The following is a 54,880-nucleotide window of genomic DNA, read 5'->3' on the forward strand; positions in this document are numbered from 1 at the left end:
CGCGCCGTAACATGTTTCAGGCCGGACCTAGACCACCCGGCCGTTGACCAAAGGACCCAGACCATGACCAAACCGCATACCCGAGATCTATCCATCGCGACCCAGTTGGGGCGCGTTATCGCCGTCATGAGCGACGGCAAGGCCCGCACCCTGCGCGACATCGAGCGCGAGTGCTGGAGCCGCTACGGTCACGCCGACACCCAGGCCGCCATCAGCGCCCGCCTGCGCGAAGTCTGCTGCCACGGCTGGGAGAAGCACTCCAGCAACCAGAACATCGACGGCAAGCAGGTGTGGCATTACCGCCTCTCGCCGTTCCCCACTGCCGAGGCCGTTGCAGCCAAGGCGGTGGCGGCATGAGCTACCCCAAGTATTTCCTGCGCAGCCCCGATATCCGGGCCCGCGCCAGCCTGTTGGTTGCCAGCCTGCCGGTTGACCAGGACAAGCCGCTGGTCATCGAAATCAAGGAGCTGACCCGGACCCTGGCCCAGAATGCCCTGTTCTGGGCCGTCATGACCGACATCGCCGAGCAGGTGGTCTGGCACGGTCGCAAGCTCGCCAAGGAGGACTGGAAGAACGTCCTCTCTGCTGCCCTGTACCAGCAAGACGTGGTGCCGAACATTGACGGTAACGGCTTCGTGGTGCTGGGCAAGTCCACTTCCAAAATGAGCGTGCGCGAGATGCGCGATCTCATCGAGCTGGCCCAGTCCTTCGGTGCCCAGCAGGGCGTGAAGTTCGGGGATGAATCCCGCCGCGGCTTTGACTGGGTGGCGGCATACGGGAGGGCGGCGGCATGAGCTCACTGGTAAAGAAATTTTCTGCGAATACCGCAGGGCGAGATTTCGCGGTCGGCGACATTCACGGCCACTTCACCCTGCTGCAGCGGGCTCTCGACAAGGTGGAGTTCGATCCCGCGCGCGATCGCCTGTTCTCTGTTGGTGACCTGGTTGACCGGGGGCCGGAATGCGAACTGGTGCTGGAATGGCTGGCCAAGCCCTGGTTCCACCCGGTGCGCGGCAACCACGACGATTATGTGTGCCGACACGACACCTGCGACCTTGGTAACTGGGTGCAGAACGGCGGCGGCTGGTTCATGGCGCTGCCCCATGTGGAGCGACAGGAGTACGCGGTGCAGTTCCGTGAGCTGCCGATCGCCATCGAGGTGGAAACGCCGGGTGGGCTGATTGGCCTGGTCCACGCCGATTGCCCATTCCCATCTTGGCGGTTCCTGCTGGAAAAGCTCGAGGATGGCGCAGAGGGGCGCCCTGGATTGCTGCGATCCATCAAGAACTCCTGCATGTGGTCCCGTCAGCGCGTGGAGCAGGGTGATGATAGCGGCGTTCCTGATGTGCACGCCCTTGTCGTTGGCCACACCCCCATGAGCAACCCGTCCGCACTTGGCAACGTGATCCACATCGACACGGCCGGTTGGTGCCCGCAGAAAGGCGGGTTCTTCACTCTGCTGGATCTGCACTCGCTGCAGGCCCACATGATGCGAGGAGCTCGCGATGAGCAAGACCAAGGTTGACAAGCAGCATCTCTCCGACGTCGCCTCTCTTGGTTGTGTTGCCTGCCGCAATGCCGGGTATGGCGCCACGCAAGCGGAAATCCATCACGTGCGCTCTGGGTCTGGCATGGCCCAGCGCGCCGAGCACACCCGAGTGTTGCCGCTCTGCCCCCGGCACCACCGCGCCTGCTACCCCACCGGTTTCCACGCTGCCCCGCGCACCTGGCAGCAGGAGCACGGCAGCGAGGAGACCCTGCTCACCCAGGTGGCCAGGGAGGTCGCCGAACTACGCAAGAACACCATCGGGAGGGCGGCATGATCACTGCAGCTGTGTACTGGTTGATGAAGTTTCAGTTTGGCGATAAGTGGTCGCGTTGGGTGCTGGCACTGCCGGTGCTGCTGGATTGGAGTTTGATTGTCATGGTCGGGAGGGCTGCATGAGAGACAAGGTTGTCAACCTCGCAGAGGTGAGCAAGGAGAGCGGCATCAACGTCGTCTCCATCCTTGAGCAGATACTCGAGCGCGCCAAGCGTGGGGAGGTCATCAACTGCCTGATCGTGACGGTCAACAGCGATTATTCCTGCTCCCGAGCCTGGGCGAACGGCTACCAGCCTTTCACCTTGCTGGGCCAGCTGGAGAACGCCAAGGCCGGATTCATGGCGGCGCACCTCGAATGATCCATCTATCCGTCGTGGAGGCAGGCCGCCTACTCGGCAAGTACCCGAAGGTCAAGCAAGTGGTGGCGAAGGCCAAGAAGGCGCAGCAGGTGGGCGACCTGCACCAGCGCGTGCTGGCCCAACTGGTCGGCTTCCCTGACCCCGCCACCGAGCTGGTATTCCACCCCAAGCGCCGCTGGCGCCTCGACTTCGCCTGGCCCACCCACATGATCGCCGTCGAGATCCACGGCGGGATCCACTCCGGCGGTCGGCACACCCGGGGGAGGGGGTTCGTAGAGGACCGGGCCAAGATGAACGAGGCCACCTTGCTGGGGTGGACCGTCATCGAAGCCACCCCAGAACACATCAAGTCCGGCCAGCTGCGTGCCTGGCTGCTCTCCGCTTTCAACCAGACCAAAGACCAGAGGACCAACCCATGAGCATCGAGCTTCTTATCAAACTGCACGCCCCCAAGGCGGTATCCATCGAGGCGGAGTCGCAGCGTGCCGGCCGCTCACCGGAAGGCACAAGCCGGGAGGAGGTGTTGGCTGCCCTGGCTCATGCCGACCGCCTGCACCCGGTCGGGGTGATGGTGCTGCGTGCCCGTCACCTGGGTGATGGTGTCGCCCTGCGCCAGTTGGTCTGCAGCTACCCCCCCAGTGCAGTGATGAGCGCCGCGGAGCTGCGCAGCGACCCCGAGCGACTGCTGCGGCTCTACAAGCGCCACCACCCCTACGGTCGTCGTGAAGCGCAGCGGGCCAGGGAGCTGGAGCTGTTGGGGGATCACGAGAACGCAGTGCGGGTGCGGGCCCTCATCCTCTCTCGCTGTGAGCGCGATACCCAGGGGGGCCGTTGCCCAGCCTGCTCCGGTACCGGGGAGCTGACCAAGCCGAAGCCGCACACCTGTCCGCACTGCCACGCCGGGTACATCTCGGCCCCAGAGCTTGCCAGCGATGCAGAGCGCAGTGCCGCACAGGAACTGCAGTATTGCTACAGCGATGCGGTGCGGGCGTTCCACCAGTACCTGGACAAGGCCAAGGCGGCATGATGACTCAGCTCGCAGATTAGGCGCCCATGTGGCGCTGTAGGGTGGGGTAAGGATTGGGCTGAGAAAGAGAAGCCAGAGTAACAACCGTCAATAACCCGACGCCCGCCAATATCTGCGATTGCTTGCTATTTGCGGTCGCGTGGCACAAAATCTTCCCATCATAGCCGGACTCTTTTTGAGCCCGGCTTTTTCGTTTCTGGCCCGCCACTGTGCGGGCTTTTTCGTTTCCGGGGTGGGGGATAGGCCATGACACCTGATAGCGAGCATCTGCGCGATGCCGGGGGGTGGTTGATGAAATTAGCTGGGCCGAATGGCGGGCTTGCGTGGATGTTCATTCTCGCAATCTGGGGCGGAACGGTGAGTTACTTGTCGCGCTTGAAGCAGAACAGGGAGCTTGCGTTCAGCTTTGCGGAGTGGATAGGGGAGATGGCCATCAGCGGCTTCGCTGGGTTGCTCATGGCTTACGTCGCCATGGAGCTGCAGGCGAGCTGGTACATCGCCGCGGTGTCGGCTGGCATTGGTGGTCACATGGGAGGGCGGGCGCTGTTTCTGATGGAGCTGGCGCTGCGTCGCCGCCTGGGGATGGGGGAGCCGAAATGATGGAAATGAGCTGGATAGAAGAGGCCCGCAAACATATCGGGCTGACTGAAATCAAGGGGCCGAAGCACAACCCTGAAATCGTGGCGATGTGGAAGGCCATCAAGCGGGGCGGCATCAAGGATGACGAAACCCCCTGGTGCGCTGCCTTCGTAGGCGCTTGCTTGGAGCGGGTCGGCATCGTGTCCACCCGGTTTGAGGGGGCGCGGTCTTATGCCTCCTGGGGTGAGAAGCTGGACAAGCCGGTAGCCGGTTGCGTGGTGGTGTTCTCGCGGGATGGTGGTGGTCACGTTGGTTTTGTGGTGGGGCAGGACAAAGCTGGCAACCTGCTGGTGCTTGGTGGCAACCAGGCTGACGCAGTGAATGTGAAGGCGTTCCCTCGCTCCCGGGTAACCGCGTATCGCTGGCCTACTGGTGAGCCGATGCCGGCGGGGGAGCTGCCGGTGATGGCTGCGGCCGAGTTTTCGAAGTCCGAGGCGTAGGCGCAAGCCTGGCCACAATCGCCGGCATGCCGGTAACCACAGAGGAGAGAGAGATGGAAAACATCATTGAACTGGTCATCCACTGGGTATTCATCCTGATGGCCATCGTGGGCGGGGCGTCCATGGCTGTGCAGGGCCTGGCCCAGATCGCCGCCATCACCCCGTCCACCCGGGATGACGAGATCATCGGCAAGGTGCAGGCCTTCCTGGCCGGGCTGACCAAGATCCTGGACAAGGTGGCGCTGAACCTGCCGGCTGACAAGGCCCGCAAACCGTGAACGCCATCCTCAAGCTGCTGGGGCTGCTCGCTGACGAGTTGACGCGACTGCTCCGCCTGCAGCGTGCCCGAGAGATACAGGAGAAACACGATGCGAATCACGCCGACCCCCAGGGGCGCTTTGCCGATCGCTTTGGCGCTGCTTCTGACGGGGTGCGCGACGAGCAGCGCAAACCCTAACTGCCCGCCGCCAGCACCACATCTGGAATGGAGCCCCGCCGCTGATGGCGGGGTTTCTCTTTCTGGTGAGTCCACGGCTCGCTTGCTCGATTACATCGACGCACTGGAGCGCTGTACCAGATAGCCATGACCGACAAGAACGACAAGAAGCCCGCCCCGAAGCGTACGCCGCGGCGAACTGAAAAGGTGGTGACGGACGCGCTCAACCCGGAGCGCGCTCACCGCAAGTCCACGAACAAGCCACGCGCTACCAAGGTGGCACAGCCTGCCCTGCGCCACGGGGTCTACGCCAAGTTTTTCCCCGACGAGGTGATCGAGGATGCCGTCAAGGCCAACCTCACCGACGAGCTGATCGCCATGCGCTGCGGGTTCCGTAACGGGGTGCTGACCCTGGGCCGCATTGCCAAGGACCTGGAGCTGCCGCCAGACGAGTTGGAGCTGGAGCAGCGGATGGACCTCTACAAGCTCTACAACTCGACCACGCGCGCCATGGACAACGTGCTCGGGCGCATCGTGCAGATCGAGAAAACCATCGTCGAGATCCCCTTCATCGTCGAAAGCACCAATCACAAGATCGTGCAGGCAGAGAAGGACCGGGCCATCACCGAGAAGGCCCGCGCCGAGTACCTGCTGCTGCGCAAGTCGGCCAAGTCCAAGCAGGTGATTTGGAATCTGGGGTTCGGAGTTCGCACCGATGAGTGATGACGACCTGATGCGGGATGAGGTCAGGACGATCTCCTACATCCCGAGCCCGACCTTTGATGCCATCCACAAGCGCCGCCCCATGGTGTCTGCTGTGCGCGGGCCGGTCGGCTCCGGCAAGTCCGTGGGCTGCGTGATGTTCATGCTCGACATCGCCCTGAGCCAGGAGCCCAACGCCGATGGCGTGCGCAAGACCCGCTGGGTATGCATTCGCAACACCTACGGCGAGCTCAAGGCGACCGTCATTAAGACCTTTCAGGACTGGATCCCGGATGACGTCTGCCCCATCAAGTGGGACGCCCCCATCGTTGGGCTGATGCGCTGCGATCACCCGGACGGTGTGACCACCATAGAGGCGGAGTTCTTCTTTTTGTCGATGGACCGACCGAAGGACATTCGCAAGATGCTGTCCCTCGAGATGACCGGCATCTGGATCAACGAGGCCCAGTTCCTCGACATCGGCATTGTCAACGAGGCGGCCTCCCGGGCTGTGCAGGGGCGCTATCCATCCGGCAAGGACGGCGGCCCGACCTGGTGCGGCATGATCATGGACACCAACTCACCGGACGAGGACCACTGGTGGGCCCAGTTCGAGCGGGGCACCGACGAGGATGGCAACAGCCTGCGCCCGGAAGGGTGGGAGTTCTTCGCCCAGCCCGGGGCCCTGGTGGAGGTGCAGCCTGGCCTTCCCATCTCGCCAGACCTGCAGGCGCTGATCGATGCCGGATTCTACGCCGACCACATGGGGCGCCGCTTTGTGGCCAACCCACTGGCCGAGAACGTGAAGAACAACAAGAAGGGGTACAAGGCCTGGTTCGATCAGCTCGGCGGCAAGCCGCTGGCCTGGGTGCGCTCGCGGATCTGCAACACGTTCGCCACCGTGGCTACCGGCAAGCCGGTGTTCCTCGACCACTTCTCCCGCAGCTTCCATGTGTCTGAGGACAAGCTCGGCCCCATCAAGTCGTTGCCCATCATCATCGGCATGGACTTCGGCCTGACCCCGGCCGCCATCATCGGCCAGGTGACCGCCTTCGGGCAGTTGCGGATCCTTGACGAGGTGGTGGCCACCGGCATGGGGGTAGAGCGCTTCATCGACGAGCAGCTTGGTCCCCTTCTGGCGGCACGCTACTCCGGCATGAAGGCGACCATTTTCGGTGACCCTGCGGGGGTGGGGCGCTCCCAGGCCGACGAGACAACCTGCTTCGAAGTGCTCTGGGAGAAAGGCTTCGACGCCCAGCCCGCCCATACCAACAACCTGGTGGCCCGCCTCGAGTCGGTGCGTTGGTGGCTCTCCCGCCTGATGGGGAGGGGACAGCCGGCCATCATCATCAGCAACCACTGCAAGGTGGTCATCAAGGCCTGCGAGACGGGCTATCAGTACCGCCAGATGAACGTGTCCGGGGTGACCAAGTACACCACCGAGCCGGAGAAGAACAGTTATTCCCACCCCTCTGACGCCCTCCAGTACCTGTGCCTGGGGGCAATGCCAGAACGCGAGCGCAAGCAAACCATCACCACCAACTCCAGTCGCGCAAATCAACGTGCCCGCGACGCCGTTACGGGATATTGAGAATGAACCAGCAGAACCCAACTGAAATCACGCTCGACGCCGACGCGGTGGCGCAGCTGTCCCCGCTCACCCTGTTCGGCGCTGAGCGATGGAAGGATTTGGACGAGCAGCTGCGCCAGCGCAGCCTTGTAGAGCAGCGCTGGCTGGAGGACGAGATGCAGTACCGGGGGATGTATGCCCCTGACTTCATCAAGGAGCTGGAGGACGCCAAGAAATCCACCGCGTTCGTCAACATCACCCGGGAGAAGACCGACGCCTGGGCCGCGCAAATGGGTGACATGCTTTTCCCGGTGGACGACAAGAACTACGGCATCACCCCGACGCCGAATCCCAAGCTGACCATCGTTGCCAAGCAGGTCATGGCGGCAACCGCTGGGCAGGGGGAACAGCCAACCAGTGAGGCGCAACAGGCCATGGAGGTCCTGGCCGTTGCCCAGGAGCGGGCCAAGGCGATGGAGAAGACCATCGAGGACCAGCTCGTGTCGTGCGACTACAACGGCGAATCCCGCCGGATGCTGCACTATGCCGCCAAGCTGGGTACTGGGGTACTCAAGGGGCCGGTGGTGCAGAACCAAATCACAACCTCATGGAGCAAAGGCCAGGATGGCCAGTGGGTGTGTGAGATCGTGGAGGATACCCGCCCCGCGGCCCGATGCGTCTACCCGTGGGACTTCGTGCCCGACATGAGCGCGATCCGCTTCTCCGAAGCTGCGTTCTGCTACGAACGCGAGTACATGACAAAGAAGGACGTCAACAAGCTGAAGCGGCTGGCGAATTACGGTTTCATCCCTGAGCAGGTGGATAAACTGCTGGCGTCTGCCCCGTCCGCTTCACGCACCCAGTACAACCAGTATGTGGATCAGATCCGCGCACTGTGCGGCTTGAACCCGACCAGCCAGGACCAGCGCTATGAGGTGTGGACCTACCATGGCCCGGTGCCCATGGGGCTGCTGGTTGAGGTGGGCCTCGTCCCCACCGAGGGGATGAGCGATGAGGAGCTGGCCTCCCTGCTCGGTCGCGAGTGCGACGGCGTGGTGATCTTCTCGGGCGACATTGTGCTCAAGGTCACGATGAACCCGCTGGATACCCTGGAGTGGCCCTACTCCGTATACGTCTGCGAGCCGGAGGAGGGGAGCATCTTCGGCCTCTCCATGCCCTACCTGATGCGCCACCCCCAGAAGATCATCAACTCCGCGTGGCGGGCCATGCTGGACAACGCGGCCAAGACCGTGGGGCCGCAGGTGGTGGTCAACAAGAGGCTGATCCAGCCGGTAGACGGCAACTGGGAAGCCAAGCCGTTCAAGGTGTGGGAAATGGACGGGGCGACCCAGTGGGCCGAGGTGCAGAAAGCCTTCGGGGTGTTCCACTTCGAGAGCCGCCAGAGCGACATGGCCAACATCCTGCAACTGGCCATGAGCCTGCTCGATCGAGAATCGGGGATGCCGATGATCGGCCAGGGCGAACAGGGGCAAGTCACCCCGACCCTGGGCGGCATGTCGATGCTGATGAACGCGGCCAACGCCGTGCGCCGGCAGCAGGTGAAGGAGTACGACGACAACATCACTAAGCCGATGATCCGCCGCTTCTATGCGTGGAACATGCAGTTCAACAAGGACGATGACATCAAGGGGGATTACGAGGTTGAGGCTCGCGGCACCAGCGCCCTGCTGGTCAAGGAGATCCAGACCGCCCAGCTGACCCAGATCATCGACAAGTACAGCCAGAACCCCAAGTTCGCTGCCATGTTCAACGACTACGAAGCCATGAGCACCCTGTTCCAGTCCATGCACATCGACTGCGCCAAGGTGCTGAAGACCAAGGAAGCCTACGAGGCCGACCTTCAGAAACAGCAGGAGGGCCAACCCCAGGATCCGGCCATTATGCGCCTGCAACTGGAGAAGGAGATCGCCACGGTCAAGATGGAGCACGAGAAAATCATGCTGGCCGCCAAGTCCCAGCAGACCATCGAGCTGGCGCAGCTACAGGCCCAACTCAAGCAGATGGAGCTGGCCGCCAATGCTCAGATCAAAGTCCAGACCCTGCAGCTACAGCATGAGGACAGCCAGCGCCGCGAGCGCATCGAGCTGATGAAGCTGGCCCAGAACAAGCAAATGAGCGAGGAGCGCCTGCTGGCCGAGCTGGAGAAGCTGGACAAGCAGCAGGCCCACGACACTCAGAAATTCATGGCCGAGGTAAAGATGAAGCAGTTCATGCCGCCGACCGGCAACTACGGGCTAGAGTGATGCGCCAGTTGACTTTTTCAGCGACTGGCACAAAATAGACCCAAGACTGCCAGAGTCTCATTTGCCCCGCTTCGTGCGGGGTTTTGCGTTTCTGGCACCCACCGAATTTAGCCCGGCCATGTGCCGGGTTTTTTATTGGAACTGCCATGAGCGACGACCAGATCGAGCAAGAGATCCAAGCAAAGGGCCTGACCGCTCCGCGCGTAACCCCGCAGCGCATCAACGATGTGATCGCCAGCGAGCACTACTTCACGGCCGCCCAAGGCGTGGCTGGTGTGGTGAGTGACAGTACGGTGGATCGCTTCCTGACTTGGCCCGTACCGGCCAGCGTTTACCCTGACGGCATTCCCGGCCAGGACGGGCGCACCGGCACCAACCTACTGAGCTGCATCGAGGCGCGCCAGATGCTGGATCACGTTGTCGCTGCGCCCGTGCCTGCCTCCCTTGGGCTGCTTACCTTCTGCGTCCTGGTGCTGAAGAACGGCTTCACCGTGACCGGCGAAAACGCCTGCGCCAGCCCGGAGAACTTCGACCCTGAACTGGGCCGCAAGATCGCCCGCGAGAACGCCGTCAACAAGATCTTGGCGCTGGGAGGTTACCTCCTCAAGCAAGCACTGCACGAGGCCGCACAATGACCGAGCGCAAACTGTATCAGTGCCATAAGCGGGTGCATGCCATCCCTATGACTCGCGGCGACTACAACGCCCTGAGAAACTGGGAGCTGCCCGCCAACGAGAACCCGGCCGACGAAGGGTATCTTGTCGTCTACAACCAAGACACTGAGGCCGAGCACATCAGTTGGTCCCCCAAGGCGGTGTTCGACGAGGGTTATACCGAGGTCGAAAACCAGCACCTGCCGGAGTGGCACCAGCGCATGCTGCTGGAGCACAAGGAGCTGGGCGCTCGCGTCGAGGCTCTGGACGCCGCGCTCTATGGTGGTATCTGCAAGGACTTCCCGGCGCCCGAGAAGATGCGCCTGAAGCGCCAGCTTGACGCCATGGACGCCTATCTGAAGGCCCTGACTGCCCGTGTGGTGGCCGCTTCCCGCGCTCTCCGTGCCGAGGAGGTACTGTGAAGCACTCTCTCGCCGCCGTGATCGTCAAGCAGTACATTGCAGCCCGCTTCGGGGTCGCCTTCAACCCGCACGCCACCTACAGCCGCACCCGACTGCGGCGGCAGCGGATTGGCGAGGCCATGACCCTGGCCCACTCCCTGTCTGGCGCTGGCTACCCCGTGGGCGCCATCGTCGAGGAGGCATTCTGTGGTGGGGCTTAGTCGCAGCCATGACTCCCTGCGGGTCATCGAGCACCTGCGCTCCCTGCGTGACCAGCACGCCAAGGATCTCGAACAGGACATGGACGAGAAACAGACCGCCGCCATCCGCAGCCAGATCCGCCTGCTTGACACGCTGATCGAAGAATTCACCCCAGCCGACTGATGCCAGCCCGCTGGAGATAACCGGCCCGCCTCGTGCGGGCTTTTTCATTGGAGCAAACCTTATGGACCCCCTGAACGACCAAGCCGCACTGGATGCCAATCAGCAAGGCGCTGATAACAGCCCCGAACTGGATGTGTTCGCACAAGCGTCCAATGCCGCCGATGCGCGTTTGCGTGGTGAGTCGAGCAGCGACGAGAACCAGCAGCAGCAAGAGGAAGACGAGGATCAGCAAGCCGCCGGCAACGGCGACGAGCAACAGCCGCAACAAGGGGCCGCCCCTGCTCAGCAGGCAGCCGCCGACCATGAAGCGCTGTTTTCCAACGCCTCACCCGAGCAGAAAGCCTATCTCCAGTCGCTGATTGCCGACCGTGACAAGCAGGAGCAATCCGCCCGCTCTGCCAACGGCCGGTATGCCGCCTCCCAGCGGCAGCTTGCGGAGACTCAACGCCAGTTTGAGGAGCGAATGGCCGCCCAACAGGCCGATGGAGCGGGTGACGGTGAGGCCGCCGCCAAGCTGACCGCCCTGGAGGAGAGGATTGCTGCCATGCGGGAGGACTATCCCGACTTGGCCGATCACATGAATGGCATCGCTACAGAACTGCGCGGGGAGATTTCGCAAGCAACGAAGCCCGTTGCCGAACTGCGCCAACAGGCCGAGCTGGCGCGCCAGCAGGAGCTGATCGCCATCGAGACTGACGAGCTGACTCGTCGGCACCCCGACGCGATCCAGATTGTGCAGGATCCCGCTTTCCAGGCCTGGGTCGCACAACAGCCCGCCTCCGTGCAGCGCATCGCCAACTCGGACTACGCGGCTGACGCCGATGTAGCGCTGACGCTCTACAAGGCAACCCAGCTTCAAGCCCAACGCCAAGCCGAGGCTCAGCGCCAACAAGCCCGCCAGCGCAAGCTGGGGGACATGGCACCACTGCCCACCTCTCAGGGTCGCGCCACTGTCGATACGAGCGACGAGTCATCCCTGTTTGACCGGGCAGTGCGTGAAGCTGACCAGCGGCTGACCCAACGCAAATACTGATTCAGGAGAAATAAACCATGGCTTATACCGGCACCGCATACGGGGACGTGTCCCCCCGCGTGGGCATCATCGCCGAAGTGAAGATGCTCGAGCACGCCGAACCCATCCTCGTGCTGCAAAAGTTTGGCGACCCCAAGCCGCAGCCGAAGAACAAGGGCCAGACTGTGAAGTTCCGTCGCCCCGTGCCGTTCGCGGCGGCCACCACCCCGCTGACTGAAGGCGTCACCCCTGCTGGCAAGAAGATGGCCTATCAGGACGTGACTGTCACCATGGCGCAGTATGGCGACTTCTCCGAGCTGACCGACGTCATCGCAGACACCCACGAAGACCCGGTGCTGCAAGATATGCAGATGCTGCTGGGTGAGCAGGCCGGCGAGACCTTCGAGATCCTGACCTGGGGCGTTGTCTCCGGTGGCACCTCGGTGATCTACGCCAACGGCGCCGCCCGCAACGCGGTCAACACCCCGATCGCCCTGGCGAAACTGCGCCTGGCCTCGCGCTCCCTGAAGGCCCAGCGCGCCAAGAAGATCACCAAGATCCTGGCACCGTCCGTCAACGTGTCCACCAAGCCGGTGGAGGCCGCCTTCGTGGTGGTCGCGCACACCGACTGCGAAGCTGACATTCGTGGCCTGACCGGCTTCAAGTCCGTTGCTGAGTACGGCACCCGTCAGCCGCTGTGCCCGGAGGAAATCGGCTCCGTCGAAGACTTCCGCTTCGTGTTGTCCCCGGTGCTGAAGTCCCTGCCGGATGCCGGTGGCGCCAAGGGCACCATGGTATCCACCTCCGGCACCAATGCTGACGTGTACCCCATGGTGGTGCTGGCGCAGAACGCCTTCGGCATCGTCCCGCTGAAGGGCAACGGCGGCCCGGGTTCCATCGTGCCGATGATCCTCAACCCCAACACGCCGCGTGGCGGCGACCCCTTGGGGCAACGTGGCAGCGCCTCGTGGAAGTCCTGGTTCGCGGCGGTTCGCCTCAACGAGCTGTGGATGACCAGGATCGAGGTCGCTGTCACCGCGCTGTAATGGCGCAACCCTGGCCCGCCGCTTGGCGGGCCTCCTTTTTCTATCTGGAGCAAGACCATGGAACTGATCGACCTGAACAACTCTGACGCGACCACCCTGCGCAAGCACCTGCTGGAAACCTTCGGGGTAGAGAAGGCAGCCAACACATCCCGCGAGAAGCTGGTTGCCGCGATCCTTGAGCAGGAGCAAGCCCAGGGCATTGATCGCCAAGCGGGTGATGCTGCCAGCCAAGCCGCCATCACTGGCCAATCCAGCACTGAGAAGCGCGAGCTGGACAAGCAGGACAAGGTGAAGATCAGGATCTCACGCGATCCCCTGTCCCGTGGCAATGACGACGTGTACGCCTCCGTCAACGGCGTGGCCTATATCATCAAGCGCGAGGTCGTGGCCGAGGTTCCGCACTCCGTCTATCAGGTGATCTCCCAGGCGAACGAAACCCGCTACGAGCAGACCGAAGACGGCTCTCTGGTGCCGCGCACCGTGCCGTCCTACCCGATCTCCGTAGTGATGTAATCATGACCTTTCTGGAGCTGTGCCAACGGCTGCGGGCCGAATGCCAGGATCTCGGCAGCGGCCCCGAGACTGTCACGGGGCAAACTGGCCGCAACCAGCGCTACGTCGATGCGATCAGGGAGTCGTGGGTCAAGCTTCAGACCGGTCGCTCTGACTGGGACTGGCTGACTGGCGACACCCCGACCGCTTTGCAGGTGCTGACCGACGACGCCGACACCCCGTTCATTGACGAGGCATATCACGTCGTTATCGTCTGGAACGCCCTGCGCAAAATGTCGATCTCCGAGCTGGCCGAGGAGCTTATCCTGCGCGGCGAGGATGAGTTCGCGACGTGGCACACCCTTCTCTGCAAGAAGTACATATCCCAGAGCCTGAGCTTTGGCGGGTGGGGGAGCCTGTGAGACTACCAGAACGCAAGTTCGCCACGGTGCCGCTCGGGGGTGGGCTGGACTTTGCCACCCCGCCTATCGTTCGCAACCCGGGATTTGCCATTTCGGCGATCAACGTCGAGCCGGCGCCGACCCAGGGCTATCGCCGCGCCGTGGGGTATGACCGCTTCGACGGCCACCCCAGACCGTCCCAGACCAAGGGCTATTACCTGTTCCGCACGGACGGCTCGCAGGCCTTCCCGGCGGCGACCGGGTTCCCAGCGGTCACATGGTATGGCGGATCCGGCGTCCTGCTGCACACCAGCGGCGGGGATGCCTTTATCGGTGCGCTGGTAGCTCCCTCCCTGGCCATTGGCGACACCTTCACTGTCGGCGGTCAGGTGTTCACCCTGACACACGCCACGTCACGTGCGGCGCGCCAGATGGATGACGCCATTCTTGCCGCAGCCAGGGCCGCAGACTGGCGCCGTACCTTTATCGGAGCGGTGCCCGGGATCGGACCGGTGCGCTGCGTGGTGGCCCTGAGTGATTCGGTTTTCGCCATCCGTGACCAGAGCGTGAGCGAGGCGGCCCTGTTCAAAGCCACCGACGCCGGCTGGGTGGCGGTGGGAGCCATGGGCAAGCAGTTCCTGATCCGCGACGGCTACGGGCTCGATGACGGCGACATGGCGTTGATCAAGCACTCCAGCGGCACGACCGTGGATGTGGTCGCCCAGTTAGCGGCGGCGGGGGACGTGGGCGCCTGCACCGTGCCGAATGGTCAGACGGTAGTGTTTGGTGACACGCTGCGCAGCACGCCGCTGGCCACCTACGCCATGACGCTATCCGGGGCGCTGACCAGCGGGGCCACTCCAACGGCGGACACGGCCACCAACCAACTTGGTGGTGGCACCATCGCGGCAGCGGATGCGGCGGGATGGTATGCGCTGGTTGGCACAACCTGGTTCAAGGTGATCAGCTACCTGCTCAAGACGGGCACCATCCACACCCTGATCCTGAGCAACCCCCACGGCAAGACCGTGCCGAGCAACACGTCGATCACCCTGTACAAGCTGACGGCCTACGCCGAAGTGCAGGCGGTATCGGACATGATGCTCAAGGCCGAGGGAAAATACGACGCCTGTGTGTTCAACTTCTTCGGCGATCCGTCGATGCGCCGCGCCTATCTGGCTTCCGGCGTGCAGCGGGCTATCGAGTTGCGGGAAGACGGGCGCATGGTGCCACTGATCGCCAACGGTGACGATGCCGACGACAAGCCGAGCCTCGTTGAGGCGCACGCGGATCACCTGTTCTTGGCCTACAAGGGCGGCTTCTACATCCATTCCGGCCCCAGCAATCCGCTGTCGTGGTCTGGCCTGCTGGGGGCAGAGCAGTTCGCCGTGGGGGACGAGATTACCGGCATCACCACCACTGCGGGGGGCGTGCTGCTCGTGACCTGCCGCAATCGGACGGTCGCCCTGTACGGGACATCCCCGACCGACTGGCAGCAGAAGGTGATCTCCGAGTCGGTCGGCATCCTGGCCGGCACCCTGCAATCCACCTTCATCCCGGTGGGGTTGTCTGAGCGCGGGCTGGTGCGGCTGGATCGGGTGCAGGAGTATGGCGACTTCAGCCTTAACCTGCTCGACCCGAGCGAGAAGATCCAGCCCATTATCGAGCAGTTCAACTGGGTGGGCTCGTCCCAGGTGGCTGGCGCCAACCAGTATCGGCTCTACTCCAGCGCCGGCCGCAATCTGGCTATCAAGATCAATGCCGATGGCGCCATCGAAGTGACCGAGTTTTCCTACGGCTCACCCGTGCTGGACGTGTGGCGCTATGACGAGCTGGCAGAGCGCCAGTTCTTCACCCTGGCCAACGCCGAGGGCTACGTGTTCGAGCTCGATGAGGACGCAACCAGCTTTGACGGGGCCAACATCAACTGGCTGCTCCGGCTCGCCTATGCCCATTTCGGATCGCCACAGGTGCGCAAGTCGTGGCGCGGGGTGGAGTTCGAGCACTCGGTACAGGGCCGCCTCGATGTGAGGCTGGCATGGTCGCTGGACTACCGCCCCGGCATCACCTCGGAGAAGCAGGATGTTCATATCGACGCCAGCGGCAGCGGGATCTGGAACTACTCCAGTTGGAACAACTTCTACTGGATGTCAGAAGCCGAGGCGTCCAGTCGTGTGATCCCGCTGGACGGCACCGGCACCGCGCTGAGTCTGGCACTCTCTGGCCGCTCCAACTCCGAGCCCAATTTCATCATCACCGGCATGACGGTTGAATACATCCCCAGGAGGTACAAGCGTGGCTAACGAGTATTACGAACGCCTATCGGAAATGAACCCAGGCGATCTTGCCGATGGGTTGGCGATGGAGGCGGAATTTGACGCCATCTCCCAGGGCTTCAGCAAGCTGCCGACCCCGCACACGGGCGGCCAAGGCTTTGATGGCCCGGTGCGAGTGGGGGATGCAGTCAACACCGACGAGGCGGTCAGCCTCGGGCAGTTGAATGCAGCCATCGGTGAAGCCGTGCTGCTGCCCATCGCCACCTATGGCAACCTCTCGGCTGCCGCGTGGGGAACGCTGCCGTCGAATACCTATCTGCTGTTCGGCACCGGCGCGCAGTTCTCCAACACCCCTTACACCCTGGTGGCAGGGTCTACCTACTACCTGCAAGTGCGCCACGTCATCGGTGGGGGTGGGGTGTCGATCTACCACGACCAGCTATCGCTGGCCTCCACGGACGACGCCAGCAACGTCGATTTGCGGCGCCTGTTCGTGCGCACCGGCTCCAACCTTGCTGCCGCTATCTCGGGTGGCTGGGCTGGGTTCTCACTGAAGAAGGCGGCGCTCACGGCGTTGGAGTCGCTGATACCGTCAGCCGACCGCCTGGCCTACTATACCGACTCCGGGGCGGCCGCCCTGACCACGCTGACTGCCTTTGCGCGCACGCTACTGGACGATGCCGACGCGGCCGCCGCCCTTGTGACGCTCGGCGCATTCCCGCGAGCGGGGGGAGGGGTGACTGGCGATTTCTGGAGCGCCTCCGGCGGCTACCGGTTCGGGATGGTCAAGCACCTGGGTTCGCACACCGATGGGAAGTCGTGCCTCATCCTGCTGGCAAAGAAGTACGTTGGCACCCTGCTGGGTAAGACGGGATTCAATGGGCGCATCTTGTTCAGTCGTGGCTCTTCTATCGCAAATCACCAGACTGATCACGTTGATCTCAGTGTGGTGACGGCCCACAACCAGAACATGGGCAGGATGTTCCGCCGCTCTGGCACCTCCGTCACCACCTCCGCCAAGATCGTCGAGGTGACTTACAACGGGGGGGTGTATTACGCGCTCTATCGTGCAGCGGCTTCGATGGCTGAAGTCGTGGCTATCGGTCAGGCATTCGATGACACCCTCCCCACGCTGATCCCTAACGCCACCGGATACAGCCTCACTGACGTGGTGGCGACCGAGGAGGACTACCACAGAGGTAGCGTGCTCGGTGAGGTGTCTCAGAATTCCGGTGTGCCCACCGGAGCGCTCATCGAGGAAGGTAGTAACGCCAACGGCTATTACTGGAAGTTCGCCGGGGGGATGGCGATCACGCTCTGCGCCCTGACGATTAGCGGTGCCGCCGTCACAGCAACCGCTGGCAACTTGTTCCAGACCGCCGACGTACTGACCATCCAGCTGCCCATCACGTTAAACACCATCATCAGACCAGCCCTGGAAGTGCTTTACGCTTCTGGAGGGATGCGCCCATTCCCCGTTCTTTCATCGATATCCGCATCCAGTGTCTCGTTTGTTTTGCAGTGTGGCGGATCGGTTGCCTCGTTCTCTGGGACCGCTTATGCCATTGTGATCGGTCGCTGGTATTAAGGAGTAAAGATGAAATTAAGGTTCACGCCGGTACGAGCGGACGCTCCCATCACAGGCGCCGTTGCTGGTGACGTCATCACCCTGGGCGGCATAGTGATAGATCTCTCTCCCTTGCAGGAGGGTGGCACCCTGCCACACGGATCCATCGATCACCCGTCCGTTTTTGGTGACGTGGAGCGCCGCGATGGAGACATTTATCTCACCGTCGCCTGCTACCATGGCGCCAACGCTCCTTATGAAACCCGGTTCCCTTCTGCCGAATACATCGAAGTTGAGGGGGAGATCCCCTTCCCGGCCTACAACGAGACGGAGGCGCAATGAGCAACATCGACTGGTCTCAGCAGGTCACGGCTGACGACAAGGCTACCGCTGCCGCCGCGCAGGGTTATCAGGAGTGGAAGGCGCAGCGCATAGCGGCGGTCGCCGGGATCGTGGTGGAGGTGGACGGCCTGCGCTTCGATGGCGACGAGGACGCCCAGAACCGCATGGCTCGCGCCGTGGCGGCGGCCGACCTCATGACCGACACCACCGAGTGGACCCTGGCCGACAACACCGTCGCTATGGTGTCGGTGCAGACCCTGAAGACCGCATGCCGCCTTGCCGGCGAGGAACAGACCCGCATCTGGAATGAAGGCCGCCCGGCCTGATACCGAGGTAACCCCAATGGAAGTACAGAATCTGGCAGGCTTGGGCATTGACCAAGCCCGGCAAGGCACAGCCAAAAAACCATCGTTTGACGCCAGCAATGTCAACGACCAGCTCGGCGCCACCCTGAACCAAGGCGGACTGCTGATGCGCATGGCGCAGAGCAAGGGGCAGGGGCTGGCTGCCAGCCGTGGCCTGGGTAACTCCACTATCGGGATCGACGCCGCCCAGCGTGCCATGGTGGACGCGGCCTTGCCCATCGCCCAGCAGAATGCCCAGCAGGCGAACAGTCGATTCATGCAGGATGACTCCCAGTCGTTCACTGCCGGGCAGGCCGACCTGGATCGCAAACAGCAGTCGTCCATGCTGGATAAGCAGCAGAGCTGGCAGGGTGGGCAGAATGCCTTGGATCGAACCCAGCAACTGACCATGCAAGGCAACGACTTCAAAAACCAGGCGGCTCTCAATACCCAGAATGCCGCCTTGCAGAAAGCACGAGATCAGCTGCTCTACCAGCAGCAGCTCGGCACCCTGAGTGCAGAGGGGGCCCAGCGGTTGAAGGAGTTGGACGCCCAGCTCAAAAACCAGATGACGCTGAACAACCAGCAGAACCAGTGGAACAGCGCAGAGGCGCAGAAGGAACGTCAGCAACAGCTGACGGTGCTGGAGAAGCAGTTCGGGCAGGAGACGTCGCAATTGGCGCAGCAGGTGGCGGCCAACACCCATGGCATGTACCTGAGCGCTATCGACACGGCCATGAGCAGCTACAACGAGCGCTACGCGGCCCTGATGGCAGATTCCACCATCAAGACCGCCGACAAGACCACGATGCTGAACAACATGAAGAACGAGCTCAACTCGACGCTCACCATGTACCAGAAGCTCTATTCCAACATCAACACCATTAACCCGGACTGGACGAAGTTCCCCACCACCAGTTTACCCGGCGTCAAGGTATCGTAAGGAGCGCACCACATGTTCGACCTCGGAAGTATCGCGTCCAGCGTGCTGGACTATGCCGACGACGCGGCCAGCTCCGTGCTGGGCGGGATCTCGACCGCCGGAAGCTGGATGCAGGCTAACCCCGGCGCGGCCACCTTGCTCGGCTCCGCCCTGGTGGCGGGTGGCTCGTACCTCGAGAACCGCGACACCCTGAAGCGCCAGCGCGAGGATCGGGACGCGGAGTGGAAGCACAAAGACGAGTACGCCATGCCAGCCAGTGCCGGGCTCGACTTCAATGTCACGCCTGGCGAGGTGGGCGGGATGCAGGATGGCGTGCTGACCAACGGCTTGCTCGCCGGTATGTCCAAGCAGAAAAAGGGGTAAGTCATGTCACGAGAAAGCGGCGCAGGCCCGGAGCGCAACGGCAACGGCGGCGGGATGAGCGGGAACACCGGCAGGGGAGGCGGCGGCTCGTCCAGCGGTGGCAAGGGGGGCGGCCGGAATGATAGCGGCGGGGCCAGCAGCAAGGGGTCCAGCAAGAGCAGCAGCTCCAGCAGTAAGAACGACAAGATGGGGGGTAAGCAGAGTAGCAGCCAGAGCACCGGGTACAGCTCGATGGGCGGCGCGTCCAGTTATGGGATGGACAAGGGATCGTTCGCCAACTCCATCGGGGCCAACAACGAGGGCAAGCAAGCAGGTAAGGGCGGTGGCAAGAACGACGGCACCCTGTCGCAGCGGGTGAAGTCGGTCAGCAGCGTGGCCCAGGCTATCGCCTCCCGTCCCAGTGCCAGCGCCAGCATGCTGGGGACGAGCGTGCCCTCATATGCCCGTCCTGGGTATGGCGACACCATCAACGCCCAGCGCCAGCAGTTGGCCGGGCCGACCAGCAGCGGAGCCAGCTCGGCCGGCACGGCTGCCAGCTATGGCATGACGGAGGACCAGTTCAACAAGACCATCGGTACCGACAATTTCAACGGCACGATCAACAACCTCGTTGGCAAGCTGGATCGCGGTACCGCCTCCGAGACGGACAAGGCCTCTCTCGGGCAGGCCGCCAGCGACTACAACAACCTGCGCGGCGCGGGCATCCTTGGTCGCATCGCTGGCGGAGCCTTGGGCAAGTCGGCGGTCCAAGGCCTGGTGGGGTACGCCATGGATGCCCCATCCGACTACCTGTCAGGGCAGGCGCGATTGGCCGCCACCGGCGATCTGGATACCGGCCGCCTGACCGGCCAGCGCGGTGAGGTGGGGGACGGTGGATGGGGTGATAGCGCCCTGAACGGGGTAATGTCGATCCTGGGGCTGGCTGCACCGGGGGCTGGCTTGCTGACCAGTGCGGCAGGCGCCGCAGCAACGAGCAGTGCCCCCGGGTTCGGTGGCCTGCTCAACAACATGGCGAACCAAGCCGGCTACGGCCAGACCGGTGACAGCAATGGCGGCGGCAGTTCCGGCGACACTCGCGGCACGGCGACCAGCCAGACCGCCACGCCGGGGCAAGCGGAGTCCACGCTCGACGAGAACTACCGCTATGACCCGACCAAGTACCAATTCAAGGGCGGCACCCGTGCTGCCACGCCATGGAGTTACAACTGATGGGACTGTTACAGAACATGCAGGGGGGGCAAGGCGCCCCCCAAGCCGGCCAGCAGGCCGGGGATGACCCGATGCAGAAGGCCCTCATGGAGATGCTGGGGGCAACCCTGATGGGGGACGGCGGCGAAGCGGTGGCCAGCCGGATCGGCGCTGGCGAGGACAAGATCCAGGGGGTGGCCGAGGCCGTTGGCAGCGGGATTTACACCATCCTGAAGCAGGCCCGTGACGCGGGTCGCTCGGTGCCGGCCAAGAACATCGTCAAGGCGCTCTATGAGGGCTGCCGGGAAATGCTGACAGCCGGCAAGATTGACGATGCCGACAGCAAGATCGACGCCTTGGCTCGCGCCCTTCAGCACCTCGTGCAGATGGACCAGCAAGCCGATGTGATCGACGACCAGATCCTGGCTGAAGCCGGTCAGCTGCTCCAGCAGATCGTCGCCAAGATGGAAGAGGCTGAAGCTGGCGGGCAAGCGCCAGCGACGCAACAGCCCGCACCGCAACCACAGGAGGCAGCATGAGCTTACTCGCCGCACTCGCCAAGGGGCTGGGCGCCGGCACCGTCGCCAACGCCAACCAGGGGTTTGACAAGATCAAGCAGGCGCAGGTGGCGGCAGATCGCGCCGCCCTGACCGAACAGGAGTACAACCGCCGCGACAGTCAGATCGCCGCCCAGCTCAAGGCCGGGCGCGAGGAGACCGACGCCCGCATTGCCGCCAACCGTGAAGATACCAACGCCAGGCTCGCCGCCCAGAGCGCCGAGAACGACAAGCAGCGGCAGCATGACCTTGCCTTGTTCCAGCAGAAGCTGGGGGTGGAGCTGCAGGCGGCCAACGCCAGCGCCAACGCGCGGGGGCGCGAGAACTACGCCAAGAACCTGATGAGCTCCCTCGATGCCATCAACAAGCGCATGGCCGAGGTGGAGCAGCTGGGGGAGGACAAGATCAGCCCGGAGCAGCGCGCCAAGACCATGACTGGACTGAAGTTCGCAGGGGCGATGATCACTGCCGACCCGAACGCCCAGCAGATGCTCAATGAGCATGGCGGCGGCGGCTATGTGACTTACTTCCAGTCCTTTATGCCGGATGTCAGCCCACAGGGGGAGGGTGGGGGAGAAGCACCGCCGCCACAAGCGACCACGGCACCGCCGCGGCCTGGTAGCACAGGCGGTGGCTCTGCCACCTCTGACGGGCGACCGGCTTATACCAAGGGGGGCTACGGCGGCTTGCTCCAGCATATTGGTAGTGGCGGTGACCGCGCTGCGGAGAAGGCTGTTATCAACCAGATGCTGTCGGCGCCGGTGCTTAACCGCAATGCGAACAAGAGCACGCAGGCAGCTGATGCGTATCAGCGGATGTACCAGCGATAAGCGCCCATGAAAAAGCCCGCCATTTGGCGGGCTTCGCATCAGTTTGGCAGCTTGTCTTTAAGTGCATCATACCCCGTTGTATCGAACACGACGCCATCGACGTAGATCGTCTTTTTGCTCCCGATAAGGCTGAGAATGTACTTCGCATCCTGGCCGTCGATGATGTAGGAGCAGGCCAGCTTCCCGTCCTGGCTCATCACATCAACCTTGGGTGAAAAGTCTTCATTCTCTATCGATAGCCCTGATTTGCATTCAGCATAATCTGGCTGGTCAGTTTCCAAGAAGGTGATCGCCGCCTTGGATCTATCTCCTGCAATCATGATAGAGGCGTTATTGGCACTGACAGACTTGAGGCTCGCAATGAACAAGCTTCCATTCTGAGAGGCCATCCAGTTCCCATGCCTGGTAACCGACGAGGGCTGACTATCCACCTGTCCGGCAGCATTGGCCATGCTGTTGAGTTGGCTGCCAATGGCATCCTCTTGGGCGCCACCAGCGGCGAAGTAGTTGCTCATGATGGAGTCAAAGCCGCGCACATCCATATCATGGCCGTTCAAGTTGATGGTGTCAGCAGCAGCCATTTTGTTGGCGATATTGAGCGCATTCACCCCGAACACCTGGACATAACACACTGTGTGTCCAGCCTTCTGTTTCTTGGTGGCTTCTGCGATGAAGCGCTGGCGATCCACGACAAGTTCACCTTCGCATTTTGTGGCATTGAAGCTCACATAGGTCAGCGCTCGGTCGTCGTTGAGTGCTTCATAGGAGACTGCAGACTCCCCGTCGCGATATGACGCACCGATCCAGCCCTTCTGCCCGTTCCAGTCCTTGACGATTTCCCATCGATTGGTGTCCTTGCCATCGACAGAGACAAGCTCGTGTTTGGCACAACCAAACATCAGGGTGGAGGACACCACTGCAACGGCGACTCTCTTCATTCTTCTCATCCTTTGTTGTCGAATCCATTCTGGTAAGCGCCACATCTTGAACCAAACGACGCCTTTGGTCATTGATGGAACTCACACGGCTGATTTCTGTTTCTCCAGTATTGGGATTGTCGCCATGTGTATCCAGAGCCGCGCTTGCCATTTAACCCCCACTGGCACAAAATTTCCCCATCATGGCCGGACCCTTCACTGGGGCCGGCTTTTTTATTTCTGGAGAGTCACGAATGTCAGATCGTCGCATGCCCACCTATGAAGATTTTCTGCGCCAAGAGATGCGGAACATCCATCAACCCGATCCGGAGCCGACCAGTGATCAGGGGGTTATCGGCGATACCGTCGATATGTTCCAGCGCGGGGTCGGACAGACCTTTGGCGGTGATGCTGAAACCCTGGGGCAGTTGACCGACTCGCAGACCATCAAGGACGCCGGTCGCGCCATCTCCGATTGGGGTGAGGGGCAGATGCAGGAAGTTTCCCCCGAGATGCGGGCGGCGATGGACAAGCAGTTTGTGGTGGAGAACCCGGACGGTTCGATCAGTGCGGGCGATGCCTGGGCGGACCCTCGCGCCTACTGGGGCAACTTCGCCACCGTGCTGGGCCAGTTCGCTGGCCTAATCGGCGGCACCAAGGGGGCGGGCGTTGTCGCCAAACCGCTGATCCGCGGCATGGCCAACCGCCTCGCCACCGACCTGGTGGAGGGGGAGGCCAAGCGACTGGTCGCCAAGGCCACCGTGAAGGATGCCCTCAAGAGCGGCACCATGGACAGCGTGCGGGCCGCCTATGCCGCCGCACCGACTGCCGTGGCCAAGAAGGCAGTGATCGACAAGGCGGTCGGGCAGCTCGCTTTCATCGGCTACGGCGCGCACGCGGGGGCGATGGCTTCCGGCATGCGCGCCCAGCAGGCGGAGAGGGAGACCCGCGACTACCTCAACAACCTGGGCCCGGACGCCCTGAACGAGAATGCCGATTACCAGAGCGCCTACTGGGGGTTGGCCGATGGCGAGATGAATGGGGCCGATCCCGGCGAGATCCGCTCTGCCGCGATCAGCTACCTGTCAGAGCAGGCGGCGAGCAATGCCTTTCAGGATCCCCGCGCCCTGGCCTCTGACTTTGCCTCTGGCCTGCTGACTGGTGCCGGCGGCGGCATCGGTGGTGTGCTGGGCAAGGTGGGCCAGACCCGCGCTGGCGCAGCGGTGCGTGGCTTTGTGGGGGAGGGTGCAACCGAGGGGTGGCAGGGTGCCGAGACCCAGCGAGCCGTCAACGAGGCGGTGCAGGAGTGGGCCGACGAAACCCGCGACCCGATGGCGGGCGTGCTGGTTGCCGGCTTGAATGAGGCGATTGTGGGCGGCATGGCTGGCGGCGGGCTGGCTGGTGTGGTTGGCCCAGAGGTGCACATCAACAAGCCGGTGGTGCGCACCGTCACCGGTAACGAGTGGATCGACCAGGGGATCGGGCATCTTGACCAGCGCCAAGCCGAGCGCGGCGCCGCCATTGAGCGAGAGATCGATACCCTGTTCGCCGGTAAACAGAACCCCTTGGGCGCGAGCAATCAGGCGTTCGACCCAGTGCGCGATATTCCGGCCTACCAGCGGCAGGGCTTTGTGCGCGGCTCCCACGACTTCAAGGGTACCGAGATCCCGGGGCCACTGGAGGGGGAACTGCTGCCGCCGGAAACCGGCCTTGTGCCGCAGTCCGACAGCACTGGTCTGGTGTCGCAGGGCGGCACCTCTGCGCAAGAGCTGGCGGAGCTGGCCGGCGGCCGGATGCCGCCGAGCGGTCGCCCAGCCGTGACCGACCAGCGCCTTGATGGCGACCTGATGCCACAGGAGCTGGGGCAGGATCGCGCCGGATTGCCAGGAGCCACCATCGAGGGGGATGGCCGTGAGGTAGGTACCGAGCTGCCCTATCGCGACTTCATCGTCGGCGAGGATGGCCGCCCGGCCCAGCGCCGCGCCGCCGACATTCAGCGCCGTGGTCGCGAGCTGGCTGACCAGCCCGCCCAGATTGGCCAGTCGGACACCATCTTTGTGCCCGGCAAACCCGGCACCGACACCCGCAACAGCGAATACACCCCGCCGCGCCTCTCTCGCGATCAGGTTGATCGCACCCTGGGGGAGGAGTCCACCCGGGATCCGCGCTCACCGGTCAGCCAGGCCATTGCCAATGCAGGCAGCGCCACGGATAGCGTGTTCGGCCCCCTGCAGTCCCTGCGAGTCACCAAGAGAGGCAAGCCGTTTGCCAGCCAGAAGGAGGCGCAGCTGGCATCCCGAGCGGATGAGCAGCCGGTGGCACTCAATGGCGGCGGCTTTGGGATTGCCAACCGTGGCGAGGTTGAGCAGGCCAAGGCCGCCGACCAGGTTACCGATTTTGCGGATCGCCCAACCATCAACGTAAGTGGTGATTCCGTTACGGTCACGTCCTCTTCGGAGGGCGCGGCCAGCCAACCACAAGCAGAGGTGCGCGATGAACAGATTGCCCCAGTATCTTCAATCAGCGGTGAGGGACAGAGTGATCAGCCTGGCGCAGGCGTGCCGACTGCAGCAGGCGCTGAACCAGCCATTACCGGATTCGCCGATGGAGCTGGAGCCGGAGATCGGGCAGATCTCGCTGCGCCTGCACCTGTACCTGACGGACAGCAGCAAGATGACCAAGCACTGACAGCCCCGGCCGCCGACGCCGGGGTTGTTGTTTCTGGGACGGCACAACCGGATCCAGTCGTTGTGGCTACGCCAGCCGCCAGCGAGCCGGCGAAGCAGATCGAGGCTGCCCGCGCAGAGGTGGCGCCGGAACCCACCGAGGCGCAGAAGGAGGCTGGCAACTACAAGAAAGGCCATCTCAAGCTGCAGGGGTTGGACATTGCGCTCGAGAACCCGAAGGGGTCTATCCGATCCGGTACCGATCAGGATGGTAAGGCGTGGCAGTCAACCATGGCCCACGACTATGGCTACATCAAGCGCACCCTGGGGGCGGACGGTGATCATGTCGATGTGTTCATCGGCGACCAGCCACAGAGCGAGACGGTCTATGTGGTGGATCAGGTGGACCCCAAGACCGGCAAGTTTGACGAGCACAAGGTGATGATGGGGTTTGCCGACGAGCAGGCCGCCAGGGATGGGTACCTGGCAAACTATGAAAAGGGGTGGAAAGGTCTGGGCGCCATCAAGGCGATGCCGGTGGAGGAGTTCAAGAGTTGGCTCAAGGCAGAGGATACGACCAAACCGATCAGCCATACCAAGTCCGCCTCGCAGGACAAGATCGGCGATTTCGGCGAGAAGATTGGCGGTGCCCGCAAGGATGTGTTTGCCACCTACAAGGACGACATCAAGGGCGGGACCGCCGAGGAGATCAAAGAGTTGCCGCTGTCCCAGGCATGGCCCGCGCCAGACTACCAGCAACTGATCGATAGCGGCCTCAGTCCCAAGGCGGCGGCACTGATGCGCTCAGCGCGGGACATCATTCCCGCGAAGCCGCGCAGTGGCCACAAGGTGGCGAGCTGGGCTAAGGCAGTCAAGGCAATGCGCGATATGGCGCTGGGCATGCTGGATGGCAGCGTCGATCCCGCTACTGCTGCCCGAGTCATGGAGCAATCCAGTTTGCGCGGTGCCGATACCATCCTGAATCGCTCCGAACTGTATGAAGCCGTTGGTCATCAGCGCAGCCTGGCTGATCTGGATCTGAGTGTCGGCAGCTACAGTCTGTTTGAGGGAAGGGAGTACAACCCTCCAAAGGCCATCTGGACGGTGAGGCGCGAGAGTAGTGGCAGCAACTGGCCGCGCATCATCGTGCAGGCCGACAGCAAGGCGCAGGCCATTGACGAGTTCAAGCGCCGCTATGAGGAGCTGACATCCGCAGATAGAAAGCCCAAGGCTGCCACCTTCGACATCTACAGCGAAGATGGTCGCCGCACTTGGCGAGTCGGTAAGAAGGTGGGGCGCAACTACATTCCACTCTCGCCAGTCTTTAATAACCTGAGCGAAGCACGCACTTATCGTGACGAGCGCCATGATGAGCTGGTCAAGGTGCTGGAAGCTCGCAAGGCGATCCCCAATGAGCGCCGCGATCTCAACCAACCGCGCGTGGGTGAGGATATGCGCGGTGGAGCCGATGTCACGCCACAGCTGTTCACCGATGCTTTCGGCTTCCGTGGGGTGGAGTTTGGTAACTGGGTGGATGGCAAACGCCGCCAGCAAGATCTGAATAATGCATTTGACGCGCTGATGGACATGTCTGCCGTGCTGGGTATCCCCCCCAAGGCATTGTCACTCAACGGTAAGTTGGGCCTGGCCTTCGGGGCTCGTGGCAGTGGCGGCGTCAATCCTGCAGCGGCGCATTTCGAACCGGGCAAGGTGGTAATCAACCTAACAAAGATTAACGGCGCCGGTTCGCTCGGCCACGAGTGGTGGCATGCCCTCGATGACTACTTTGCCAAACTACGCAGCGGCAAGGAGAACATGACAGAGGCACTGGATGTGGAGCTGGCGTCCCGTGGTAGCAACTTTGCCCACCGTGGTGAGGTGCGCCGGGAGATGGTGGAGGCGTTCGGCGCGGTGATGCGGTCCATCAAGCAGACCGCGCTCAAGGCGCGTTCCTCCAAGCTCGACAGTAAGCGCACCAAGCAATACTGGACCACCAACACCGAGATGAGTGCGCGGTCGTTCGAAAGCTACCTTATCGCCAAGCTGCAGGATCAGGGAGTCAGCAACGACTACCTAGCCAACATCGTGGATGAGGCGACCTGGGAGGCATCTTCCAAGCTGGGCTGGGAACTGGATGACAGTTACCCCTATCCGACCGCAGGGGAAGTGCCGGCCATTCGAGCCGGCTTCGATCATTTCTTCGATACCCTTGATGCAAAGCAGGATGGGGATCGCGTCATCCTCTTCTCCAAGAAAGCCATGGCCCAGGGTGACAAGCCGGCCAAACACCTGACCCGCAAGGAGGCAGAGCTGGTTGCCCGCGAGTGGTTCAAACAGTATCGCGGGGCGAGCGGTATCGATGTGCAGATCCACGCCACCCAGGCCGAGCTGGAACAGGCGCTGGGGCTGGATGCCAAGGACGGTCTGATCCGGCGTGCGGCGTTCGATGATGATGCCGGCACCCTGCATGTAGCGGCCGATACCATCGCCGATCCCAAGCGGATGCGCGAGATCCTGCGCCATGAAGTGCTGGCCCACTACGGCTTGGCCAACGTGCTGGGTGACGGGGAATACACCAAGCTGATGAGCCGGCTTATCCAGTCCCAGAAAGACCCCAGCATGAAGGTGGTATGGGACTGGGTGAACACCCATTATGCCGACGAGGATATCGGCACCCAGGCTGAGGAGGTGGTGGCCCACCTCGCCGAGCTGGAGCAAGGGGCTTGGGGTCGCGGCTGGGATCGTGTCGTGTCTTGGGTCACCCGTGCGCTGCGCGCCGTTGGTTTCGTACCGGATGGCATCACCGCTGCGGAGACGCGATCCCTGATTGAAGGGCTTGGCAAGAAACTGCGAAAAGCAGATGCAGAGGTGGGCGCAGCAGAAGGGGAGAGGCTGTGGTTCAGTGCCGAGCGTTCCCCCTGGGGAGAAGACTTCCCCGAGGTGATCCTGCATGGCCGCTTGGCCGATGCAACTAGCCACCCTGACTATGCGGCTGCCAAGGGCGGCGATGACGCAGCAGCGCGTAGGCTGGTCCATGACGTGCTTTCACCTGATGCCATTCGGCAGCTCAAGGCCCTGATCGGCGACAGGGAGGCCATCGCCCTCGGCGTACATGCCGAGGAGGCAGTGAGCCGCAATGCCATTCCCCGCGCCATGGCGGACGTGCTGGGTAAGGTGCTGGGCATTGATGTCGATCTCGACATTGTGCAGTCTGCCAAGGTGGGGCGCACCGCGCAGGACGGATTTGGCCGCCTGGCGAATCAACCCACTTTCGATGGCCCGGTTCGCACCGACAAGCCCTACCTCATCATGGACGACACCCTGACCCAGGGCGGCACGTTGGCCAACCTCAAGGGTTACATTGAACACCGGGGCGGAGAGGTGCTCGGCGCCACGGCGTTGACCGGCAAGCAGTATTCAGCCAAAATTGCCATGGACCGCTCAACCATTGAGCAACTGCGAGACCAGTATGACGGCACAGACCTTGAGGCGTGGTGGCAAAACCAATTCGGCTACGGCTTCGACTCCCTCACCGAGTCAGAAGGCCGATACCTCCTTCGTGCCAAGGATGCTGACAAAATCCGAGATCGAATCGCTGCGACAGGACAACCATCGCCGTCACGAGGAAAACATGAAAGCACTCGAGACGATGGATCTCTCCCGCCTGATGGTCTGAAGTTCAGCCAGTCCCATGCCGCCGACGAGGCGCTGCAAAAACTCAACCTGGGTGCCAAGCCCGACATCATCGACAAGACCAAAGTGAATCTGGACAAGCTGCGCAAGGTAGAGCGCGGCATGGTGAAGTCGTGGCTGGATCGGTTCGTCAAGAAGGCCAACACCGAGGTGCTGGATGCGCTGGCCCCCATCAAGTACGCCGAGGACGAGGCTGGTGTAACGGATGCCGCCGACTCCGGCTATGTGGCGGCCCGGATGGCGACGGGGGCAGCCTCCACCATGCAGGCGACCATGCTTTACGGTCTGCCGGAGTGGAGGGATGGGGTGATCCAGCGCAAGGCCGGTACCGGCGAGAAGGACGCGCTGCTGGGTATCTTCTCCGATCTGGGAAAGGATCTGCACAACTGGCTGGGGTGGATGGCTGGCCACCGGGCCGAGCTCCTGATGGAGCAGGGCCGCGAGAACCTGCTGAGTGAGCAGGACATTGCCGCCCTGAAGGGGCTTGGCAAGGGGAAGGAGGCCAAGTTCATGGAGGCCAAGGCCCGCTGGAATCGGCTCAACGCCGCCACCCTGGATCTGGCGCAGGAGGCTGGACTCTTTACCCAGGAGGCGCGGGCCGAGTTCGAGAGCGAGTGGTACATCCCCTTCTTCCGTGAATCCGACGATGGCGATGTGATCGCCCCCTTCAAGCCAAAGGGGATTGCGAATCAGAACGCCGGCATCAAGAAGCTCAAGGGCGGTGAGGCCAACACCAACGACCTGCTCGAGAACATCTTCACCTCCACCTCCAAGCTGATCGACGCCTCTATGAAGAACATGGCGGCCCAGAAGACCGTCTGGAACCTGGCGGACACCGGACTCATCGACGTGGTGGCGAAGCCCAACATGATGGACTGGCGCGCCCTCAAGAACGGCAAGGACCTGATCGCCATCAAGATGGACGGCGAGGACTACATGATCCGGGTGAATGACCCAGACCTCTATCGCGCCATGACCTTCTTCGATCGCCAGCCGTTCGGCGCCATGGTCAATGTGGCCGCCAAGGCCAAGCGCCTGCTCACCGCCGGGGTGACTGCCTCCCCCGAGTTCATGCTGCGCAACTTCCTGCGCGACTCGCTCTCGAGCTGGGCGATCAGCAAGGACGGCTTCAAGCCGGTGATCGACTCCATCAAGGGAGTGAAGAAGACCCTGGCCATGGAAGGGAGCACCCTGGATGTGATGTTCAGCGGCGCCTCCTTCCTGGGCGGCTACGTGAATGGCAATGACCCAGAGGCGATGGCCGATACCGTGCGTAAGTCGCTGCGACGCAAGGGGATGACGCCCGAGCAAATCGCCCGCTACGAAAAGAGCATTATCCGCAACGCCGCTCAGGCAAAGGGCGTGGTTGCCAATGTGTGGGAGAAGTACAACCGCTATGGCGAGGCTTTCGAGAATGCCAACCGCGAGGCGGTCTATGCCGCAGCCATCAAGGCTGGTAAGAGCCACGCCCAGGCGGCGTTCGAGTCGAAGGACCTGATGGATTTCTCCATGCTTGGTGCCTCACGCACCATGCAGGTCATGACCCAACTGCTGCCGTTCTTCAATGCCCGGGTGCAAGGTCTAGGCAAGCTGACCCGCGAACTGCGAGACAACCCGAGAGCCATCGCCAAACGTGCAGGCATGATCACGGCTGCGAGCCTGGCTCTGCTGGCCGCCAACTGGGACGATGAGCGATACGAAGAGCTGCCGGATTGGGACAAGGATGCCAACTGGCACTTCTTTGTCGGCGATCAGCACTTCCGGATCCCCAAGCCGTTCGAGATTGGCGTGCTGTTTGGCACCATCCCCGAGCGCATGGTGCGTGCCATGGGGGGCAAGGATACCGGTGCCCAGCTCGGCAAGGCCGTGGCCAGGGCGGTCGGTGAAACGTTCGCGCTCAACCCCACGCCTCAGATCGTCAAGCCGTTGGTGGAGTCCTACTTCAACTACGATGCCTTCCGTGGCGGCCCCATCGAGAACGCGCAGGACCTCGCAGTGCAGGCGGAAGCGCGCTACAACGAGCAGACCAGCCTGATGATGCGTGAGCTTGGCGATACCCTGGGGATGTCGCCCAAGAAGCTGGAGCACCTGCTGATCGGATACACGGGCACCATAGGCAGTTACGTGATGGCGGCGGCCGATGGCCTGATCCGTGCCAACTCGCCAGGGGAGTCTGCCAGCTGGCGCGCCGATGAGATCCCGCTGGTAAAGGCGGTTTACCGCGGCAGCGGGCCGGCGAAGTCTACTCAGCACATGGAGGAGTTCTACCGGATGCTGAACGAGGTGAACCAGCTCAAGCGCACCGTTGACCAGTACCGCAGTGAGGGGCTCACCGATAAGGCGAACGAACTACTGAAAGAACAGGGCGGGATCCTGAAGTCTCGCCGCAGCCTGAGCCAAACCCAGCAGCAGGTCAGGGTGGTGCGCAACAAGATAGAGCTGATCCAGCGCGACCGCACCATGTCCGCTGATGAGAAGCGCCGGCGCATCGACGGGCTCCTGTCTCGCCGCAATGACCTGGTGTACCAGGCGGTCAACAAGAATCGCCAGAACTGGGAATAACGGCCCTGTCGTGACCACGGAAAACAGAGTATTCTGAGGCCTTCATCAGGGAGGATCGCGATATGTGGCTGCTTGGCGCTATTGTCTGCATGGTGCTGGCACTGAAGTTGATGAGTGTCAGCTTCGTGCTTGGACTGATCCCGGCCGCCGCCGGCTACTGGTGCTTTAGCCAATCCACGAGGGCGAGCCTGGAGAGCTTCATGGCCTTCATGTTTGCCCTGGTGGTGCTTGGTCTGGTGCTGAACGTGATCGTCTCGAACTGGTAGGGGCTTATGATGCCCCGGTGTGATGGCCTCGTCATTGGCCTGTCAGGTGCATAAGGAGGTATGGATGTTCAGTATACGTCGCTCTCATTGATCAGGTAATCGCCTGGGGAATGGGCAAGGCGTGCGTGGGGATGTCACCCCTCGCAACTTTGCACTCTGGAGTTCGCAATGAACCCCCTGACTCTCGCACTCGTACTCGAACTTGAATCCCTCATTGAACCGATGGATCTCGACCCGGAATCTCGCCGGGAGATCGATAACATCATCAGCCAACTGAAAAGTCGGTGTGATGCTGACTGCCAGGTCAGCATCACTTTGAAGGGATAAAGTCACTGGGGCGGATCGCCGCCCCATTTTACTCAACCCTTACCCCCTGTATTTCTGCATAGCACTTCAGCATTGATGCCAAGTGCGGCTTTGGCGTCGTAGCCGCCAGGCTGATCAACTCTATGCGTTCCTCGCCAAACATTTGAGTGCTCGGAGGAGAGAAGAAAGGACTCCCGTGATCATGCGAAAAGTGGTAGATTTACGCTATCACTGTATGGGTATACAGTATTTCACAGTCGTGAGGCTGAGAGAGAGCGGGGGTAAGAGCGGATGGAATCACTGAGCGAACTGGAAGAGTTTATCGAGACCTTGGATTTGACGCCTGAGGAGGAAAGCAAGATCGCGCGCATTCTGAAAAAACTACGCGATGAAGCCACTGTGTCAGCGTGATACGGAAGGATTCGGATTGGCCCGCCACTGTGCGGGCTTTTCTGTGCCTGGAGGGGGAGAAAAGAAAAAAGCCTGCATTTCTGCAGGCCTTCTGTTTCTTGGATCACTGGTGGATCATTTCGGTTCCTGTTTCAGGCCAGCCTCTGTCGCCGCGTTCTGGCTAAGTTGCTGTTTTAACTCGCTTTGTCCTGTCGGTGTCCTAGTTAAATTGGTGGAGCTGGGGGGATTTGAACCCCCGTCCAAAATTACTACATCCTCGGTACTACATGCTTAGTCACTCTTTACATTCGCCAACACGCTGCGGAGAGACACGCCACGCATTGACTAGCTCGATTGGTTTTAATGCTTCCGCCCCGAGCAGGACTTCCACACGATCCTGTGAAGGATGACCTTCCATTTCCCTAGGACACAGGCAAGCTAGGGGAGAAGGGCTCAGCGCAGGTTATTAAGCTGCGAGTGCGTAGTTTTCGTCGTTTGCGACTATTTTTTTGCGGTTTATTAACGAGGCCTACCGCACCTCGGCATGCACCTTGGGTTTCGTGAATCTTGTCGAATCCAGAATCAGCCCCAAGTTGTCAAAAGGGATTGTACGCAAAAATCCTGTCATGGCAAGGCGTTGATGGCAATCGACCGGCCTTGGCCGGTCGATTGCTGGTTTATTGGTCGCCGCATGGGGGCCGGCGGCGCACAATCAACCGCGGTGCTTGTTCTTCATGATGCGGGCCTTCTCACGGTCCCATTCCCGTGCCTTGGTGTCTTCCCGCTTGTCGTGCTCTTTCTTGCCTTTCACCAGGCCGATCTCGACCTTGACCCAGCACGCTTTCCAGTAGAGGGCCAGCGGCACTATGGTGTAGCCCTGACGAGCGGTCAGGCTCTCGAGCTTGTCGAGTTCACGGCGACTGAGCAGCAATTTGCGGGTGCGGGTCGGATCGCATACCACGTGGCTGGAGGCGGCGTTCAGCGGCAGGAAGCTGGAGCCGAACAGGAAGGCTTCCCCCTGCATGAAGATGACATAGGCTTCGCTGATGTTGGCCTTGCCCGCCCGCAGGGACTTTACTTCCCACCCTTGCAGGGACAGGCCGGCTTCCACGCGCTCTTCGATGAAGTACTCGTGACGGGCGGTTCTGTTGAGTGCAATGGTGCTGGACCCGGCTTTGTTTTTACTGTTCTTTTTGCTCATGACGGGGGCCTTAGGCAATGTTTAGGAAGGCGCATTATACGTGGGTGGCGGCGGCTGTAAAACGCACAGCGCTCCGAGTGGCGGCTTTGTGAGCAGTTCGATGACGATTTTGAGGGAAGGGCGGGGCGAGAGCAGGCCACACTGGCCGGAAAGTGTGCGATTGCCCTGCTTGGTGACCCGCGAACAGTTTCGGCGGTGATTTTGGCTGACAAGGTGATAAAATCGGGCCGATTGGATGAGGAAAACCCATGCCCCGTATTACTCGCAGTGCCCTGGTGATGTTCAGCGCGGAACAGATGTTCCGGCTGGTCAATGATGTTGATGCCTATCCTGAGTTCCTGCCCGGCTGTGTCGGCAGCCGTGTTCATGAGTCGGGTGAAGACTACATGATGGCCTCGGTCGATGTGGCCAAGGCAGGTATCGCCAAGACCTTTACCACGCGTAACCAGCTCGATGCCAATCGCACGATCAAGATGGAGCTGGTGGAGGGGCCTTTCAGCAAGCTGGCGGGTTGGTGGACCTTCACGCCCCTGGACGTGGATGCCTGCAAGGTGGAGTTCGATCTCGACTTCGAGTTCACCTCCAAGCTCATTGAGCTGGCCTTTGGCCAGATCTTCCGCGAGCTGGTGAGCTCCATGGTGCTTGCCTTCTCCAATCGTGCCAAGGTGGTTTACGGTGTCTGAGCTCCTCAATATCGAAGTGGCCTATGCCCTGCCCGAGCGGCAGACGGTGCTGTGCATCCGGGTCGCGCCCGAGACCAGCGTGCTGGCGGCCATCGAACAGTCCGGCATCCTGCAAAAGCACCCGGAGATAGACCTGTCGGTCAACAAGTTCGGTATCTACAGCCGTCCGGTTAAGGGCGCAGAGCCGGTGCAGGAGGGGGATCGCATCGAGATCTACCGCCCTCTCATCGCCGACCCCAAGGAGATGCGCAAGAAGCGGGCGGAAAAAGCCAAGGAAGAGGGGCGTGCCGATGTGGTCACCGGCGGGCGACCCGATGTGCACCGCAAGCGAGACGATGCCGGCACCTGACGGGTGATGGGTTGTGACAAAGGGGCGCCGTGGCGCCCCTTTGTGATCGTCTCGCCCGGCACAGGGCATCACAGGGTGAGCAGGCGCTCGTTTTCCACCGTCTCTATCCCGCTCTCCTGGATGGCAAGGCACGCCATGGCGTGCGCCACCTGACTGGCCTCGATGGCACGCCAGCGGCGCAGCGACCCGCGCAGCAGGGGCTTTACCAGCGGATAGATGGCCTGGATGATCTGCTCCGAACGGCGCGCAGGTTCGCGATGGCCGAGCAGCATGGCCGGGCGCAGGATGACGAGCCGCTGCCACTCCTGGGCCAGCAGGGCCTGCTCCATCTCGCCCTTGGTGCGGGGATAGAGGGCAGGGGAACCCGGGTTGGCGCCCAGACTGGAGACCACCAGCAGGCGGCGGCAGCCGTGGCGACGGGCGAGCGCGGCAAAGGCCAGCACATAGCCGAGATCGACCCGGCGAAATGCCTCGGCCGAGCCGGCATCCTTGCGGGTGGTGCCAAGGCAGCAGAAGGCAATGTCTACAGGGGAGGGCAGCGTCAATCTGTCCAGCGCGTCAAACGAGGTGGGCAGCCAGGTGCGTCCCGGAGCGGGATCGCCCGGTTTGCGGCAGAGTAGGAGGAGGTCGTGCTCCGTCCCCAGCTCGCGCAGCAAGGCTTTGCCAATCAGACCGGTGGCGCCGGCAATCAGGAATCGACTCATGATGATCTCCTCGGGGCAATGAGGCATCCAGAGTGTGGCCCGGCGGCATCACCGGGGCCAGAGAGAACAAAACCGGCAGAAGCCGGTTTTGTAATGTCATCTAGAGCGGTGTGGTGAAGGCGGCAGGGAGAGGGAAATCACCGGTCACGGTGGCCAGTCTGTCACCCACGAAGTTGAGGGTCAGCTCCTTGCGCTCCTTGTCGCCCCGACCGGGCTGGAACTCATAGAGGTAGTACCAGGTGTTGGGGTCAAAGCTGTCGCGCAACATGGGAGAACCCAGCACGAACTCGACCTGTTCGCGGGTCATGCCCTGGCGCAGCTTGTCGACCTGCTTTTGTTCCACATAGTTGCCCTGGGGAATATCGATGCGATAGACCAGGCTGCAACCGGACAGGGTGAGGGCGGTCAGGGCCGCGGCAATCAGGTGTTTCATCCGCATATCGGGTTCAGATCATCCATACAGTCTTTTTAGCTCGGCAAATCATACCCACTCCCCGTGCGGAAGTAAAAAGCCATTGATCCATCAGCCAATAAAAAGGGCCGCGTGGCGGCCCTGGCAGATCTTGCCCCCTTACATGGCGGCGCGGAAGATGGCGACGATCTCCGCGTGAGTCGCCTGCCTGGGGTTGGTGAGACCACAGGCATCCTTGAGCGCATTGGTGGCCAGCACGTCTAGGTCGTCGGCCCTGACCCCGAGCTGCTCCAGACCGGTGGGGATCTTGACGTCGCGAGCCAGTTGCCGGATGGCATCAATGGCTGCCGCCGCACCCTGCTCATCGCTCATGGCGCTCACATCCACCCCCATATGACGGCCCACATCCTTGAGCCGACCGGCGCACACCCGGGCGTTGTAGGCCTGGACATGGGGCAGCAGCACCGCATTGCACACCCCGTGGGGCAGGTCGTAGAAGCCGCCGAGCTGGTGAGCCATGGCGTGCACATAGCCCAGGCTTGCGTTGTTGAAGGCCATGCCGGCCAGGAACTGGGCATAGGCCATCTGCTCGCGGGCATGGAGATCCTCCCCCTGATGCACGGCGGTGCGAAGGTGTTCGGCAATCAGTGCGATGGCCATCACGGCGCTGGCATCGGTGACCGGGGTGGCGGCGGTGGAGACATAGGCCTCGATGGCGTGGGTCAGGGCATCCATGCCGGTGGCGGCGGTGAGGCCGGCGGGCTTGGCCAGCATCAGTTCCGGGTCGTTGACCGACATCAGCGGCGTGACGTGCTTGTCGATGATGGCCATTTTCACCTGACGGGATTCGTCGGTAATGATGCAAAAACGGGTCATCTCGGAGGCGGTGCCGGCCGTGGTATTGATGGCGATGAGCGGCAACTGCGGCTTGGCGGAGCGATCCACCCCCTCGTAATCCTTGATGCTGCCCCCATTGGCGGCCACCAGGGCGATGCCCTTGGCGCAGTCGTGGGGTGAGCCGCCGCCGAGCGAAATGACGCAGTCACAGCCGTGGGCCCGGATCATCGCAAGACCCGCCTCGACGTTGGCCACGGTGGGATTGGGTCTGGTCTCGTCGAACACCACGGCACCGATGCCGTGCTCGGCCAGGAGGGCGGCAAGCCGGCCCACCACGCCAATCTGGCCCAGGATCTTGTCGGTGACGATGAGCGCCTTGCGATAGCCATGTCCCTGGTGTAACCGACCACGGAGAATGAAAAAACCGGGAGTAGCCGAAAACAAGTGGGATCTCGTGGGACAAACTCAAGGCTGATAAGGCTTAGAGGGGGATCGGGAGGTTCTAGTCGCGGGCGCCGCCAAAATGAAAGACGGCGCATAAAGATGGTCTCTAATGCGCCGGAAATGATAAACGAGATTTACCCTTGAGCTGGTGGTTAAACCGGGTGTTTAAATGCAGCGGCCAGATGGCATCGCGAGGCTATATCACAATTTCAGATAGTCGCAGTTAAAAAAAATCGTGCCCCAGCCAGACTACCTTGCCGATGATGCTCAATGACTCCAGCTCGTTAGGGAGCACGGAAAGCGTCTCATACCCTGCCTTGTTATCGCTGATGATATTTACCCCACCATCGACCCGCTTCTGCAGCCGCTTGGCATAGAGCTCATCCCCCAGGCGCAGCACGAATAGGCCTCCGTCCTGGATCTGGTTGCGGCTCAGATCTACCAGGATGGAATCGCCAGAATGAATAGTTGGCTCCATGCTATCACCCTTGGCGAAGACGACGGCCAGGTTGTCCGGGTTGAGCTGGCGGAACTTGAGCCACTTGCGGCGAAAGGCCAGCTTGCGTTTAACCTCATGCTGGTCATTGAACGTTCCGTGCCCGGCACTGACTGAGATGTGGTAGCCATCGATCAGCGCATATTCCTCTTCAAACAGAGCCTTATCCAACCCATCAGGGTTGAGGCTCTCATCTTGTACGTCTTCCTTTGGGCCACGACCAGTTGCGAGCCAGTCAATTCTAACCCCTGCGGTGTCTGCGATCTTGATGAGCTGGCTCATGTTTGGCTCAGAACGACCATTCAGATACTGGCGCAAAGTGGTATCAGCCATCCCTGCCCTCAACGCAAATGAGCGCGCGCTTTCCGTCCCGATAATCGATTCAAGTCTGTTCTTGAATTCACTTTCCATAAAAGCCCTCAAGAAGGAAAGCGTGCTTTCTTTTGGCGCGAGCACTTTCCATTGTTTAACTCATTGATTCATGAGGAAAAGAGCGATAAACCTCAAATGAGTGAATGCGTGAAAAGAAAAGAGTGAATGTTTCCATTGCAAGAGTTTTTGAGTTGATCAATACTCTCAATTGTTCGCGCAATGCGCGAAAGATTTCTCAAATTGTATCACGGTGACCCCATGAGCATAAGTACAGCCAACCACATCTACGGAGAGCTTAGGAAGCGTGGTTACTCCGTAAGGAACTGGGCCATTGAACGTGGTTTCAGCCCCCGCACCGTACAGGAGTGTATTCACACTTATGCCCCTTGCAAGCACCGACAGCCAGCCGATGGCACTGTCTCATCGCGGATCATGGCGGGATTGAGTGAAACCCTTGGCGTGGCTCTGTATGGAGATGGCAAATGAAAGAGTGGTTCACATCCATGGAGCTAGTTAGTTTGCCGGGTATGCCTACTACGGTACAGGGCGTGCGATACCGCGCAAGATCTGAGCAGTTCAGTTCACGCAAATGTTCGGATGGCAAAGGCAGTGAGTACCATATCAGCTCCCTGCCCGCAGAAACCCGACGTTACCTGGCGGAGCAGGCCGTCGCCCTACAGGGGCAAGCGGTGACCGATCATGCGGCCGGCGGCAAGGCGATGGCCAAGCTGCTTGCCCGCGAGGTGCCAGTGAAGCCGGATGCGGGACGCAAATTGCTGACCCTGGGGGCCGCCGCCCGCAAGAAGGTAGATGCCCGGTTGTTGATCCTGCAGGCCGCCGATCTCTTCCTGGCACCTTATCAAGCCTGCCAGCAAGGGGAGGTGGGGCGTCGCGCTTTTATCGAGGCATACCGCACCCGCAGCCTGTCACTACCTGTGAGCGTCTATGAGCAACAAAAGCCGTTCAGCCTGATCACCTTGCGGCGCTGGCAAGGCACCCTGGCGGATGCCGGTCCGGCTGCGCTGGCGGGCAATTACCAGCGGGAGCGGCCATCCAGCGTTGAGCAAAGCCCGGATCTGGCCCGATTCCTCACGGCATTGATCACCGCCAAACCGCACTTGGCGAACAAGTGGGGTGCGCTGCATGAGCTGGCGACCCAGTACAGCGAGATGAACCAGCTTGGCTGGCAGATCCCGAGTCAGTCCTCCTTGCGCCGCTGGCTGGTCAAGTGGCTGGCAGAGAACAAGGTGGCCTTTACCTATGCCACCAACCCCGATGCCTACAACAACAAGTACCGCACCGCCATCGAGGAAATGTACCCCTGGATGGGTCAGCCCAACGACGTGTGGGAGTTCGACAGCACTCCCGTCGATGCCATGTTGGTGGATGGCCGCCACAGCATCATCGCGGTGATCGATGTGTTCACCCGTCGGGTGCGGCTGTTGGTGGCCAAAACCTCGTCGAGCGAGGGGATCTGCCTGCTGCTGCGCAAGACCCTGCTGGCCTGGGGCACCCTCAACGACAACGGGGTGATGCGCACCGACAACGGATCCGATTACGTGAGCCAGCGGGTCATGTCCATCTGCACCTTGCTCGGTATGAACGTCAGCCGATCCAACGCCTATTCAGGATGGGAGAAGCCGCATATCGAACGCTTCTTCCGCACTCTCTCTCACGGCCTGATCGAGTTGCTGCCTGCCTTTGTCGGGCACTGCGTGGCCGACCGTCAGGTGATCGAAGCTCGCAAGAGCTTTGCCGAACGGCTGGAGGAGAAGCGCAAGCCCAATGCAGAGAAGGAGATCTACGAGCTGGCCATGACGGCGGCCGAGCTGCAGATCTTGCTCGATGACTGGCTCGATGCCCGTTACCACAACCGCAAACACAGCTCACTCGGGATGACTCCCAACGAGAAGTACCAAAGCGCCCGCTACCAACGCCGCGCCATTGTCGATGAGTCGGCGCTGGATCTGCTGCTCAACCATATCGGTGAGGCCACCGTTTCCAAGGGCTTTATCAAGGCCGGTGGCCTCAAGTACAGCGCCCCGGAGTTACTGGAGAACAGTTGGAAGAGCCAGCGGGTCAGCGTGTTCCTCGACCCGAGCGATGTGGGCCGGGCCATTTTGTACCGCACCGGCGACTGGAACGAGCGGATCGAGGCCGTGAACCTCGATTTGTTGGGGAACGGGGTGAGCCCGGATGCCTTCCGCGCCGCCAAGCGTGCCGATGCCAAGGCTCTGGCGAGTTTCCGCCGTGAGATGCGCAGCCTCGCCAAGACCTTCGGCATCAACGAATTGCATCAGGATGTGGTGCGCCATTTCGTTGACCAAGCGCGTGATGTGGCTCAGTTCCAGCGCAGTGATCTCGGGCTCGATAACCCGGCATTGGCGGCGCTCTCAGGCATTGCCGCATCCACTGAACCTGCCCAATTCAGCGCGGCAGAGCTGGCTGCGATAGAAGCACGCCGCGAAGAAAAAGCGGCCCGTGCCCAGGCGACGGCCGGGCAGGAATCCAGGGCGCTCAAGACCGAGTACGAACAGGCCATCTATCTGGCCGAGAAGGAGTTGGATACCCCGCTCGGCGAGCGGGAGAAGGAGTGGCTGACCAAGTACCTCTACAGCCACAAACTGATGGCGAAACGGATTATCCGCCATCTGGAAAGTATCAGGGCCACTCGCAACGCCCATGCAAAAGGTTAGCAAGCGGCCCTGTAAAACAACCTCATAAGGACAAAAAGACTATGAAACACAAGATCGTCGAAGTCAAAAACATGATCAAGACCGAGCAGTTGCTCGACAACCTGCTCAACCGTTCCAGCATTGTCCCGGGCATCGGCCTGATCCATGGTCCCTCGGGCTTTGGCAAGACCACCGCCGTGGAGTGGCTGTTCAACCAGGACGAGGTGAACGGCATCTATGTGCGCTGCTACAAAGCCGACACCGTGACCAGCTTGCTGGAGCAGATCGCCAAGGAGATCGGCATTCCCCAGCGCCACAACCTGCGGGGCCAGGTCGATAGCATCGTCGAAGCGGTGCGGGCCGAGGAGCTGGCCATCTTCGTGGACGAGGCGGATTACGTGGTTGGGAATGCCCGCATCATGGAGACCCTGCGCGATATCTATGACGCCACCGAACAGCCGCTGATCCTGGTGGGGATGGAGGAGATTGCCCGTCGCATCAGCCAGCGCAAGCAGCTGTTTAACCGCATCTCTCAGTGGATCGAATTCAAACCCGCCGACCTGGAAGACGTCTCCCTCATCGCCAACGAGATGCTGGAGGTGGATGTGGAGATTGACGACGCCCTGCTGGACCTTATCCGCAAACGCTCGAACGGGGTGGTGCGCACCATCGTCTCGGCCCTGGACAAGATCGAGAAGATGGCCATGGCCTCTGATGCCCGGATTATCCGGCTGGAGGACGTGGACGCCAGCGAACTGCTGCATGACGTGCGCCGCAGCCGGTAGCCCGAGGACCAGCAAATAACAACAAAGCACGGGAGGGATACCAGTGGTTGATATCAACGATAAGTCCAAGACGGAAGAGGCTTGGTTGTGGATGTGTAAACAGGACTCGTTCGATATGAGTGAGTTACTCGCAGCGACAGACGTTAAGCAAGCAAATTTATATGCCCTGATGCGTCGTTGGTTAGCGAGCGGTCATCTCAGTTGCGTTGTAGAAGGGCCGTTGCGCCAAAGAGAGGTGTTTGGCTGCAATCGGTATCAAGTTTCGGATGTGAATGAACCACCCAAATTTGGCACCAATCAAGGAACTTGCATCTCTCGGAAGAAACGGAAAAGCCGGCGCAAGACCAGCCAACAAAAGATGTGGAACACCATGAAAATCAGTCGGGTGTTCACGTTGACGGAATTGGCGATGACCTCGAATTCAACCAGTAACCATGCAGGCGTCTATGCAAAAGCGTTGGCCAAGGCTGGTTACGTAAAAGTTCAGGCCAAAGCCATGCCACATCGTGGAGAGGTCGCCAAGTACCAGTTGCTGAGAGATACAGGTCGCTTTGCCCCCATTGTCCGCCAAAACGGTTGCTGGGATCAGAATCAGCAGCGGCTCTATCCGTTCCTGGTTGAGGAGGAGAAACATGGACACGTGGCTTGAGGTATTGCAAGCCGAGGTTGGGGCCAGCTCGTTGTCCGTGGTGGCCGAGAAGCTCGGTCTGTCCCGCACCACGATAAGCCAGGTCTGCAACGAGAAGTACCCAGGAGATCTGGCCCGGGTGCAGAAGCTGGTGGAAGGCAACCTGATGGGACACAAGGTGACCTGTCCCATTTTGGGGGAGATCCCGGTGCATCAGTGCCTGGCGTTTCAGCGCCGAAGAGCGGATGAGGTCGGGACCAGACCGATGGACATCAAGCTCTGGAAAGCCTGTCACAGCGGCTGCCCCCATAGCCAGCTCAGTGAGGATCAGCAACTGCGTCGGCCGATGCGGCTGGCCGTCGAACAGGTTGGCAAAGGCGTGGAGAAGGGCGCCCGCTATGACGCCGAGGCCACACTCTCCAGGTTGCGCCGCCAAGCGAAAAGCGATGGCGAGAACGCCAGCAGCAGCTTGCGCATCTTGGCTGAGCTGCTGGCCGAGGAGCTCAAGATCCTAGGCATCAAATACAACCGGCTGCTCGACAAGGGTGAGAAGCACGGCCAGTAAACCAGCGGGCTCGGGGTGTGCGGTGGGCCCAGTGAGACATCACAAGGAGAACGGGATGAACAGAAATCTGCAGAAGACCGCCGAGCAGTTGCGGATCTGGCTGACGGCGAAAGGGTGCAAGGTGAGTACCAGCCGGGTATGCCATACCCCCTTGCTGGCGGTGACTGGCCCCTTGCCCGAAGCAATGACCAAGCGGGCTGTGTGGGGGCGGGAGTGCCTCGCGGGTGTGGTGCGGGATGTCGCCATCGTGCGCTTTGGTGGTTGCCTGCTGCACTGGCGCCAGTAAGAGAACCAACGGGATTTATCAAGGAGAGCCTTATGCAAGAAGCACAGACCAGCAACACGACCCCGATGCGGCAGAACGCCCAGGGGCACTGGGTACCGGAGAACCTGATCGCCCCGGCCGACAAACTGCGCGATGAGGTGGTGATGGGCATCATCGCGGCTGCCAAGGAGGAGCGCTCACGCTTAGCTGCTTTCAAGATCGGCGCCATGCAGCAGATCGCCGATTTTGTGGACCTCTCGGCCGAGCGATACGGGGTGGCCTGGGGTGGCACCAAGGGCAATGTGACCCTGCTCAGTTTCGACGGTCGCTACAAGCTGATCCGGGCCGTGGGGGAGCACCGCAAATTTGATGAACGGATCCAGGCGGCCAAGGTGCTGATCGACCAGTGCATCGCCCGCTGGAGCGATGGTGCCAGCCCCGAGATCCGCGCCCTGGTGGACCACGCCTTTCGGGTTTCCAAGGCCGGTCATATCGACGTCAACCAGGTACTCTCCCTGCGCCAGCTCAACATCGACGACGCCGACTGGGAGCAGGCCATGCAGGCGATCGCCGACGCTATCCAGGTGACCGGTACCAGCCAATATCTGCGGCTCTATGAGCGCGACGCCCAGGGGCGTTACGTTCAGATGAGCCTGGATCTGGCGAAGTTGTAAGGGAGGCGTGCGCGATGGAAATCAACGTAGAACAGGCCGAAGAGCAACTGCAGCTCTGTGAACAGATCAGCGAGACCGAAGGCACCTGCTATCCCGATGACACCTATGAGGATGGTATCAAGGCCGCGTTGTTATGGGTGCTGGGGCTGGGCCCGGCGCCGTTGAGCGAAGAGGAGTACCAGGATCTGATGCCCCTGCAGTTCGAGCAGTGACAGTGCGAAACAGGGCGGTTGCGCCGCCCTGTCTGCCCGGCGTGGTGGTCGGGTACTGATGAGCAGCCGGAGGACGGATGGATAACGTGAAAGCACTTCTGAACACCAGCGTGGCCGATGCGAAAAGCTCCCTGGAATGCCTGCTGATGAGCAATCCGCAGCAGGCTCTGGACGATGCGCAACTGGCCGTTGACTTCATCAATCAGTACGGTCAGGCCATCAATCAGAAGTCCAGGATGGCCATGCTGGCCACCATTGTGAGCAAGGCACGAAAGCGCCTGGTCAAGTAAGCGAAACGGGGGGCTTTCCCCCGTCTGCCTGGCGTGGTGGCCAGGCACTGATGAGCAGCCGACCTGGGCCCAGGTCTTCACCGCCTCGAACAAGGAGCACGGCGATGACCAAAACAGAGATGGATATTCGGCTTACCAAGATATTCAGCGCGGCCGCCATTGCACAGGCGACCCCTGATAAACGGGCTGTGTGCAGACAGCTCAAGCAGTTTGATAGAGAGGCTCGTGCTCAAGGGCTGTTTGCCCTGGCAGGAGAGGCCAGCCAGATGCGCTGGCAGCTCGTGGCAGAGCTGCAGCAAGCCAGAGCAGCAGAGGTCAGTCATGGCGGCGTCTAATTGGCAGGCCCTGCTGGCCTATGTGATGAAGTTTGGCCCCTTGAACCAGCAAAGTGCGGAGCAGTGGCTCGATAGTCATTGCCCTGAGTGGCGCAATGGAAACGATGTGCCTGCCGGTCAAATCTGGGTGGCAAAAGTGGGGAGAAGTCATGACAGCAAGCAATGAACGCACTCGTTTGATCCGGCTGGTGCAGGTGGGCCGCCGCTCCCTGGGGCTGGATGAAGAGACCTACCGCGAACTGCTGACGCAGCAGAGCGGTAAGCGCTCTGCGGCAGAACTGACGATCCAGGAATTGGACAAAGTGTTGCTGGCCATGAAGGGAGCAGGGTTTAAACCGACTGTTAAACGTGGCGTAAAAGGAGGCAAGCAGAAGCGTTTAAGCCCGGTCAGCGGTACCCCAGTTCGGACGGCTGAGATAGGGGTGATACGGGCCATCTGGATCAACATGGCCAAACATGGCTTGCTGCGCGATGGCAGCGAGAGCGCGCTCAATCATTACGTTGAGCGCCAGACAGTACGACTGAATAACGGGATAGGGGTGGCCGAGGTGGCCTGGCTCAGCGAAGAGTTGGCTTACCCGGTGCTGGAGTCCCTCAAGAATTGGCACAAGCGGGGGATGGTTGAGGCGCTGCAGGCAGCCAAGCGTCCCGTTCCCCTCAGTAGGAGCGGGGCGCGGGTGGCGGGCTATCAAGCCGTGCTGGCGGCCTTCGAGCAGATGCAAGCGGAGGTACAACATGGATAGCAACCAGGAGAACCTGGACCTATTTGCTGATGACCATGAATCTCTGGGTCAGCTGGTGGACCGGCTTGACCAGATCCCGGCGGCCGAGCTGACCGCCAAGTGGCCCAAGGCGCTGGCCGAGCTGGTCGATGTGCTTGCCTGTGAGCTGGGGCGCGGCGGGATGGCGGCAGATAAGGCCTTGACCCAGGCCCGTAAGCTGGCATTGGTGCAGGCCCACTATATGGGGGGCCGCGCTTATTACATCCCCACCGGCGAACATCTCAAGGCGGCGCTGCGGGACCGAGCCATTTGGGATGAGTTCAATGGCCGCAACATCGACCAACTGGCTCGCAAACATGGGCTTTCTGTGCCTCAGACCTATGCGGTGGTGGCAGAACAGCGGGAGCTGACACGGCGCCGCCATCAGCCTGACTTGTTCGGATATCAATAGCGATGGCCCTCACGTTACGAACAAACCCCGCTCAGGCGGGGTTTTTCTTTTGGCTCCGATGTCATAGCTTAATATTTCAGCGCACGAAACATGGAGGTGTGTGTGGCAAGGTACATGCTATTGCTTGCTTCGATCATGTGGTCGGGGCTTTCCTTTGGGTCGGTAAAATATAAATGCGATGGGGAGTGGGTAGATTATTGGCCGTGTGATAAGGGCCAGGCGGATAACAGGGCTGATACGGATAAGGCCATCCAAGCAATGAAAGACCAGTTCGCAGCTAGAGCCGCAGAACCTGAGCCGGATATGGATACTACTGCTAACACCTCGGCATTAGCGAACGGCTGCGATAGTGAGGATGTGAAGTGCTTTGCTGACAAAGCCAGGTCTGATGCTCTGATTCCTTGCAAACATAGTATTGAAAGCAGGGCTCGGTACGATTTTGAATGGACGGACAGCCTATTTGGCAAACCGCTTTTTGAATTTGATTACATGTGGGGGATTCCTCCTAATGTTGTTGTGTATTACGGTTCGGCTTTGAAGGCCCAAAATGGATTCGGTGCCTGGAAAGAAATGTACTATCAATGTTGGTACAACGTCAGAACATCACAGATCGAAAGGGTAGTTTTGAGATAGCTGCATTCATGTAACCCACCATAAACCCGCCCCATTAAGGCCCCTCGGTACGCTGCGATAACGCAGTTAATCGAGGGGCCTTTTATGTTGCCTGATACCTATCCCATAGCGCTTGCCTGGTTGCTCCGTCCCGATGTGGAAGGGGGCGAGGTCAACCACCCGGCCGACCGTGGCGGCCACACCAAGTTCGGCATGGCCGATGCCGCCGACGGCAAGAAAGACGGCATGCTCGATCTCGATCGCGATGGCAGGCCGGACATTGCCGTCGGCGATGCGACCCCTGCCCACGCCCAGTTGTTTTACCGAGCGAACTACTGGCTGCCGGCCCGTTGCGACCGGGTTGATAGCGTCTGCCCGCTGATTGCCATCGCCCTGTTCGACGGCGCCGTGCATCACGGCCCACCCCGCTCAATACGCCAGTTGCAGCAGGCGCTCGGTGTCATGGTCGATGGGATGCTGGGCCCGCAAACCTTGCGGGTGCTGGCCGCCAAGACGGGGCGGGACGGTGGTCGGGCCCTGCTGCTCACGCTGCTTGAGATCCGCGCCGGCTTCATGCTCGGCATCGTGCGCAAAGACCCGAGCCAGTGGGCCAATGCCCACGGCTGGAGCAACCGCCTGCTGCGCCTGCAGAGCTACCTGCTCTTGACCCGGTTCGGGGAGGGGGCGGCATGAGCAAACCTAGCCTCATCAACAAGCGCCGCCAGGCGTTGCAGGGGATCCAGGCCGCTGGCTATTTCGGCATCCCCGAACTCAAGAACCCCCGTTACCTCGCCTGCTTCAAGGATGGGCGCCGCGCCCATCTCAAGGCCGCCCTGGCCGGTGCGGATCTGGAGGCCATCCCGCTCTACAGCCATCACGCCACTCGCCAATCCCTGTACGAGCAGGGCTGGCGGTCGGTAGGGGAGTTTGATCGCCTGCGGGCCCGTGCCCGTCTTACCCCAACCCAACCTAAGGAAGCCCATCATGCCTGATTCCCTGTTACCCCAAGCAAAGCCTGCGCTCAGGAGCCGCGCCGTCATCGGGGGCGTCATCGCCGTGGGGGCCGGTATCGCCGGCCTGTTCGGCGTGCCGATCGATACCGGAACCCAAGCCAGCCTGGTCTCCACCGCCGTGGATCTGGCCAGTGCCATCGGCGGCCTGCTGGCCATCTGGGGGCGCCTCAAGGCGACCCACGTCATCAAATAAGCCATCAAGTAGGGCAGGAGACACCCTTGAGCGACCCCATAGACCGCGCCCAGCAGCTCGACGCCGAGCGGACTGGGCGACTTATTGACGCCCACCGGGCAAGGCCCAAACCCCGTGGCGATGGCATCTGTTGCGATTGTGATGAGCCCATCCCAATTGCGCGGCTGCATGCCGAACCCGATGCGCCGCGCTGCATCGAGTGCCAGACCCTATTCGAGCGCAAGGAGGCAATCCGTGTGGGATTTCATCGTTAAGAACTGGGGGCCCCTGTACGCCCTGGCCAGTCTGGTGGGGTTGATTGTCATCATCCTGCTCTCCAAGACCTATGCCAAGCGAGAGGATGTCACCGGCCTGGCCGCCAGGGTGGCCAGGGTCGAGCAGCAACTTTCGGATCTGCCGACCGAGAAGGAGTTGCACACCCTGCAACTGGAGATAAGCGAATTGCGTGGCGAGCTGCGGGCACTGGCGCCGGAGCTGCGCCAGGCTCGCCGCCTGGCAGACCTGCTGCTGGAAAATGAACTCAAGGAGAGACCATGAGCATTCAAGGAATATTGGACGCCCAGCAACGCCTGGTGATCTTGCGATCCTTGCTCGATATCGGCGGGGCCGCCAACGAGTCGATCCTCAATGACTGCCTAGACCAGCTGGGTACCGGCCGGGTGTCCCGGGATCGGGTCAAGACCCTGCTGGCCTGGCTGGATGAGCAGGGGCTGGTGCGCATCGAACGCCTTGCCCAGGTGCAGGTGGCTCACCTGACCGGCCGGGGTCAGGACGTGGCCGAGGGGCGATCCAGCGTGCCTGGCGTCAAGAAGCCCAGGGCGGAGGATTGAGGGAGGATGACCATGGCCGAGAAACCGACCCGGGGCAGGGCCAGCAAGGTGTGGCTGCTGCCCGAAGCTATCCGCAACGCCCTCAACGAGATGTTGCGCGACAAGGCGAACAGCCAGGCCGCCATCCTGGACGAGATCAATGGTCTTATCGAGGGCGCAGGGTTACCCGATGATCTCAAGCTCTCCCGCTCAGGGCTCAGCCGCCACGCGAGCCAGGTGGAGCTGGTTGGCCAGCACCTGCGGGATTTGCGGGAGACCACGGCGGCACTGACCTCCCAGCTCGGTGACAAGCCGATGGGGGAGACCACCAAGCTCATCCTGGAACTCGGCCGCTCCCAGTTGTTCAAGGCGATGCTGGCCCAGGTGCAGAACCCGGAGGAGGCGGTGGATATCGACATGCTGAAAAACGCCATGTTGGCGGCCCAGCGCCTCGAATCCACCGCCATGCAATCGCATCGCCGGGAGAAAGAGATCCGCCAGGCCTTTGCCGAGGAGGTGGCCGCCAAGACGGAGGCCATCGTCACCCAGGCGGGCTTGAGCGGTGAAGCCGCCGCCGAGATACGGCGCGAAATCCTGGGGATTGCCTGATGACCACGATCGTACAGACCTCTATCGCCCAGCAGTTGGCCCAGACCCTCGGTACTGAATACAGCCCCGACGAGGTGCTGCTGCCGTACCAGAAGATTTGGATAGCTGACGAGAGCCCGCTCAAGATCGCCGAGAAGAGCCGTCGTACCGGGATCACCTGGGCGGAGGCGGCCGACGCCACGCTCACCGCTTCCAAATCCAAGCCAGCTGGCGGTTGCCACCACTTTTATGTGGGCAGCAACAAGGAGATGGCCCGGGAGTTTATCGATGCGGTGGCGATGTGGGCCAAGGCGTACAACAAGGCAGCCGGTGAGATCCAGGAGGAGGTGTTCACCGACGACGAGGACAAGGCGATCCTCACCTTCGTGGTCTATTTCGCCTCGGGCTTCAAGGTGCAGGCGCTCTCCAGCAACCCCTCCAACCTGCGGGGGATGCAGGGCAATGTGACCATCGATGAGGCCGCCTTCCACGACAGACTGGCCGAGGTGCTGAAAGCGGCGCTGGCGCTGACCATGTGGGGGGCCAAGGTACGCCTTATCAGCACTCACAACGGCGTCGATAACCTGTTCAACCAGCTCATCAACGACAGCCGAGCGGGCAAGAAACGCTACTCCATCCACACCATCACACTCGATGACGCCTGCCGCCAAGGGCTCTATCGCCGCATTTGCCAGGTCAAAGGTATGTCCTGGTCCCAAGAGGCAGAAGATGCCTGGAAGGCGGGCCTCCTCAAAGACACCGCCACCGAAGAGGATGCGCTGGAGGAGTATTTCTGCGTGCCCAAGCAGAGCAGCGGCGTTTATATCAAGCGAACCCTGATCGAGCGAGCCATGCAGCCGGAGATCCCCATCCTGCGCTTCACAGCCCCCAAGGACTTCGAGCTGCAAAGCGAGGAGACCCGCAAGGCGGTGGCGGAGATCTGGTGTGAGGAGAACCTCAAGCCCTGTCTGGAAGCGCTCGATCGCAATTGCCGTCATGTACTGGGGGAGGACTTCGCCCGCAAGGGGGATCTCTCGGTGTTTGTTCCGCTATCCATCGCGACCAGCCTGCGCAAGACCGTGCCCTTCGTGGTGGAGCTGGTCAACGCTCCCTATGAGACCCAGCGCCAAATTCTGTTCTACCTGCTGCAGGGGCTACACCGCTTCACGGCGGCCGCCTTCGATGCCACCGGTAACGGCGGTTATCTGGCAGAAGCTGCTCGGCTGCGCTGGGGCGCCAGCATGATCGAGTGCGTGATGCTCAATGACCCCTGGTACCGGGAGTGGATGCCCAAGCTCAAGGCTGAGTTCGAGGACGACAACCTGGTGATCCCGCGCCATGCAGACGTGCAGGACGACCTCGGCAAAATCCAGGTCATCAACGGCATTCCCAAGATCGACAAGGGCAAGAACACCGGCCAGGGCGGCCAGCAGCGCCACGGCGACTTTGCCGTGGCCTTGGCCATGGCCGTGCGGGCCAGCTGGATGGAGGGGGGCGCCATCGAGTTCACCCCCTTACCTGGTAAACATGATTCAGAGCGCAACGACGACTATCACCGATATGAGAGAGGGGGTTGGTAATGGCCGGGATCATCGACATTCATGGCAACTCGCTGCGCCTGCAATCGGCGCCGCAGACCGAGAACGACGCCAAGCTGGCCCAGCTGCGCCGTCACTACAGCGAACACCCCACGGTGGGGCTCACCCCGGGCAAGGCGGCCGCTGCGCTCAAAGAGGCGGAGGAGGGGAGCCTCATCGCCCAGTGCGAGCTGGCCGAAGACATGGAGGAGAAAGACGCCCACCTGCAGAGCGAGCTCGGCAAGCGGCGCCGCTCCCTGCTCGGGGTAAGCTGGACCATAGAGCCGCCTCGCAATGCCACCCCCGCCGAGCAGCGCGACTGCGAGATGATCCGCGAGCTGCTGGAGGACTTCACCTGGTTGGACGACGCTATCTTTGATGCCACCGATGCGGTGCTCAAGGGATTCAGTGCCCAGGAGTTCAGCGGCTGGGAGATGGTGGAGGGGCTGCAGCTCCCCACCGGCATCGTCTGGCGCGATCCGGCCTGGTTCCAGACCCACCCGGATGACTGGAACCAGTTGCGATTGCGGGACGGAAGCCGGGAGGGGGCGGCCCTCAACCCGTTCGGCTGGGTCATGCACAAGGCCAAGTCGAAGTCGGGGTATCTGGCCCGCACCGGCCTTATCCGCACCCTGGTCTGGCCCTTCCTGTTCAAGAACTACAGCGTGCGGGATCTGGCCGAGTTCCTGGAGATCTACGGCCTGCCGGTGCGTCTGGGCAAATACCCGGAAGGGGCGACCGAGAAGGAGAAATCCACCTTGCTGCAGGCGGTACTCTCCATCGGCCATAACGCCGGCGGCATCATCCCCCGGGGGATGGAGATCGAGTTCCAGAATGCGGCGAGCGGTCAGGCCGATCCCTTCGTGGTGATGATGGACTGGTGCGAACGCTCCATGAGCAAGGCCATCCTGGGGGGCACCTTGACCAGTCAGGCAGACGGCAAGAGCTCGACCCATGCGCTCGGCAACGTCCACAACGAGGTGCGCCAGGAGGTGCGGGATGCAGACCTTCGCCAGCTCGCCGCGACCCTGACCCGGGATCTGGTCTATCCGCTGTTTGCCCTGAACGGCAAGAGCTTCCAGGGGCCGCGCCGCTGCCCGCGCCTGGAGTTTGACGTGACCGAACCGGAGGACATGCAGAACCTGGCTGGCCCACTGCGTACTCTGGTGGGAATCGGCATGCAGATCCCGGCGCAGTGGGTGCGCGACAAGCTGCAGATCCCGGTGCCCAAGGAAGGGGAAGAGGTGCTGGCCATCGTCGATCAGCAGGCAGGGGCCGGGGAGGTGGTACTCAAGGCTGGGATCCCCGCCCAAAGAGTGGGCGTGGCCACGCTGGCGGCGGAGCGTCAGCCGCTGGACAAGGCCGACCGTTTGACTGCACGGCTCAGTGCCGCAGGTGAAGATGTACTGGCAGGCTGGGCGGATGAGATAGAGCAACTACTGGGGGAGGTGGACTCCCTGGAGGAGTTTCGGGACCGGTTGCTGGAGCGTTATCGCAAGTTGCCAACCGATGAGCTGGCCATGTTGATGCAACGTGCGATGGTGGCCGCCGAACTGGCCGGCATGGCAGATGTGGGTCTGCCCGGGGAGGCGTGATGGCAAAGAGCACCAAGCGTAGCCGGCAGAGCTTGGGCCCCTTCATGAAGGGGCCAGAGGGGCCGATGGATGCCCGCTCTGGCAGCCAGTATTTCCAGCAGGCGATCGACTTTTTCCGGGACAAATTCAATGTCAAAGGGGAGTACTGGGATGCGCTCTGGCGTGGGCAACATGCCACGGCTTTCACGGTGGCCGGCGCCATGAAGGACGACCTGCTCTGTGACTTGCGCAAGAGCGTGGACAAGGCCATCGCCGAGGGGATGAGCCTTCGGGATTTTCGCGACGACTTCAAGTCTATCGTGGCCAAACACGGCTGGACCGGTTTCACCGGTGAGGGCAGTGAGGCCGGCCTGGCCTGGCGAGCCAAGGTGATCTACGACACCAACATGCGCCAGGCCTATAACGCCGGGCGCTGGCAGCAGTTGCAGCAGTTCCCGGTCTGGGTCTATCGCCACGGTGACAGCCGCAGCCCCCGCCCGGAGCACCTGTCCTGGAACGGGGTCACGCTTTCCAGGGACGACCCCTGGTGGCAGACCCACTTCCCCCAGAACGGCTGGGGCTGCAAGTGCCGGGTCGAGGGTTATTCCAAGGTCAGGGCCAAGCTGAACGGGATCGAGGTGGGCGAGGCGCCTGACGATGGTCACTATGAGTACCTGAACAAGAAGACCGGCGAAGTGTCGCAGGTACCCAAGGGGATCGACCCCGGCTTTGACTACTCGGTGGGGGAGGCCAAGTTTGGCCGGCGCTTGGCCGCGGAGGAGTTCGCCCAGTGGCAAGGTGAGCAGGGCAATGCCTGGCAGAGCCTGACCCCGGGGAACTGGAAGAGTGCCGGACGCCCGGAACGGCTGGTGCCCAGGGGGCTCCCCCAGCCACTGCAACAACCGGTTGACCAGGCGGGGGTGATAGCGGCGGTACGCTCCGCGCTGGGGGGCAATGAGGCGCTGATCACCACGCCGGTAGGGACGGTGTTGGTGGATGCCGCAGTGCTGGGCCAGCATATTGCACCAGAGCGCACGGCCTATCTGCCTTTGTTGAGGGACGCGCTGATGAACCCGCAGGAGATCTGGCAGAGCTTCGAGCAGCATACCGGGACGGGCAAGGTGGTGCTGCGTACCCGCTTTATCACGCTCTACCAGGTCAGAAAGGGTCATGCCGTGTTGGTGGCGTTCAATGCGGTGCGCGGTGTGCTCACCGCATGGACGCTGATTGGGACGTCAGACTTGAAGTATGTGGGCAGGCAGCGGGTGGGGCAGTTGATCCACATCGAGGATAAGGCCCTCACTCCCTGACCGCCGGGCGGGCTCTCCTGCTCGGGTATGGCGGCGGTCCGCACCCGTCTCGGATCGGGTTCAGTATGACGGTAACAGGATAAAGGAGGCAACATGGCAGGGGCATTCCTCACCATCACCCCATCAGGCTATGAGCCGGTGCTCGAACAGCTGCAGCGGTATTACGAGAAGAGCGGTGATCTGCGTCCGGTGCTGGCCGATATCGGAGAAATGTTGCTGACCAGCCATCGTGAGCGCTGGCAGGACGAGCAGGCCCCCGATGGTACCCCTTGGCTGCCCCTGTCAGAGGAGACCATCGAGCGTAAAGGGCACGACTTGATCCTGCGCGAGCATGACTACCTGCGGGACATGCTCAACTACCAGGTCGATCCGCTGGCGCTCTACTTCGGCACCCCGGAGGAATATGGCGAATACCACCAGTTTGGGATGGGGGTACCGGAGCGGGCCTGGTTGGGGGCATCGTCCGCCGATCAGCAACAGGTGCTCGACTTGGTGGGGGCCTATCTGGAGGGGGAAGAGTCATAACTCGCTCAGACGCCCCAGAATGCGTTTGCGGAGGCAGGGCCGGTGCGATGGCATGGCCCGACCGCTCTTCGCACAGCAAAACGGTGTTTAAACACCCTTAAACAGTGCCGGCACCCCCTGCTGTTGCAGTAACCCACCATAAACCCCACCTCAAGCTCCCCTCCCTGACACTGGCGCAGTGATTTTTTGCTGTGACCAGCCGGAGTGAGAGTGATGCCCCCATCTGCGATTGCCGTAGCCATCTTGAATGCCAGACCCACCACCCTGGGGCTGGCCGTGCTCGATGCGCAGCTTACCCAGCAGGATGACGGTTGGTATCAACTGCTGCCGGTCGGCCCGTTCAAGGCCAGGGATGGCCGCCCCTTCGATGTGCCTGGCGGCCACTGGCAGCTGGACAAGACCATCGCCACCACCCTGATCAACCGGGCCAAGGCGCTCGGCCAGGACATCCTCATCGACTACGACCACCAGACCCTCAATGTCGAAAAGACGGGCAAGGAGGCCCCGGCCGCCGGTTGGTACAACGGCGACGAAATCGAGTGGCGCGAGGGCCAGGGCCTCTTTATCAAGCCCCGCTGGACCGAGCGGGCCGCCGCCCTGGTCGCGGCCAAAGAGTATCGCTTCCTCTCTGCCGTCTTCCCCTATGACGCCCAGGGCCGCCCCCTGGAGCTGCGCATGACCGCCATCACCAACGATCCCGGGGTGGTGGGCATGCAGGCGC

68 protein-coding genes and 3 other RNA genes (1 of these 71 only partly in view) are annotated in these 54,880 nt (G+C 61.7%); 64 read left to right on the forward strand and 7 right to left on the reverse strand.

The window, feature by feature from the left end; genetic code table 11:
- Positions 1-63 precede the first annotated feature (63 nt).
- The 32 genes from C2U37_RS15185 to C2U37_RS15330 all read left to right on the forward strand — a co-directional run bounded on the left by C2U37_RS15185 (position 64) and on the right by C2U37_RS15330 (position 22,058).
- Positions 64-357, forward strand: coding sequence for a hypothetical protein (locus C2U37_RS15185; RefSeq protein ID WP_104453251.1), 294 nt, complete (start codon positions 64-66; stop codon positions 355-357).
- Positions 354-794, forward strand: a complete 441-nt coding sequence (locus tag C2U37_RS15190) for a recombination protein NinB (protein WP_104452585.1) — start codon at positions 354-356, stop codon at positions 792-794. The genes C2U37_RS15185 and C2U37_RS15190 overlap by 4 nt, the downstream gene beginning before the upstream one ends.
- Positions 791-1,525: a metallophosphoesterase gene (locus tag C2U37_RS15195; RefSeq protein WP_104452586.1), complete on the forward strand. Its 735-nt coding sequence runs from the start codon at positions 791-793 to the stop codon at positions 1,523-1,525. The genes C2U37_RS15190 and C2U37_RS15195 overlap by 4 nt, the downstream gene beginning before the upstream one ends.
- Positions 1,506-1,823, forward strand: coding sequence for a Ref family recombination enhancement nuclease (locus C2U37_RS15200; RefSeq protein WP_104452587.1), 318 nt, complete (start codon positions 1,506-1,508; stop codon positions 1,821-1,823). The genes C2U37_RS15195 and C2U37_RS15200 overlap by 20 nt, the downstream gene beginning before the upstream one ends.
- Entirely contained in the window at positions 1,820-1,945 is a 126-nt protein-coding gene (locus tag C2U37_RS25265) for a hypothetical protein (protein ID WP_267893173.1), read from the forward strand. The genes C2U37_RS15200 and C2U37_RS25265 overlap by 4 nt, the downstream gene beginning before the upstream one ends.
- Positions 1,942-2,181 carry a hypothetical protein gene (locus C2U37_RS15205; RefSeq protein WP_104452588.1) on the forward strand — a complete coding sequence of 80 codons (240 nt, stop codon included), beginning with the start codon at positions 1,942-1,944 and terminating at the stop codon, positions 2,179-2,181. Before C2U37_RS25265 ends, C2U37_RS15205 begins: the two co-directional genes overlap by 4 nt.
- The gene (locus tag C2U37_RS15210; RefSeq protein WP_104452589.1) at positions 2,178-2,600 is read left to right on the forward strand and encodes a hypothetical protein; all 423 of its coding nucleotides are present in this window, start codon (positions 2,178-2,180) and stop codon (positions 2,598-2,600) included. Before C2U37_RS15205 ends, C2U37_RS15210 begins: the two co-directional genes overlap by 4 nt.
- Complete coding sequence (locus tag C2U37_RS15215) at positions 2,597-3,208, forward strand: hypothetical protein (protein WP_104452590.1); 612 nt, start codon at positions 2,597-2,599, stop codon at positions 3,206-3,208. The genes C2U37_RS15210 and C2U37_RS15215 overlap by 4 nt, the downstream gene beginning before the upstream one ends.
- Positions 3,209-3,574: 366 nt before the next feature.
- Positions 3,575-3,808, forward strand: coding sequence for a phage holin family protein (locus C2U37_RS15220; RefSeq protein WP_233768401.1), 234 nt, complete (start codon positions 3,575-3,577; stop codon positions 3,806-3,808).
- Entirely contained in the window at positions 3,805-4,287 is a 483-nt protein-coding gene (locus C2U37_RS15225) for a TIGR02594 family protein (protein WP_104452592.1), read from the forward strand. The genes C2U37_RS15220 and C2U37_RS15225 overlap by 4 nt, the downstream gene beginning before the upstream one ends.
- 53 nt (positions 4,288-4,340) lie before the next feature.
- A complete protein-coding gene (locus tag C2U37_RS15230; RefSeq protein WP_104452593.1) occupies positions 4,341-4,565 on the forward strand; it encodes a hypothetical protein in 225 nt (74 codons plus the stop codon).
- On the forward strand, positions 4,562-4,744 hold the full coding sequence (locus tag C2U37_RS15235) for a hypothetical protein (protein ID WP_104452594.1): 183 nt from the start codon (positions 4,562-4,564) through the stop codon (positions 4,742-4,744). The genes C2U37_RS15230 and C2U37_RS15235 overlap by 4 nt, the downstream gene beginning before the upstream one ends.
- 126 nt (positions 4,745-4,870) lie before the next feature.
- Positions 4,871-5,446, forward strand: coding sequence for a hypothetical protein (locus C2U37_RS15240; protein WP_104452595.1), 576 nt, complete (start codon positions 4,871-4,873; stop codon positions 5,444-5,446).
- A complete protein-coding gene (locus C2U37_RS15245) occupies positions 5,439-7,016 on the forward strand; it encodes a TerL (RefSeq protein WP_233768402.1) in 1,578 nt (525 codons plus the stop codon). Before C2U37_RS15240 ends, C2U37_RS15245 begins: the two co-directional genes overlap by 8 nt.
- A gap of 2 nt (positions 7,017-7,018) precedes the next feature.
- Positions 7,019-9,259, forward strand: coding sequence for a portal protein (locus tag C2U37_RS15250; protein ID WP_104452596.1), 2,241 nt, complete (start codon positions 7,019-7,021; stop codon positions 9,257-9,259).
- Between the two features lie 146 nt (positions 9,260-9,405).
- On the forward strand, positions 9,406-9,894 hold the full coding sequence (locus tag C2U37_RS15255; RefSeq protein WP_104452597.1) for a Gp49 family protein: 489 nt from the start codon (positions 9,406-9,408) through the stop codon (positions 9,892-9,894).
- Positions 9,891-10,334, forward strand: a complete 444-nt coding sequence (locus tag C2U37_RS24900) for a crAss001_48 related protein (protein WP_199770458.1) — start codon at positions 9,891-9,893, stop codon at positions 10,332-10,334. Before C2U37_RS15255 ends, C2U37_RS24900 begins: the two co-directional genes overlap by 4 nt.
- Entirely contained in the window at positions 10,331-10,534 is a 204-nt protein-coding gene (locus C2U37_RS15265) for a hypothetical protein (RefSeq protein WP_104452598.1), read from the forward strand. The genes C2U37_RS24900 and C2U37_RS15265 overlap by 4 nt, the downstream gene beginning before the upstream one ends.
- The gene (locus tag C2U37_RS24680) at positions 10,521-10,697 is read left to right on the forward strand and encodes a hypothetical protein (RefSeq protein WP_158656264.1); all 177 of its coding nucleotides are present in this window, start codon (positions 10,521-10,523) and stop codon (positions 10,695-10,697) included. Before C2U37_RS15265 ends, C2U37_RS24680 begins: the two co-directional genes overlap by 14 nt.
- A 133-nt stretch (positions 10,698-10,830) precedes the next feature.
- Positions 10,831-11,730, forward strand: a complete 900-nt coding sequence (locus C2U37_RS15270) for a hypothetical protein (protein WP_158656265.1) — start codon at positions 10,831-10,833, stop codon at positions 11,728-11,730.
- A gap of 47 nt (positions 11,731-11,777) precedes the next feature.
- A complete protein-coding gene (locus C2U37_RS15275; protein WP_233768403.1) occupies positions 11,778-12,755 on the forward strand; it encodes a N4-gp56 family major capsid protein in 978 nt (325 codons plus the stop codon).
- Positions 12,756-12,812: 57 nt separating this feature from the next.
- Positions 12,813-13,268, forward strand: coding sequence for a hypothetical protein (locus C2U37_RS15280; protein WP_104452601.1), 456 nt, complete (start codon positions 12,813-12,815; stop codon positions 13,266-13,268).
- A 2-nt stretch (positions 13,269-13,270) separates the two neighbouring features.
- Positions 13,271-13,669 (forward strand): hypothetical protein, encoded by a 399-nt coding sequence (locus C2U37_RS15285; RefSeq protein WP_104452602.1) that lies wholly within the window; start codon positions 13,271-13,273, stop codon positions 13,667-13,669.
- A complete protein-coding gene (locus C2U37_RS15290; RefSeq protein ID WP_158656266.1) occupies positions 13,666-15,951 on the forward strand; it encodes a hypothetical protein in 2,286 nt (761 codons plus the stop codon). The genes C2U37_RS15285 and C2U37_RS15290 overlap by 4 nt, the downstream gene beginning before the upstream one ends.
- Positions 15,944-17,512: a hypothetical protein gene (locus C2U37_RS15295; RefSeq protein ID WP_104452604.1), complete on the forward strand. Its 1,569-nt coding sequence runs from the start codon at positions 15,944-15,946 to the stop codon at positions 17,510-17,512. Before C2U37_RS15290 ends, C2U37_RS15295 begins: the two co-directional genes overlap by 8 nt.
- Positions 17,513-17,521: 9 nt before the next feature.
- Positions 17,522-17,833, forward strand: a complete 312-nt coding sequence (locus C2U37_RS15300; RefSeq protein ID WP_104452605.1) for a hypothetical protein — start codon at positions 17,522-17,524, stop codon at positions 17,831-17,833.
- Positions 17,830-18,159, forward strand: a complete 330-nt coding sequence (locus tag C2U37_RS15305; protein WP_104452606.1) for a DUF4376 domain-containing protein — start codon at positions 17,830-17,832, stop codon at positions 18,157-18,159. The genes C2U37_RS15300 and C2U37_RS15305 overlap by 4 nt, the downstream gene beginning before the upstream one ends.
- A 16-nt stretch (positions 18,160-18,175) precedes the next feature.
- On the forward strand, positions 18,176-19,120 hold the full coding sequence (locus tag C2U37_RS15310; RefSeq protein WP_104452607.1) for a hypothetical protein: 945 nt from the start codon (positions 18,176-18,178) through the stop codon (positions 19,118-19,120).
- Positions 19,121-19,132: 12 nt separating this feature from the next.
- Positions 19,133-19,483 (forward strand): hypothetical protein, encoded by a 351-nt coding sequence (locus tag C2U37_RS15315; RefSeq protein ID WP_104452608.1) that lies wholly within the window; start codon positions 19,133-19,135, stop codon positions 19,481-19,483.
- Positions 19,484-19,486: 3 nt separating this feature from the next.
- Complete coding sequence (locus C2U37_RS15320; RefSeq protein ID WP_104452609.1) at positions 19,487-20,692, forward strand: hypothetical protein; 1,206 nt, start codon at positions 19,487-19,489, stop codon at positions 20,690-20,692.
- Positions 20,692-21,210, forward strand: a complete 519-nt coding sequence (locus C2U37_RS15325) for a hypothetical protein (RefSeq protein ID WP_104452610.1) — start codon at positions 20,692-20,694, stop codon at positions 21,208-21,210. Before C2U37_RS15320 ends, C2U37_RS15325 begins: the two co-directional genes overlap by 1 nt.
- Complete coding sequence (locus C2U37_RS15330; RefSeq protein ID WP_104452611.1) at positions 21,207-22,058, forward strand: hypothetical protein; 852 nt, start codon at positions 21,207-21,209, stop codon at positions 22,056-22,058. The genes C2U37_RS15325 and C2U37_RS15330 overlap by 4 nt, the downstream gene beginning before the upstream one ends.
- Before the next feature lie 38 nt (positions 22,059-22,096).
- Here the strand turns inward: C2U37_RS15330 and C2U37_RS15335 are convergent, their stop codons facing one another.
- On the reverse strand, positions 22,097-22,996 hold the full coding sequence (locus C2U37_RS15335) for a hypothetical protein (protein ID WP_104452612.1): 900 nt from the start codon (positions 22,994-22,996) through the stop codon (positions 22,097-22,099).
- Positions 22,997-23,229: 233 nt separating this feature from the next.
- Between C2U37_RS15335 and C2U37_RS25115 the strand changes: the two genes are divergently transcribed.
- The 3 genes from C2U37_RS25115 (at position 23,230) to C2U37_RS24700 (ending at position 32,489) form a co-directional block, all read left to right on the forward strand.
- The gene (locus tag C2U37_RS25115) at positions 23,230-31,896 is read left to right on the forward strand and encodes an LPD38 domain-containing protein (RefSeq protein WP_104452613.1); all 8,667 of its coding nucleotides are present in this window, start codon (positions 23,230-23,232) and stop codon (positions 31,894-31,896) included.
- A 62-nt stretch (positions 31,897-31,958) separates the two neighbouring features.
- Entirely contained in the window at positions 31,959-32,162 is a 204-nt protein-coding gene (locus C2U37_RS15345) for a hypothetical protein (protein WP_104452614.1), read from the forward strand.
- Positions 32,163-32,330: 168 nt separating this feature from the next.
- Entirely contained in the window at positions 32,331-32,489 is a 159-nt protein-coding gene (locus C2U37_RS24700) for a hypothetical protein (RefSeq protein ID WP_158656267.1), read from the forward strand.
- A 599-nt stretch (positions 32,490-33,088) separates the two neighbouring features.
- Here C2U37_RS24700 and ssrA read toward each other — a convergent pair.
- Positions 33,089-33,448: a transfer-messenger RNA gene (ssrA, locus tag C2U37_RS15355) on the reverse strand.
- A 122-nt stretch (positions 33,449-33,570) separates the two neighbouring features.
- Complete coding sequence (gene smpB, locus C2U37_RS15360) at positions 33,571-34,059, reverse strand: SsrA-binding protein SmpB (protein ID WP_010673973.1); 489 nt, start codon at positions 34,057-34,059, stop codon at positions 33,571-33,573.
- 248 nt (positions 34,060-34,307) lie between these two features.
- Between smpB and C2U37_RS15365 the strand changes: the two genes are divergently transcribed.
- On the forward strand, positions 34,308-34,742 hold the full coding sequence (locus C2U37_RS15365; protein ID WP_010673974.1) for an SRPBCC family protein: 435 nt from the start codon (positions 34,308-34,310) through the stop codon (positions 34,740-34,742).
- A complete protein-coding gene (locus tag C2U37_RS15370) occupies positions 34,735-35,091 on the forward strand; it encodes an RnfH family protein (RefSeq protein WP_102948158.1) in 357 nt (118 codons plus the stop codon). The genes C2U37_RS15365 and C2U37_RS15370 overlap by 8 nt, the downstream gene beginning before the upstream one ends.
- 68 nt (positions 35,092-35,159) lie before the next feature.
- On the opposite strand, the gene C2U37_RS15375 is transcribed toward C2U37_RS15370, so the two are convergent.
- The 4 genes from C2U37_RS15375 to C2U37_RS15390 form a co-directional block, all read right to left on the reverse strand.
- Positions 35,160-35,795, reverse strand: a complete 636-nt coding sequence (locus C2U37_RS15375) for an NAD-dependent epimerase/dehydratase family protein (RefSeq protein WP_104452615.1) — start codon at positions 35,793-35,795, stop codon at positions 35,160-35,162.
- Between the two features lie 100 nt (positions 35,796-35,895).
- Positions 35,896-36,234 (reverse strand): outer membrane protein assembly factor BamE, encoded by a 339-nt coding sequence (locus tag C2U37_RS15380; protein ID WP_029314185.1) that lies wholly within the window; start codon positions 36,232-36,234, stop codon positions 35,896-35,898.
- Between the two features lie 132 nt (positions 36,235-36,366).
- Positions 36,367-37,488, reverse strand: a complete 1,122-nt coding sequence (gene yiaY / locus C2U37_RS15385) for an L-threonine dehydrogenase (RefSeq protein ID WP_104452616.1) — start codon at positions 37,486-37,488, stop codon at positions 36,367-36,369.
- 223 nt (positions 37,489-37,711) lie between these two features.
- On the reverse strand, positions 37,712-38,395 hold the full coding sequence (locus C2U37_RS15390) for a S24 family peptidase (RefSeq protein WP_104452617.1): 684 nt from the start codon (positions 38,393-38,395) through the stop codon (positions 37,712-37,714).
- A 443-nt stretch (positions 38,396-38,838) separates the two neighbouring features.
- Between C2U37_RS15390 and C2U37_RS15395 the strand changes: the two genes are divergently transcribed.
- The 27 genes from C2U37_RS15395 to C2U37_RS15520 form a co-directional block, all read left to right on the forward strand.
- Positions 38,839-41,052 (forward strand): DNA-binding protein, encoded by a 2,214-nt coding sequence (locus tag C2U37_RS15395; RefSeq protein ID WP_104452618.1) that lies wholly within the window; start codon positions 38,839-38,841, stop codon positions 41,050-41,052.
- A gap of 41 nt (positions 41,053-41,093) precedes the next feature.
- The gene (locus C2U37_RS15400) at positions 41,094-41,816 is read left to right on the forward strand and encodes an AAA family ATPase (RefSeq protein ID WP_104452619.1); all 723 of its coding nucleotides are present in this window, start codon (positions 41,094-41,096) and stop codon (positions 41,814-41,816) included.
- Between the two features lie 43 nt (positions 41,817-41,859).
- Positions 41,860-42,465: a hypothetical protein gene (locus C2U37_RS15405; RefSeq protein WP_043133130.1), complete on the forward strand. Its 606-nt coding sequence runs from the start codon at positions 41,860-41,862 to the stop codon at positions 42,463-42,465.
- Positions 42,449-43,009 carry a transcriptional regulator gene (locus C2U37_RS15410; RefSeq protein WP_104452620.1) on the forward strand — a complete coding sequence of 187 codons (561 nt, stop codon included), beginning with the start codon at positions 42,449-42,451 and terminating at the stop codon, positions 43,007-43,009. Before C2U37_RS15405 ends, C2U37_RS15410 begins: the two co-directional genes overlap by 17 nt.
- A 55-nt stretch (positions 43,010-43,064) precedes the next feature.
- Positions 43,065-43,295 carry a hypothetical protein gene (locus tag C2U37_RS15415; RefSeq protein WP_010673991.1) on the forward strand — a complete coding sequence of 77 codons (231 nt, stop codon included), beginning with the start codon at positions 43,065-43,067 and terminating at the stop codon, positions 43,293-43,295.
- A gap of 32 nt (positions 43,296-43,327) precedes the next feature.
- The gene (locus tag C2U37_RS15420; protein WP_104452621.1) at positions 43,328-43,948 is read left to right on the forward strand and encodes a DUF3164 family protein; all 621 of its coding nucleotides are present in this window, start codon (positions 43,328-43,330) and stop codon (positions 43,946-43,948) included.
- A gap of 14 nt (positions 43,949-43,962) precedes the next feature.
- A complete protein-coding gene (locus C2U37_RS15425) occupies positions 43,963-44,160 on the forward strand; it encodes a hypothetical protein (protein WP_043133138.1) in 198 nt (65 codons plus the stop codon).
- Positions 44,161-44,162: 2 nt separating this feature from the next.
- An RNA gene (locus C2U37_RS15430) (hammerhead ribozyme type II) lies at positions 44,163-44,232 on the forward strand.
- Between the two features lie 5 nt (positions 44,233-44,237).
- Positions 44,238-44,450, forward strand: coding sequence for a hypothetical protein (locus C2U37_RS15435; RefSeq protein ID WP_104452622.1), 213 nt, complete (start codon positions 44,238-44,240; stop codon positions 44,448-44,450).
- Positions 44,449-44,514: hammerhead ribozyme type II (locus C2U37_RS15440), an RNA gene on the forward strand. The genes C2U37_RS15435 and C2U37_RS15440 overlap by 2 nt, the downstream gene beginning before the upstream one ends.
- A gap of 40 nt (positions 44,515-44,554) precedes the next feature.
- The gene (locus C2U37_RS15445) at positions 44,555-44,785 is read left to right on the forward strand and encodes a hypothetical protein (protein WP_042074588.1); all 231 of its coding nucleotides are present in this window, start codon (positions 44,555-44,557) and stop codon (positions 44,783-44,785) included.
- Entirely contained in the window at positions 44,772-44,951 is a 180-nt protein-coding gene (locus C2U37_RS24705) for a hypothetical protein (RefSeq protein ID WP_158656268.1), read from the forward strand. The genes C2U37_RS15445 and C2U37_RS24705 overlap by 14 nt, the downstream gene beginning before the upstream one ends.
- Positions 44,935-45,528: a gp16 family protein gene (locus C2U37_RS15450; RefSeq protein ID WP_104453253.1), complete on the forward strand. Its 594-nt coding sequence runs from the start codon at positions 44,935-44,937 to the stop codon at positions 45,526-45,528. The genes C2U37_RS24705 and C2U37_RS15450 overlap by 17 nt, the downstream gene beginning before the upstream one ends.
- A complete protein-coding gene (locus tag C2U37_RS15455) occupies positions 45,521-45,958 on the forward strand; it encodes a Mor transcription activator family protein (protein WP_104452623.1) in 438 nt (145 codons plus the stop codon). Before C2U37_RS15450 ends, C2U37_RS15455 begins: the two co-directional genes overlap by 8 nt.
- 102 nt (positions 45,959-46,060) lie before the next feature.
- Positions 46,061-46,591, forward strand: a complete 531-nt coding sequence (locus C2U37_RS15460) for a hypothetical protein (protein WP_042074581.1) — start codon at positions 46,061-46,063, stop codon at positions 46,589-46,591.
- A gap of 84 nt (positions 46,592-46,675) precedes the next feature.
- Positions 46,676-47,263 (forward strand): glycoside hydrolase family 108 protein, encoded by a 588-nt coding sequence (locus C2U37_RS15465; protein WP_104452624.1) that lies wholly within the window; start codon positions 46,676-46,678, stop codon positions 47,261-47,263.
- On the forward strand, positions 47,260-47,562 hold the full coding sequence (locus tag C2U37_RS15470) for a hypothetical protein (protein ID WP_104452625.1): 303 nt from the start codon (positions 47,260-47,262) through the stop codon (positions 47,560-47,562). Before C2U37_RS15465 ends, C2U37_RS15470 begins: the two co-directional genes overlap by 4 nt.
- Positions 47,555-47,776, forward strand: a complete 222-nt coding sequence (locus tag C2U37_RS15475; protein WP_104452626.1) for a hypothetical protein — start codon at positions 47,555-47,557, stop codon at positions 47,774-47,776. The genes C2U37_RS15470 and C2U37_RS15475 overlap by 8 nt, the downstream gene beginning before the upstream one ends.
- A gap of 26 nt (positions 47,777-47,802) precedes the next feature.
- Positions 47,803-48,030, forward strand: a complete 228-nt coding sequence (locus tag C2U37_RS15480; RefSeq protein ID WP_042074576.1) for a TraR/DksA C4-type zinc finger protein — start codon at positions 47,803-47,805, stop codon at positions 48,028-48,030.
- On the forward strand, positions 48,011-48,313 hold the full coding sequence (locus C2U37_RS15485) for a DUF2730 family protein (RefSeq protein WP_081332095.1): 303 nt from the start codon (positions 48,011-48,013) through the stop codon (positions 48,311-48,313). Before C2U37_RS15480 ends, C2U37_RS15485 begins: the two co-directional genes overlap by 20 nt.
- Complete coding sequence (locus C2U37_RS15490) at positions 48,310-48,606, forward strand: VpaChn25_0724 family phage protein (RefSeq protein ID WP_104452627.1); 297 nt, start codon at positions 48,310-48,312, stop codon at positions 48,604-48,606. The genes C2U37_RS15485 and C2U37_RS15490 overlap by 4 nt, the downstream gene beginning before the upstream one ends.
- A 12-nt stretch (positions 48,607-48,618) precedes the next feature.
- Positions 48,619-49,194, forward strand: a complete 576-nt coding sequence (locus tag C2U37_RS15495) for a DUF3486 family protein (RefSeq protein WP_104453254.1) — start codon at positions 48,619-48,621, stop codon at positions 49,192-49,194.
- Entirely contained in the window at positions 49,194-50,753 is a 1,560-nt protein-coding gene (locus C2U37_RS15500) for a terminase family protein (protein ID WP_104452628.1), read from the forward strand. Before C2U37_RS15495 ends, C2U37_RS15500 begins: the two co-directional genes overlap by 1 nt.
- Positions 50,753-52,345: a DUF935 domain-containing protein gene (locus C2U37_RS15505; protein ID WP_104452629.1), complete on the forward strand. Its 1,593-nt coding sequence runs from the start codon at positions 50,753-50,755 to the stop codon at positions 52,343-52,345. Before C2U37_RS15500 ends, C2U37_RS15505 begins: the two co-directional genes overlap by 1 nt.
- Entirely contained in the window at positions 52,345-53,634 is a 1,290-nt protein-coding gene (locus tag C2U37_RS15510; RefSeq protein ID WP_199770459.1) for a PBECR2 nuclease fold domain-containing protein, read from the forward strand. Before C2U37_RS15505 ends, C2U37_RS15510 begins: the two co-directional genes overlap by 1 nt.
- A 93-nt stretch (positions 53,635-53,727) precedes the next feature.
- On the forward strand, positions 53,728-54,159 hold the full coding sequence (locus tag C2U37_RS15515) for a phage virion morphogenesis protein (RefSeq protein WP_104452630.1): 432 nt from the start codon (positions 53,728-53,730) through the stop codon (positions 54,157-54,159).
- Positions 54,160-54,372: 213 nt separating this feature from the next.
- Positions 54,373-54,880: the start of a phage protease gene (locus tag C2U37_RS15520; protein WP_104452631.1), read on the forward strand. It continues 623 nt past the right edge of the window; only the first 508 of its 1,131 coding nucleotides appear in the window; its start codon is at positions 54,373-54,375; its stop codon lies off the right edge, out of view.

Source organism: Aeromonas sp. ASNIH1, from assembly GCF_002934285.1.
GTDB classification, from domain to species: domain Bacteria; phylum Pseudomonadota; class Gammaproteobacteria; order Enterobacterales; family Aeromonadaceae; genus Aeromonas; species Aeromonas caviae.

Bases quoted from the DNA above. Each gene is read 5' to 3' on its own strand.
- C2U37_RS15185 (WP_104453251.1), top strand. From the start codon at position 64: ATGACCAAACCGCATACCCGAGATCTATCCATCGCGACCCAGTTGGGG.
- C2U37_RS15190 (WP_104452585.1), top strand. From the start codon at position 354: ATGAGCTACCCCAAGTATTTCCTGCGCAGCCCCGATATCCGGGCCCGC.
- C2U37_RS15195 (WP_104452586.1), top strand. From the start codon at position 791: ATGAGCTCACTGGTAAAGAAATTTTCTGCGAATACCGCAGGGCGAGAT.
- C2U37_RS15200 (WP_104452587.1), top strand. From the start codon at position 1,506: ATGAGCAAGACCAAGGTTGACAAGCAGCATCTCTCCGACGTCGCCTCT.
- C2U37_RS25265 (WP_267893173.1), top strand. From the start codon at position 1,820: ATGATCACTGCAGCTGTGTACTGGTTGATGAAGTTTCAGTTTGGCGAT.
- C2U37_RS15205 (WP_104452588.1), top strand. From the start codon at position 1,942: ATGAGAGACAAGGTTGTCAACCTCGCAGAGGTGAGCAAGGAGAGCGGC.
- C2U37_RS15210 (WP_104452589.1), top strand. From the start codon at position 2,178: ATGATCCATCTATCCGTCGTGGAGGCAGGCCGCCTACTCGGCAAGTAC.
- C2U37_RS15215 (WP_104452590.1), top strand. From the start codon at position 2,597: ATGAGCATCGAGCTTCTTATCAAACTGCACGCCCCCAAGGCGGTATCC.
- C2U37_RS15225 (WP_104452592.1), top strand. From the start codon at position 3,805: ATGATGGAAATGAGCTGGATAGAAGAGGCCCGCAAACATATCGGGCTG.
- C2U37_RS15230 (WP_104452593.1), top strand. From the start codon at position 4,341: ATGGAAAACATCATTGAACTGGTCATCCACTGGGTATTCATCCTGATG.
- C2U37_RS15240 (WP_104452595.1), top strand. From the start codon at position 4,871: ATGACCGACAAGAACGACAAGAAGCCCGCCCCGAAGCGTACGCCGCGG.
- C2U37_RS15245 (WP_233768402.1), top strand. From the start codon at position 5,439: ATGAGTGATGACGACCTGATGCGGGATGAGGTCAGGACGATCTCCTAC.
- C2U37_RS15250 (WP_104452596.1), top strand. From the start codon at position 7,019: ATGAACCAGCAGAACCCAACTGAAATCACGCTCGACGCCGACGCGGTG.
- C2U37_RS15255 (WP_104452597.1), top strand. From the start codon at position 9,406: ATGAGCGACGACCAGATCGAGCAAGAGATCCAAGCAAAGGGCCTGACC.
- C2U37_RS24900 (WP_199770458.1), top strand. From the start codon at position 9,891: ATGACCGAGCGCAAACTGTATCAGTGCCATAAGCGGGTGCATGCCATC.
- C2U37_RS15280 (WP_104452601.1), top strand. From the start codon at position 12,813: ATGGAACTGATCGACCTGAACAACTCTGACGCGACCACCCTGCGCAAG.
- C2U37_RS15285 (WP_104452602.1), top strand. From the start codon at position 13,271: ATGACCTTTCTGGAGCTGTGCCAACGGCTGCGGGCCGAATGCCAGGAT.
- C2U37_RS15300 (WP_104452605.1), top strand. From the start codon at position 17,522: ATGAAATTAAGGTTCACGCCGGTACGAGCGGACGCTCCCATCACAGGC.
- C2U37_RS15305 (WP_104452606.1), top strand. From the start codon at position 17,830: ATGAGCAACATCGACTGGTCTCAGCAGGTCACGGCTGACGACAAGGCT.
- C2U37_RS15310 (WP_104452607.1), top strand. From the start codon at position 18,176: ATGGAAGTACAGAATCTGGCAGGCTTGGGCATTGACCAAGCCCGGCAA.
- C2U37_RS15315 (WP_104452608.1), top strand. From the start codon at position 19,133: ATGTTCGACCTCGGAAGTATCGCGTCCAGCGTGCTGGACTATGCCGAC.
- C2U37_RS15320 (WP_104452609.1), top strand. From the start codon at position 19,487: ATGTCACGAGAAAGCGGCGCAGGCCCGGAGCGCAACGGCAACGGCGGC.
- C2U37_RS15325 (WP_104452610.1), top strand. From the start codon at position 20,692: ATGGGACTGTTACAGAACATGCAGGGGGGGCAAGGCGCCCCCCAAGCC.
- C2U37_RS15330 (WP_104452611.1), top strand. From the start codon at position 21,207: ATGAGCTTACTCGCCGCACTCGCCAAGGGGCTGGGCGCCGGCACCGTC.
- C2U37_RS15335 (WP_104452612.1), bottom strand. From the start codon at position 22,996: ATGAAGAGAGTCGCCGTTGCAGTGGTGTCCTCCACCCTGATGTTTGGT.
- C2U37_RS25115 (WP_104452613.1), top strand. From the start codon at position 23,230: ATGTCAGATCGTCGCATGCCCACCTATGAAGATTTTCTGCGCCAAGAG.
- C2U37_RS15345 (WP_104452614.1), top strand. From the start codon at position 31,959: ATGTGGCTGCTTGGCGCTATTGTCTGCATGGTGCTGGCACTGAAGTTG.
- C2U37_RS24700 (WP_158656267.1), top strand. From the start codon at position 32,331: ATGAACCCCCTGACTCTCGCACTCGTACTCGAACTTGAATCCCTCATT.
- smpB (WP_010673973.1), bottom strand. From the start codon at position 34,059: ATGAGCAAAAAGAACAGTAAAAACAAAGCCGGGTCCAGCACCATTGCA.
- C2U37_RS15365 (WP_010673974.1), top strand. From the start codon at position 34,308: ATGCCCCGTATTACTCGCAGTGCCCTGGTGATGTTCAGCGCGGAACAG.
- C2U37_RS15375 (WP_104452615.1), bottom strand. From the start codon at position 35,795: ATGAGTCGATTCCTGATTGCCGGCGCCACCGGTCTGATTGGCAAAGCC.
- C2U37_RS15380 (WP_029314185.1), bottom strand. From the start codon at position 36,234: ATGCGGATGAAACACCTGATTGCCGCGGCCCTGACCGCCCTCACCCTG.
- C2U37_RS15390 (WP_104452617.1), bottom strand. From the start codon at position 38,395: ATGGAAAGTGAATTCAAGAACAGACTTGAATCGATTATCGGGACGGAA.
- C2U37_RS15395 (WP_104452618.1), top strand. From the start codon at position 38,839: ATGAAAGAGTGGTTCACATCCATGGAGCTAGTTAGTTTGCCGGGTATG.
- C2U37_RS15400 (WP_104452619.1), top strand. From the start codon at position 41,094: ATGAAACACAAGATCGTCGAAGTCAAAAACATGATCAAGACCGAGCAG.
- C2U37_RS15410 (WP_104452620.1), top strand. From the start codon at position 42,449: ATGGACACGTGGCTTGAGGTATTGCAAGCCGAGGTTGGGGCCAGCTCG.
- C2U37_RS15415 (WP_010673991.1), top strand. From the start codon at position 43,065: ATGAACAGAAATCTGCAGAAGACCGCCGAGCAGTTGCGGATCTGGCTG.
- C2U37_RS15420 (WP_104452621.1), top strand. From the start codon at position 43,328: ATGCAAGAAGCACAGACCAGCAACACGACCCCGATGCGGCAGAACGCC.
- C2U37_RS15425 (WP_043133138.1), top strand. From the start codon at position 43,963: ATGGAAATCAACGTAGAACAGGCCGAAGAGCAACTGCAGCTCTGTGAA.
- C2U37_RS15435 (WP_104452622.1), top strand. From the start codon at position 44,238: ATGGATAACGTGAAAGCACTTCTGAACACCAGCGTGGCCGATGCGAAA.
- C2U37_RS15445 (WP_042074588.1), top strand. From the start codon at position 44,555: ATGACCAAAACAGAGATGGATATTCGGCTTACCAAGATATTCAGCGCG.
- C2U37_RS24705 (WP_158656268.1), top strand. From the start codon at position 44,772: ATGGCGGCGTCTAATTGGCAGGCCCTGCTGGCCTATGTGATGAAGTTT.
- C2U37_RS15450 (WP_104453253.1), top strand. From the start codon at position 44,935: ATGACAGCAAGCAATGAACGCACTCGTTTGATCCGGCTGGTGCAGGTG.
- C2U37_RS15455 (WP_104452623.1), top strand. From the start codon at position 45,521: ATGGATAGCAACCAGGAGAACCTGGACCTATTTGCTGATGACCATGAA.
- C2U37_RS15465 (WP_104452624.1), top strand. From the start codon at position 46,676: ATGTTGCCTGATACCTATCCCATAGCGCTTGCCTGGTTGCTCCGTCCC.
- C2U37_RS15470 (WP_104452625.1), top strand. From the start codon at position 47,260: ATGAGCAAACCTAGCCTCATCAACAAGCGCCGCCAGGCGTTGCAGGGG.
- C2U37_RS15475 (WP_104452626.1), top strand. From the start codon at position 47,555: ATGCCTGATTCCCTGTTACCCCAAGCAAAGCCTGCGCTCAGGAGCCGC.
- C2U37_RS15490 (WP_104452627.1), top strand. From the start codon at position 48,310: ATGAGCATTCAAGGAATATTGGACGCCCAGCAACGCCTGGTGATCTTG.
- C2U37_RS15495 (WP_104453254.1), top strand. From the start codon at position 48,619: ATGGCCGAGAAACCGACCCGGGGCAGGGCCAGCAAGGTGTGGCTGCTG.
- C2U37_RS15500 (WP_104452628.1), top strand. From the start codon at position 49,194: ATGACCACGATCGTACAGACCTCTATCGCCCAGCAGTTGGCCCAGACC.
- C2U37_RS15505 (WP_104452629.1), top strand. From the start codon at position 50,753: ATGGCCGGGATCATCGACATTCATGGCAACTCGCTGCGCCTGCAATCG.
- C2U37_RS15510 (WP_199770459.1), top strand. From the start codon at position 52,345: ATGGCAAAGAGCACCAAGCGTAGCCGGCAGAGCTTGGGCCCCTTCATG.
- C2U37_RS15515 (WP_104452630.1), top strand. From the start codon at position 53,728: ATGGCAGGGGCATTCCTCACCATCACCCCATCAGGCTATGAGCCGGTG.